Origin of the sequence: Pseudomonas sp. B5(2017) (genome assembly GCF_002112825.1) — a bacterium.
Lineage (GTDB): Bacteria > Pseudomonadota > Gammaproteobacteria > Pseudomonadales > Pseudomonadaceae > Aquipseudomonas > Aquipseudomonas putida_Z.
This window is the reverse complement of sequence record NZ_NEIR01000020.1, coordinates 1-55,397: the sequence shown is the minus strand read 5'-3', so window position 1 is coordinate 55,397 and position 55,397 is coordinate 1. Positions and strand designations below refer to the sequence as shown.

General features: G+C 63.4%; 55 protein-coding genes and 1 pseudogene. 23 read left to right on the top strand and 33 right to left on the bottom strand.

The window, feature by feature from the left end:
• Positions 1-146: 146 nt before the first annotated feature.
• Entirely contained in the window at positions 147-968 is an 822-nt protein-coding gene (locus CAG00_RS25170; RefSeq protein WP_025337232.1) for a BON domain-containing protein, read from the bottom strand.
• Between the two features lie 213 nt (positions 969-1,181).
• On the opposite strand from CAG00_RS25170, the gene algB reads away from it, so the two are divergent.
• Together algB and CAG00_RS25160 are read left to right on the top strand one after the other, a co-directional pair.
• On the top strand, positions 1,182-2,528 hold the full coding sequence (gene algB, locus CAG00_RS25165; RefSeq protein WP_085665605.1) for a sigma-54-dependent response regulator transcription factor AlgB: 1,347 nt from the start codon (positions 1,182-1,184) through the stop codon (positions 2,526-2,528).
• A complete protein-coding gene (locus tag CAG00_RS25160) occupies positions 2,525-4,306 on the top strand; it encodes a KinB sensor domain-containing domain (protein ID WP_075046864.1) in 1,782 nt (593 codons plus the stop codon). Before algB ends, CAG00_RS25160 begins: the two co-directional genes overlap by 4 nt.
• Positions 4,307-4,469: 163 nt before the next feature.
• On the opposite strand, the gene CAG00_RS25150 is transcribed toward CAG00_RS25160, so the two are convergent.
• From CAG00_RS25150 to CAG00_RS25120, 7 genes and pseudogenes are all read right to left on the bottom strand, one after another.
• Positions 4,470-6,074, bottom strand: a complete 1,605-nt coding sequence (locus CAG00_RS25150) for an EAL domain-containing protein (protein ID WP_025337229.1) — start codon at positions 6,072-6,074, stop codon at positions 4,470-4,472.
• 228 nt (positions 6,075-6,302) lie between these two features.
• Positions 6,303-7,091 carry an N-acetylmuramoyl-L-alanine amidase gene (locus CAG00_RS25145; protein WP_025337228.1) on the bottom strand — a complete coding sequence of 263 codons (789 nt, stop codon included), beginning with the start codon at positions 7,089-7,091 and terminating at the stop codon, positions 6,303-6,305.
• A gap of 80 nt (positions 7,092-7,171) precedes the next feature.
• The gene (locus CAG00_RS25140) at positions 7,172-9,115 is read right to left on the bottom strand and encodes a diguanylate cyclase (protein WP_085665603.1); all 1,944 of its coding nucleotides are present in this window, start codon (positions 9,113-9,115) and stop codon (positions 7,172-7,174) included.
• Between the two features lie 27 nt (positions 9,116-9,142).
• Positions 9,143-9,975 (bottom strand): annotated as a pseudogene (locus tag CAG00_RS25135) (endonuclease/exonuclease/phosphatase family protein).
• 34 nt (positions 9,976-10,009) lie between these two features.
• Positions 10,010-10,642, bottom strand: coding sequence for a thiol:disulfide interchange protein DsbA (gene dsbA, locus CAG00_RS25130; protein WP_025337225.1), 633 nt, complete (start codon positions 10,640-10,642; stop codon positions 10,010-10,012).
• A gap of 285 nt (positions 10,643-10,927) precedes the next feature.
• On the bottom strand, positions 10,928-11,545 hold the full coding sequence (locus CAG00_RS25125; protein ID WP_003256951.1) for a cytochrome c: 618 nt from the start codon (positions 11,543-11,545) through the stop codon (positions 10,928-10,930).
• A gap of 31 nt (positions 11,546-11,576) precedes the next feature.
• Complete coding sequence (locus CAG00_RS25120) at positions 11,577-11,879, bottom strand: cytochrome c5 family protein (RefSeq protein WP_015268479.1); 303 nt, start codon at positions 11,877-11,879, stop codon at positions 11,577-11,579.
• A 201-nt stretch (positions 11,880-12,080) separates the two neighbouring features.
• Here CAG00_RS25120 and yihA point away from each other — a divergent pair, with 201 nt between their 5' ends.
• Entirely contained in the window at positions 12,081-12,713 is a 633-nt protein-coding gene (gene yihA / locus CAG00_RS25115) for a ribosome biogenesis GTP-binding protein YihA/YsxC (RefSeq protein ID WP_085665602.1), read from the top strand.
• A 401-nt stretch (positions 12,714-13,114) separates the two neighbouring features.
• On the opposite strand, the gene polA is transcribed toward yihA, so the two are convergent.
• On the bottom strand, positions 13,115-15,862 hold the full coding sequence (gene polA, locus CAG00_RS25110) for a DNA polymerase I (RefSeq protein ID WP_085665601.1): 2,748 nt from the start codon (positions 15,860-15,862) through the stop codon (positions 13,115-13,117).
• Between the two features lie 75 nt (positions 15,863-15,937).
• Here polA and CAG00_RS25105 point away from each other — a divergent pair, with 75 nt between their 5' ends.
• On the top strand, positions 15,938-16,225 hold the full coding sequence (locus tag CAG00_RS25105) for a DUF2782 domain-containing protein (protein WP_013970316.1): 288 nt from the start codon (positions 15,938-15,940) through the stop codon (positions 16,223-16,225).
• 69 nt (positions 16,226-16,294) lie between these two features.
• On the top strand, positions 16,295-17,245 hold the full coding sequence (locus CAG00_RS25100) for a homoserine kinase (protein WP_024087954.1): 951 nt from the start codon (positions 16,295-16,297) through the stop codon (positions 17,243-17,245).
• A 101-nt stretch (positions 17,246-17,346) separates the two neighbouring features.
• On the opposite strand, the gene CAG00_RS25095 is transcribed toward CAG00_RS25100, so the two are convergent.
• Positions 17,347-18,303, bottom strand: a complete 957-nt coding sequence (locus CAG00_RS25095; RefSeq protein WP_085665600.1) for a zinc ABC transporter substrate-binding protein — start codon at positions 18,301-18,303, stop codon at positions 17,347-17,349.
• Positions 18,304-18,321: 18 nt separating this feature from the next.
• On the opposite strand from CAG00_RS25095, the gene zur reads away from it, so the two are divergent.
• From zur to CAG00_RS25075, 4 genes are all read left to right on the top strand, one after another.
• The gene (zur, locus tag CAG00_RS25090; protein ID WP_025337220.1) at positions 18,322-18,807 is read left to right on the top strand and encodes a zinc uptake transcriptional repressor Zur; all 486 of its coding nucleotides are present in this window, start codon (positions 18,322-18,324) and stop codon (positions 18,805-18,807) included.
• Positions 18,804-19,580, top strand: coding sequence for a zinc ABC transporter ATP-binding protein ZnuC (gene znuC / locus CAG00_RS25085; RefSeq protein WP_085665599.1), 777 nt, complete (start codon positions 18,804-18,806; stop codon positions 19,578-19,580). Before zur ends, znuC begins: the two co-directional genes overlap by 4 nt.
• Positions 19,573-20,355, top strand: coding sequence for a zinc ABC transporter permease subunit ZnuB (gene znuB, locus CAG00_RS25080; RefSeq protein WP_003253007.1), 783 nt, complete (start codon positions 19,573-19,575; stop codon positions 20,353-20,355). Before znuC ends, znuB begins: the two co-directional genes overlap by 8 nt.
• Before the next feature lie 127 nt (positions 20,356-20,482).
• Positions 20,483-21,190, top strand: a complete 708-nt coding sequence (locus CAG00_RS25075; RefSeq protein WP_025337218.1) for a PA5502 family lipoprotein — start codon at positions 20,483-20,485, stop codon at positions 21,188-21,190.
• Between the two features lie 109 nt (positions 21,191-21,299).
• Here CAG00_RS25075 and katE read toward each other — a convergent pair whose 3' ends face one another.
• Entirely contained in the window at positions 21,300-23,435 is a 2,136-nt protein-coding gene (katE, locus tag CAG00_RS25070; protein ID WP_085665598.1) for a catalase HPII, read from the bottom strand.
• Positions 23,436-23,661: 226 nt separating this feature from the next.
• Here katE and CAG00_RS25065 point away from each other — a divergent pair, with 226 nt between their 5' ends.
• The 3 genes from CAG00_RS25065 to CAG00_RS25055 all read left to right on the top strand — a co-directional run bounded on the left by CAG00_RS25065 (position 23,662) and on the right by CAG00_RS25055 (position 26,175).
• The gene (locus tag CAG00_RS25065) at positions 23,662-24,669 is read left to right on the top strand and encodes a methionine ABC transporter ATP-binding protein (protein ID WP_003256960.1); all 1,008 of its coding nucleotides are present in this window, start codon (positions 23,662-23,664) and stop codon (positions 24,667-24,669) included.
• Complete coding sequence (locus CAG00_RS25060) at positions 24,669-25,340, top strand: methionine ABC transporter permease (RefSeq protein ID WP_013970307.1); 672 nt, start codon at positions 24,669-24,671, stop codon at positions 25,338-25,340. Before CAG00_RS25065 ends, CAG00_RS25060 begins: the two co-directional genes overlap by 1 nt.
• A 64-nt stretch (positions 25,341-25,404) precedes the next feature.
• Positions 25,405-26,175 (top strand): MetQ/NlpA family ABC transporter substrate-binding protein, encoded by a 771-nt coding sequence (locus CAG00_RS25055; RefSeq protein WP_025337216.1) that lies wholly within the window; start codon positions 25,405-25,407, stop codon positions 26,173-26,175.
• A 123-nt stretch (positions 26,176-26,298) separates the two neighbouring features.
• Here CAG00_RS25055 and CAG00_RS25050 read toward each other — a convergent pair whose 3' ends face one another.
• The 5 genes from CAG00_RS25050 to CAG00_RS25030 are packed head-to-tail and all read right to left on the bottom strand — an operon-like array spanning position 26,299 to position 30,182.
• The gene (locus CAG00_RS25050; RefSeq protein ID WP_013970305.1) at positions 26,299-26,931 is read right to left on the bottom strand and encodes an SCO family protein; all 633 of its coding nucleotides are present in this window, start codon (positions 26,929-26,931) and stop codon (positions 26,299-26,301) included.
• A complete protein-coding gene (gene cyoE, locus CAG00_RS25045; RefSeq protein ID WP_025337214.1) occupies positions 26,928-27,821 on the bottom strand; it encodes a heme o synthase in 894 nt (297 codons plus the stop codon). The genes CAG00_RS25050 and cyoE overlap by 4 nt, the downstream gene beginning before the upstream one ends.
• Positions 27,806-28,885 (bottom strand): heme A synthase, encoded by a 1,080-nt coding sequence (locus tag CAG00_RS25040; protein WP_015268468.1) that lies wholly within the window; start codon positions 28,883-28,885, stop codon positions 27,806-27,808. The genes cyoE and CAG00_RS25040 overlap by 16 nt, the downstream gene beginning before the upstream one ends.
• A gap of 9 nt (positions 28,886-28,894) precedes the next feature.
• Entirely contained in the window at positions 28,895-29,476 is a 582-nt protein-coding gene (locus CAG00_RS25035; protein WP_085665597.1) for a hypothetical protein, read from the bottom strand.
• Complete coding sequence (locus CAG00_RS25030) at positions 29,445-30,182, bottom strand: SURF1 family protein (protein ID WP_075046854.1); 738 nt, start codon at positions 30,180-30,182, stop codon at positions 29,445-29,447. Before CAG00_RS25030 ends, CAG00_RS25035 begins: the two co-directional genes overlap by 32 nt.
• Before the next feature lie 63 nt (positions 30,183-30,245).
• Here CAG00_RS25030 and CAG00_RS25025 point away from each other — a divergent pair, with 63 nt between their 5' ends.
• Positions 30,246-30,449, top strand: coding sequence for a twin transmembrane helix small protein (locus tag CAG00_RS25025; protein ID WP_003258925.1), 204 nt, complete (start codon positions 30,246-30,248; stop codon positions 30,447-30,449).
• Between the two features lie 173 nt (positions 30,450-30,622).
• Here CAG00_RS25025 and CAG00_RS25020 read toward each other — a convergent pair whose 3' ends face one another.
• Genes CAG00_RS25020 through coxB form a run of 4 tightly spaced genes read right to left on the bottom strand, consistent with a single transcriptional unit; the run spans position 30,623 to position 34,864 of the window.
• Positions 30,623-31,510: a cytochrome c oxidase subunit 3 gene (locus CAG00_RS25020; RefSeq protein ID WP_003258926.1), complete on the bottom strand. Its 888-nt coding sequence runs from the start codon at positions 31,508-31,510 to the stop codon at positions 30,623-30,625.
• Between the two features lie 16 nt (positions 31,511-31,526).
• The gene (locus CAG00_RS25015) at positions 31,527-32,093 is read right to left on the bottom strand and encodes a cytochrome c oxidase assembly protein (protein ID WP_085665596.1); all 567 of its coding nucleotides are present in this window, start codon (positions 32,091-32,093) and stop codon (positions 31,527-31,529) included.
• Between the two features lie 10 nt (positions 32,094-32,103).
• Entirely contained in the window at positions 32,104-33,693 is a 1,590-nt protein-coding gene (gene ctaD / locus CAG00_RS25010; protein ID WP_015268463.1) for a cytochrome c oxidase subunit I, read from the bottom strand.
• Positions 33,694-33,736: 43 nt separating this feature from the next.
• Entirely contained in the window at positions 33,737-34,864 is a 1,128-nt protein-coding gene (gene coxB / locus CAG00_RS25005) for a cytochrome c oxidase subunit II (RefSeq protein WP_015268462.1), read from the bottom strand.
• A 369-nt stretch (positions 34,865-35,233) separates the two neighbouring features.
• Here coxB and CAG00_RS25000 point away from each other — a divergent pair, with 369 nt between their 5' ends.
• Entirely contained in the window at positions 35,234-35,875 is a 642-nt protein-coding gene (locus CAG00_RS25000; RefSeq protein ID WP_039612407.1) for a hypothetical protein, read from the top strand.
• Between the two features lie 141 nt (positions 35,876-36,016).
• Here CAG00_RS25000 and CAG00_RS24990 read toward each other — a convergent pair whose 3' ends face one another.
• From CAG00_RS24990 to prlC, 6 genes are all read right to left on the bottom strand, one after another.
• Positions 36,017-37,549, bottom strand: coding sequence for a SulP family inorganic anion transporter (locus CAG00_RS24990; RefSeq protein WP_085665595.1), 1,533 nt, complete (start codon positions 37,547-37,549; stop codon positions 36,017-36,019).
• 191 nt (positions 37,550-37,740) lie between these two features.
• Positions 37,741-38,460, bottom strand: coding sequence for a carbonic anhydrase (locus tag CAG00_RS24985; protein WP_013970295.1), 720 nt, complete (start codon positions 38,458-38,460; stop codon positions 37,741-37,743).
• 329 nt (positions 38,461-38,789) lie between these two features.
• The gene (locus CAG00_RS24980) at positions 38,790-39,848 is read right to left on the bottom strand and encodes a PA0069 family radical SAM protein (protein WP_075046853.1); all 1,059 of its coding nucleotides are present in this window, start codon (positions 39,846-39,848) and stop codon (positions 38,790-38,792) included.
• A 77-nt stretch (positions 39,849-39,925) separates the two neighbouring features.
• Positions 39,926-41,920: a M3 family metallopeptidase gene (locus CAG00_RS24975; protein ID WP_085665594.1), complete on the bottom strand. Its 1,995-nt coding sequence runs from the start codon at positions 41,918-41,920 to the stop codon at positions 39,926-39,928.
• 124 nt (positions 41,921-42,044) lie between these two features.
• Positions 42,045-42,326 carry a YheV family putative zinc ribbon protein gene (locus CAG00_RS24970; protein ID WP_013970292.1) on the bottom strand — a complete coding sequence of 94 codons (282 nt, stop codon included), beginning with the start codon at positions 42,324-42,326 and terminating at the stop codon, positions 42,045-42,047.
• On the bottom strand, positions 42,323-44,410 hold the full coding sequence (gene prlC / locus CAG00_RS24965) for an oligopeptidase A (protein ID WP_085665593.1): 2,088 nt from the start codon (positions 44,408-44,410) through the stop codon (positions 42,323-42,325). The genes CAG00_RS24970 and prlC overlap by 4 nt, the downstream gene beginning before the upstream one ends.
• A 66-nt stretch (positions 44,411-44,476) precedes the next feature.
• On the opposite strand from prlC, the gene CAG00_RS24960 reads away from it, so the two are divergent.
• A complete protein-coding gene (locus CAG00_RS24960; RefSeq protein ID WP_003261048.1) occupies positions 44,477-45,025 on the top strand; it encodes a gamma carbonic anhydrase family protein in 549 nt (182 codons plus the stop codon).
• Between the two features lie 121 nt (positions 45,026-45,146).
• A complete protein-coding gene (locus CAG00_RS24955; RefSeq protein WP_085665592.1) occupies positions 45,147-45,797 on the top strand; it encodes an HAD family hydrolase in 651 nt (216 codons plus the stop codon).
• Positions 45,798-45,913: 116 nt separating this feature from the next.
• Here the strand turns inward: CAG00_RS24955 and CAG00_RS24950 are convergent, their stop codons facing one another.
• On the bottom strand, positions 45,914-46,987 hold the full coding sequence (locus tag CAG00_RS24950) for an aminopeptidase (protein ID WP_085665591.1): 1,074 nt from the start codon (positions 46,985-46,987) through the stop codon (positions 45,914-45,916).
• 85 nt (positions 46,988-47,072) lie between these two features.
• Here CAG00_RS24950 and CAG00_RS24945 point away from each other — a divergent pair, with 85 nt between their 5' ends.
• Positions 47,073-47,486, top strand: coding sequence for a hypothetical protein (locus tag CAG00_RS24945; RefSeq protein ID WP_085665590.1), 414 nt, complete (start codon positions 47,073-47,075; stop codon positions 47,484-47,486).
• Between the two features lie 55 nt (positions 47,487-47,541).
• Positions 47,542-47,955, top strand: a complete 414-nt coding sequence (locus CAG00_RS24940) for a hypothetical protein (protein WP_013970286.1) — start codon at positions 47,542-47,544, stop codon at positions 47,953-47,955.
• Between the two features lie 96 nt (positions 47,956-48,051).
• On the opposite strand, the gene CAG00_RS24935 is transcribed toward CAG00_RS24940, so the two are convergent.
• Both CAG00_RS24935 and CAG00_RS24930 read right to left on the bottom strand, forming a co-directional pair.
• Positions 48,052-48,285, bottom strand: coding sequence for a DUF1161 domain-containing protein (locus tag CAG00_RS24935; protein WP_003261043.1), 234 nt, complete (start codon positions 48,283-48,285; stop codon positions 48,052-48,054).
• Between the two features lie 73 nt (positions 48,286-48,358).
• Positions 48,359-48,784, bottom strand: a complete 426-nt coding sequence (locus CAG00_RS24930; RefSeq protein ID WP_013970285.1) for an OsmC family protein — start codon at positions 48,782-48,784, stop codon at positions 48,359-48,361.
• 152 nt (positions 48,785-48,936) lie between these two features.
• Between CAG00_RS24930 and CAG00_RS24925 the strand changes: the two genes are divergently transcribed.
• Positions 48,937-49,941: an LLM class flavin-dependent oxidoreductase gene (locus CAG00_RS24925; RefSeq protein ID WP_085588901.1), complete on the top strand. Its 1,005-nt coding sequence runs from the start codon at positions 48,937-48,939 to the stop codon at positions 49,939-49,941.
• 98 nt (positions 49,942-50,039) lie between these two features.
• On the opposite strand, the gene CAG00_RS24920 is transcribed toward CAG00_RS24925, so the two are convergent.
• Together CAG00_RS24920 and CAG00_RS24915 are read right to left on the bottom strand one after the other, a co-directional pair.
• Entirely contained in the window at positions 50,040-50,261 is a 222-nt protein-coding gene (locus CAG00_RS24920; protein WP_003261041.1) for a DUF1161 domain-containing protein, read from the bottom strand.
• Positions 50,262-50,362: 101 nt separating this feature from the next.
• Complete coding sequence (locus tag CAG00_RS24915; protein ID WP_013970282.1) at positions 50,363-50,578, bottom strand: dodecin; 216 nt, start codon at positions 50,576-50,578, stop codon at positions 50,363-50,365.
• A gap of 150 nt (positions 50,579-50,728) precedes the next feature.
• On the opposite strand from CAG00_RS24915, the gene CAG00_RS24910 reads away from it, so the two are divergent.
• A complete protein-coding gene (locus CAG00_RS24910; protein WP_003261039.1) occupies positions 50,729-51,052 on the top strand; it encodes a YqjD family protein in 324 nt (107 codons plus the stop codon).
• Here CAG00_RS24910 and CAG00_RS24905 read toward each other — a convergent pair.
• A complete protein-coding gene (locus tag CAG00_RS24905) occupies positions 51,049-51,945 on the bottom strand; it encodes a LysR family transcriptional regulator (protein WP_085665589.1) in 897 nt (298 codons plus the stop codon). The two genes, CAG00_RS24910 and CAG00_RS24905, sit on opposite strands and share 4 nt — an antisense overlap.
• Positions 51,946-52,055: 110 nt before the next feature.
• On the opposite strand from CAG00_RS24905, the gene trpB reads away from it, so the two are divergent.
• Both trpB and trpA read left to right on the top strand, forming a co-directional pair.
• On the top strand, positions 52,056-53,273 hold the full coding sequence (gene trpB, locus CAG00_RS24900) for a tryptophan synthase subunit beta (protein ID WP_015268451.1): 1,218 nt from the start codon (positions 52,056-52,058) through the stop codon (positions 53,271-53,273).
• Positions 53,270-54,079 (top strand): tryptophan synthase subunit alpha, encoded by an 810-nt coding sequence (gene trpA, locus CAG00_RS24895; RefSeq protein ID WP_015268450.1) that lies wholly within the window; start codon positions 53,270-53,272, stop codon positions 54,077-54,079. Before trpB ends, trpA begins: the two co-directional genes overlap by 4 nt.
• Positions 54,080-54,200: 121 nt before the next feature.
• Here trpA and CAG00_RS24890 read toward each other — a convergent pair whose 3' ends face one another.
• Positions 54,201-54,533 (bottom strand): DOPA 4,5-dioxygenase family protein, encoded by a 333-nt coding sequence (locus CAG00_RS24890; protein ID WP_013970278.1) that lies wholly within the window; start codon positions 54,531-54,533, stop codon positions 54,201-54,203.
• A 52-nt stretch (positions 54,534-54,585) separates the two neighbouring features.
• On the opposite strand from CAG00_RS24890, the gene CAG00_RS24885 reads away from it, so the two are divergent.
• A complete protein-coding gene (locus CAG00_RS24885; protein ID WP_046615298.1) occupies positions 54,586-55,203 on the top strand; it encodes an NAD(P)-dependent oxidoreductase in 618 nt (205 codons plus the stop codon).
• The last annotated feature ends 194 nt before the right edge of the window (positions 55,204-55,397 follow it).

Below are 55,397 nucleotides of genomic sequence, written 5' to 3'. Positions count from 1 at the left end.
CAAACCTGAACAGGTAATTGCAGCCTGCATGCCAGCCTTACGAATCAAATAAACTTCATTTAAATCATATAGTTATGTGAATTCTGCAAAACCGGCAAGGACGTATCCTGCACGATGCCGCCCGGGCCGTCGTGCGAATTGCACGATCAGCCCTCGACCTTGGTCGCCACCTTGAGCAGGTCGGCATCCACCCCGCGCACGCCGATGATCTGCCGGGCGATTTCCACGGCAATGGTTTTCTGCTCGCTGCTGACCACCTCGCCCGAAAGCCGCACCAAACCCTCCTCGCTGGCCACTTTCAGGTTCAGGCCATCGAGGTTACGGCTGAAGCGGTAGCTGTTCTGGATCTTGTCGATGATCCAGCTGTCGCTCGGTTGCGGCCCAGTCGGCGTCCCCACCGGGGTTTCCCGGGCCTTGGCCATGGCGGCGCTATCGAGGCTGACCAGGTTGTTGACCAGGTGCACACCCTCGGTGGTACGCGCCACCACGCCGGCCAGCTCCTTGGCCTCGGCACTGTCGACCTTGCCACGCAGGGTCACCACACCTTCGCTGCTCTGTACATCTATAGGCGCCTTCTCGGTGGTGCGGCTCCATAACAGCCGCGCACGGATCACCGCGGCCAGAGTGGCATCCTCCAGGCGCTGGGCATAGGCACGCAGCGCCAGCGGGCGCTCCACCAGCTGGGCATTGACCCGCAGCTGGTTGTCGACTTGCTCGATGCCACGGGTAGCCAGCGCCACATGCTCGGCCAGCTGGCGTTCGACGTCGTTCTCCACCTCACCGGAAAGCCGCGCCTGCTTGCCGTCCACCTCGACCTGGATACGGAACGGGTCGAGCATGCGGTTCAGCGACAGGGCAGTTTGCAGGGCCCCCTCCAGGCGGGCGTCCTGCACCGGGCCGGCGAATGCCGGGGTGAACATCGGCAGCAGGGTGGTTGCCAACACGGCGGTGCGAATGGAAAAGGACATGGCAGTGCCTCCTTTTGTAGAGCAAAAGCTAAAAATCCTCGCAACCAATGTGCCACCGTGGACCTCTAAGGAAATCATCGGGATATCGCGGCCTTCCAGGCGTTGATTGGCCATTGGCTAGCATGCAAAGGACAGGTTCCTTCACAATGGACCATGCAACTTGCCCGATTTTTCCCACACTAAATGAAGATCTTTCCTAAAGGAGCGCAGCACATGGAGTCAGCCCAGGACAACCAAGGCCGCATTCTGCTGGTGGATGACGAGTCCGCGATCCTGCGCACCTTCCGCTACTGCCTGGAGGACGAGGGCTATAGCGTGGCGACGGCCAACAGCGCTGCTCAGGCCGAAGCCCTGCTGCAGCGCCAGGTATTCGACCTGTGCTTCCTCGATTTGCGCCTGGGCGAGGACAACGGCCTCGATGTGCTGGCGCAGATGCGTATCCAGGCCCCATGGATGCGGGTGGTGATCGTCACCGCACACTCGGCGATCGATACGGCGGTAGACGCGATCCAGGCAGGCGCCGCCGATTACCTGGTCAAACCGTGCAGCCCCGACCAGCTGCGCCTGGCTACCTCCAAGCAGTTGGAAGTGCGCCAGCTTTCCGCGCGCCTGGAGGCCCTGGAAGGTGAAGTACGCAAACCCAAGGACGGCCTCGACTCACACAGCCCGGCCATGATGGCGGTACTGGAAACCGCCCGCCAGGTCGCTACCACCGACGCCAACATCCTCATCCTTGGCGAGTCGGGCACAGGTAAAGGTGAGCTGGCCCGGGCCATCCACAGCTGGAGCAAGCGCGCGCGCAAATCCTGCGTGACCATCAACTGCCCGTCACTGAACGCCGAGCTGATGGAAAGCGAGTTGTTCGGCCACACCCGCGGCGCCTTCACCGGCGCCAGCGAAAGCACCCTGGGGCGAGTCAACCAGGCTGATGGGGGCACGCTGTTCCTCGACGAGATCGGCGATTTCCCACTGACCTTGCAGCCCAAACTGCTGCGCTTCATCCAGGACAAGGAATACGAGCGCGTCGGCGACCCGGTCACCCGTCGCGCCGATGTGCGGATTCTCGCCGCCACCAACCTCAACCTCGAAGAGATGGTGCGTGAAAGCCGCTTCCGCGAAGACCTGCTGTATCGCCTGAACGTCATCACCCTGCACCTGCCGCCCCTGCGCGAGCGCAGTGAAGACATCCTGACCTTGGCCGACCGCTTTCTCGCCCGCTTCGTCAAGGAATACTCCCGGCCTGCCCGCGGCTTCAGTGACGAAGCCCGTACGGCCCTGCTCAACTACCGCTGGCCCGGCAACATTCGCGAATTACGCAACGTGGTGGAGCGGGCCAGCATCATCTGCCCGCAGGAACGCGTGGAAATCAGCCACCTGGGCATGGGTGAGCAGCCCGCAGGCAATGCCCCGCGGGTTGGCGCCGCGCTGAGCCTGGATGAGCTGGAACGCGCCCACATCGGTGCGGTGCTGGCCGCAAGCGACACCCTGGACCAAGCCGCCAAGACCCTGGGGATCGATGCCTCCACCCTGTACCGCAAGCGCAAGCAGTACAACCTATGAGGTGGCCGCCCATGAAGCTGCGCACGCGGCTTTTCCTCAGCATTTCGGCGCTGGTCACCGTGGCCCTGCTCGGGCTGCTGCTGGGCCTGGTCAGCGTGCTGCAGATGGCCACGGTGCAACAGCGACTGGTGCGCGATACCACCCACGCCCTGGAAATCGGGCTGAAGTTGCGCCAGAACCTTGGCGAACAGTTGACCCTGATCCTCGATGACCAGACCGCCCCGGAAAACCTGCGGCTACTGCAGGACAACTTCCAGACCCTGCTCAACCAAGGGCTGGACCAAGGTGGCGAGCGCACCGGCTTCAGCAAGGCCAGCAGCAATTACCAGGCTTTTCTCCAGGCCTACCGCGACAGCCCGGCGCCTTCGCGCAGCATGGGGGTTGAACAACCACTGGGGGCCGCGTTCAACCAGGTCCGCACCGACCTGATCGATTCCCACAAGCAGGCCTTGGAGCACATCACCCGCAGCGAGGAGCACACCCGCGACCACGCCTTGCTGGTCAGCGGCGTACTTGGCCTGATGGGCTTGGTGGTGCTGGTGCTGGGCTTCATCACCGCGCACAACATTGCCCGGCGCTTCGGCCAGCCGATCGAAGCCTTGGCCATAGCGGCCGACCAACTCGGCAAGGGTAATTTCGACGTAACCCTGCCGGTCACCCAGGCCACCGAACTTAACCAGCTGACCCGCCGCTTCGGCCTGATGGCCGATGCCTTGCGCAAGCACCAGGCCACCAACGTCGATGAACTGCTGGCCGGCCAGCAACGCTTGCAGGCGGTACTGGACAGCATTGACGATGGCCTGCTGATCATCGACCGCCAAGGCCGGCTGGAGCACCTCAACCCGGTGGCGCAACGCCAGCTGGGCTGGACCGATAGCCGCGTGGGCAGCAGCCTGGCCGAAGCCCTGCAGCGCCCGGAGCTGGAGCAGCAGCTACGCCAGGTACTGCGCGGCGGCAACCTCGACCGCCAGCCGGACGACCTGAACATGGAGGTCGATGACGAAACGCGCCTGCTCGCCTACAGCCTGACTCCGGTCAGCCACCCGCAAGGGCCGATCCTTGGCGCGGTGATGGTGCTGCACGATGTAACCGAGCAGCGAGCCTTCGAACGCGTGCGCAGCGAATTCGTGCTGCGCGCTTCCCACGAGCTGCGCACCCCGGTGACCGGCATGCACATGGCCTTCGGTCTGTTGCGCGAGCGGCTCAAGTTTCCGCCCGAGGCGCGCGAACATGACCTGCTGGAAACCATCGGCGAGGAAATGCAGCGCCTGACCCAGTTGATCAACGATCTGCTCAACTTCAGCCGCTACCAGAGCGGGATGCAGAAGCTCGAGCTGGCTCCCTGCGCCATCGACGAATTGCTGGAGCGTGCACAACAGCGCTTTGCCGAGCCGGCGGTGAACAAGCAGATCGAGCTGATCACGGAGCTGGAGCCGCCGCTGCCGCGTATCCAGGCCGACGTCTCCCAACTCGACCGGGTGCTGGACAACCTGTTGCACAACGCCATCCGCCATACCGCCAGCGGCGGGCGTATCCGCTTGCATGCACGACGGCATGCGGAGCGGGTGATCATCAGTGTCGAGGACAACGGAGAGGGCATTGCCTATGGGCAACAGGGGCGCATCTTCGAGCCCTTCGTGCAGGTAGGGCGCAAGAAAGGCGGCGCGGGGCTGGGGCTGGCATTGTGCAAAGAAATCGTGCAGTTGCATGGCGGGCGCATGGGCGTGTTTTCCCGACCGGGGCAGGGGACCCAGTTCTACATGGCACTGCCGGTCTGACGGCCTGTGACGCGCCCCCTGTAGGAGCGGCCTTGTGTCGCGATAGGGCCGCAAAGCGGCCCCAGGATTTCAGCACCAGTGCACAAATTGCTGGGGCTGCTCCGCAGCCCTATCGCGACACAAGGCCGCTCCTACAGAGATCTCGCAGTCCAGCAGCAATCACTCAATGCTCAACCCGCCGCGGCAGCCGTCCGCGGGTCACCAGCTCGGCAAACTGCCGGGCATTCAGTGGCCGGGCAAACAGCCAGCCCTGGCCATAATTGACCCCTTCGCTGTTCAGCAGCACCGCCTGGTCTTCACACTCGATGCCTTCGGCAATCACCCGCAGGTGCAGGTCGTGGGCCATCCGGATGATATGCGGGGCAACACCGCTGCTGGCGGCGTCATGCCCAAGGGCATCGATAAAGGCCTTGTCGATCTTCAGGCAGTCCACCGGCAGGGTCTGCAGGTAGGCCAGGCTGCAATAACCCGTGCCAAAATCGTCGATCAGCACCTGATGCCCTACTGCACGTAACGCCTGCAGATTGTCGCGCGCCACTACCACATCGATCAGGCCGCGCTCGGTCACTTCGAAGGCAATCTGGCTGGCCGCCACCCGGTGCATTGCCAGCAAGCGCGCAGCTACCCGGCCAATGCGCGGCACCATCACATCGCAAGCTGCCAGGTTCACCGAAATGTACAAGTTGGGGTGCGAGCGCAGCAGTTGCCCTAACTGTTCCAGCACACGCTGCAGGACAAAGTCGGTGATCTGGCGAATCTGCCCGGTGTTTTCCGCCAGCGGGATGAACAGGTCCGGGCTGGTCAGGGTGCCGTCCGGGCGACGCCAGCGCACCAGGGCCTCGGCTCCGACACAGCGCCGGCTGTCGAGCTCGAAGATCGGCTGGTAGAGCACCTGCAGTTCGCCGCGGCGCAAGGCATTCTGCAATTCCGAGCTCATCGACCGCCGCTGCAGGATGAGTTGCAGCACCAGCCAGCCGATGCAGCAGGCCGCCAGCACACTGCCGGGGAACAGGAGCCAGAGCATGCCATTCATCCTCAACGGCAGGCTCGCCCGCGGGGCAATCAGCACCAGCTGGTAGTCCGGTGACTTGGTCGGCATGCGGTAGATCAGGCGGTCGCTGAGCTCGAGCAGCGACTTGTGGCTGGTCGACCAGGCCGAGGGTGGCGGCCATACCTGTGGTGGGCCCAGCACAGGGATGGCCCGGGTACCGTTGTCCAGCACCACCACAAGGCTGCCGCCAGGGGGCAGGTCGACCACATCGGTCAAGTGGCCACGAGAGGTGGATACCACGAACTTGCCCCGCCCCAGCATCAACGCGGCCAGGTTTTCGTTCGGCTCGGTCGTTGTGTTCAGCCAGTAGCTGTAGGTCGGCCCCTGGATGTCGGGGACCCGCAAGGGTTCGAACGCCCGCTCATCACCGCGGTTCGAACAGGCGATATCCCCATCCACGTATGCCGCTTCATAAATGAAGCGTGAACTCAGGCCTACCTGCTGCAATGCCGTCAGCATCGCCGGGCTGCAGCCGCGCAACGGCTGCGCCTGCAGCAGGTCGACCCCTTCGCGCAACTGGCCGAACACCTGCTCGAGGCGCTCGAGAAAGCGCTCGCCCTGGGCATTCATCTGTGCGCTCTCGCTTTGCTTCATCTGTTGCAGGGCAATGCCGATGCTGGCAGAGAGCAACAGTGCCGCGCTGGCCAGTGCTGCCAATGTGGCCAGCATCCAGGGACGGTAAAAAATTTGGCGCATCAAGGCGATGAAGGCTGACATCGAGGGCATCCAGTTGATAACTAAGGTATAGCAACTGAATCAGGAATCACCTCGCCGTTTGGCGTTTCGCTACAATTGCCGGGGCCTGTTGTAGGAGCGGCCTTGTGTCGCGATAGGGCCGCAAAGCGGCCCCGGCAGTTTGTGCTGGAACCAAGATCCTGGGGCTGCTGTGCAGCCCGTCGCGACACAAGGCCGCTCCTACACAAGAGCCCGTCCCACCTTGGCAGCTCAACGCATCCGGTTGAGCACCTGCAGCATCGCCGCCGTCTGCGCATCCGGCATGCCATCGAAGCGCTGCGGGCGGAAACGCATCTGGAACGCGGCGATCACATGGCGGGTGGCAACATCCAGTACCCCGGTCTGCTCGATCGCATAGCCAAACCGCGCCAGCTCCTGCTGATACCAGCCAACGCTCGGCGGGTTGACGCTGAAATAGGCTTGCTGCCGTGCCACGGCATTTGCATCCGGCCAGACACCCAATCCGGCGTCGGCCAGGCGCTTCCACGGGAACAGCGGCCCCGGGTCAAGCTTGCGCAGCGGCGCGATATCGCTGTGGCCAATGATGTGCCGTGGCTCGATGTTGTTGCGTTTGACGATGTCCTTGAGCAGCGCGATCAGCGACTGGACCTGCGCTTCGCTGTAAGGGTGCCAGACCCGGCCATTCGGCGTATCGGTGAAGCCCGGGTTGACGATTTCGATACCGATGGACGAGGAGTTCAGCCAGGTCCGACCCTGCCACTGGCTATCACCGGCATGCCAGGCGCGGCGGTTTTCATCCACCAGCTGATACACCGTCGCCGGGCCGTCGCCAATCAGGTAGTGGCTGCTGACTTCGCCATGGGTCAGCAACGCCAGGGAACGCTCCAGCGAAGCATTGGTGTAATGCAAGACCACGAACTGGATGCGGTTGTCCTGGTTGACCGAAGGGTGGCTACGGTCGATGCGCAGGCCTGTCGAGCAACCGGCGACAGACAACAGCAGGAAGGAAATCAGGGTTTTTTTAAGCGTGGAAAGCACGTCAGTAGCCTCAGCGTATGAGCGCTACAGTATAACGTGCTCCCCAAGGGCCGTGCTTGCCGCGAGTCAGCGGCTGCCGGCTACGCCTGCTCGACGCGGTTGCGCCCCGACTCCTTGGCCCGGTACAGCGCCGCATCGGCGCGCTTGAGTACCTGGTCGCCGCGCTCGCCGGAACGGAATGCACCCAGGCCGATGGATGTGGTGATCACCACCCGTTCGCCCTTGAAGTGGAACGGGCACGCCTCGACCGTGGCCCGTAGCACCTCGGCTATCTGGGCAGCGGCGGCCGGCGAGGTCTGCGGCAGCAACAGGACAAACTCCTCGCCGCCGAAGCGGGCGATGAAGTCACCGCTGCGCAGGCGCTTGCGCAACTGGTCGGCGACGATCTTCAGTACCTTGTCCCCGGCCAGGTGCCCATAGCTGTCGTTGATACGCTTGAAATGGTCCAGGTCGAGGATCGCCATCGCCAGATGGCCGCCATGTGCCTGCCATTCGAGCATTTCGCGCTCGACCCGCTCGCTCCAGGCCGCACGGTTGGGCAAACCGGTGAGGGGGTCGAGCAAGGCCTTCTGGCGCTGCTCTTCAAGGTGCTCGCGGTAGCCGAGCGCCTCCTGCTCCATGTTCGCCACCCGCTCCGACAGCCCTTGCAGGCGCCCAGCCAGCTCCTGCTCGCGGCGATCACGCTCATGCTTGTGCTCGTCCATGGTCACCAACAGGCCTTCCAGGCGGTTTTCCAGGATGTGCTTGAGGCTGTCGACGTCGGCGGCACCTTGCACACTGCTCTGCAGCCCGTCGACGTGCTCACGCAGCTGGGTATCCAGCTCGCGGGCGGCCGAGCTGTTGTCGGCGTGACCGGCGCTGGCCTCGTGCAGGTGGCTCTGGAAACCTTCCAGGCGTTCGTTGAGCTGCTGCAGGTAGGTTTCGAATTCGTGCTGGCCGCTGTCGGTGATCGCCAGCATGAGCACAGCCAGGTCATCCAGCACCGGGATCAGCTCATACCAATTCAAGCCGCGGGCGACCCGTTCACGCATCTCGAGCGCCTGGGCCTTGTGTCGCTCCGGCAGGCTGAGGTCATCGAGCAGGCCGATCAGGGTGTGCTCGATGTGCTCGGCAACCTGGCTGTAGGGCGGCTCCACCGCGTAGGGCAGGGCATAGGGGCCGTCTTCGCCGAAGGTTTCTTCGAGTGTTTGCGCCGGTCCTGCTTCAGCCGGAGGCTCGCTGGCGACAGCTTCCGGTGCCGGCACATCGTCCGGTAGCGGCTGCGGCAGCGGGGCTGGTGACAGTTCGGCCGTTTCGATCAGCGCCGGGCCAGGTGTCTCCAGCGCGGGCTCTGGCACTACGGGCGCCTCGACAACAGATGCTGATGAGGCTGGCAGCGGCTGCAGCGCGTCCACATCGTCGGGCTGCGGAGCACCGACGTTGGCCGGTGCTGCCAAGGGCTGCGCCTCGGCAACCGGCAGCGTCAGCGGCACAAGCGCTGGCTCGCCTTGCGCGTCATCCTCGCGGCTGCCGAACAAGCGCTGCAAGAAGCCGGGTCGGGCGTCCTCCCCCGACCTGCCCAGGGCTGACAGCGCGCGGCCCTGCAAGCCGCTCAACTCGCCCAGCAACGGTGGCAGGTCGCGTGACTGGGCCACGCCACCGTCGAGCTTCTTCGCCAGCTTTTTCAACGGCCGCGACACATCGTTCGGCAATGGCAGGCCTTGCAGTTGGTCGACCAGCGCGGTCAGCGCATCGCTGACCTGATTCATGCGAGCTTCCCGGCGCTGTTCGGAGTCCAGCACCGCCTTCTCAAGACGCGGAATCAGCCCGGCAAGGCCAGCGTCCATGTTGTCGCTGCGGATAACCTCGCGCATTTCCTTCATGCACTGGTCCACCACCTTGTCACTGCCTTCGGCAGCCAGGGTGCTGCGTACCAGGCCGCGACGCAGCAGGTCGAGACGGGCGTCCCAACGGCGCTCGAGCTTTTCCTGCTGCTCGATGCTTTTCAGGTATTTTTCTTTCCAGCGCTCAGCGTCTTCAGTCATGCCCGGGTCCGCAAACGGTGATGGCAATTAGCTCAGGACCGGCAGCGTATCCACAGTCAATGCATCAGGCAATCGAATCTCGACAGCAACGGGAAGGTGGTCGGAAATTGGCTGCGCCAGCACCTCGACACGCTCCAGCGTGAGGCTTGGGCTGAGCAGGATGTGGTCCAGGCAACGCTGTGGACGCCAGCTGGGGAAGGTGGCCTCGACTTGTGGGGCAATCAGGCCCAGGTCGCGCAACGGCGAGTGCTCCAGCAGGTCGGTGGCATGGGTATTCATGTCGCCCATCAGCACCTGGTGGCGGTAACCGCCAATCAGCTCGCGGATGTAACCCAGTTGCAGGGCGCGGGTCTTGGCGCCGAGGGCCAGGTGCATCATCACCACGATCAGCGCATCTTCGCCCTCGCCAAAGCGCACCAGAATCGCACCACGCCCAGCCGGGCCGGGCAATGGGTGATCCTCGAGCAGTTGTGGCTTCAGGCGGCTGAGCACGCCATTGCTGTGCTGGGCAAAACGCCCAAGGTTGCGGTTGAGTTGCTGGTACCAGTAGGGGAAGGCACCCAGGTGGGCAAGGTGCTCGACCTGGTTGACATAGCCCGAGCGCAGGCTGCCGCCATCGGCCTCCTGCAAGGCCACCAGGTCGAAGTCGCCCAGCAGTTGGCCAATCTTCTGCAGGTTGCCTGCACGCCCGTTGTGCGGCAGCAGGTGCTGCCAGCTGCGGGTCACGTAATGCCGGTAGCGCTCGGTGCTGATGCCCACCTGGATGTTGAAACTGAGCAGCCGCAGACGACCATCCTCGGGCAGGCCAGGGGCGTGCAGGTGATGCTCGTTGACCTGCGGCTGGTGCAGGCCAATGCCACGCGCGGTTCTGAAGCGGCGCATGGGTTACGCCGCTTACTTAGCGGCGCGCTCCTTGGCGATCAGCTGGTCGGCAACGTTCAGTACGCCTTCCGGCCCGCCGGCGGTACCCAGGTCGAAGCGGTACTTGCCGTTGACCACCATGCTCGGTACGCCGGTGATCTCGTACTTTTTCGCCAGTTCCTTGGCCTGGTTGACCTGGCCCTTGATGGCGAACGAATTGAAGGTGGCGAGGAACTTGTCCTTGTCCACGCCCTGAGTGGCGAGGAAGTCGGCCATGTCCTGCGGGTCGGTCAGGCGCTTTTTCTGGTTCTGGATGGCATCGAACACCGCGGCGTGTACCTTCTGCTCGACGCCCATGGCTTCGAGGGTTAGGAACATCTGGCCGTGGGCGTCCCATGGGCCACCGAACATGGCTGGTACGCGCTTGAAGTTGACGTCCTTGGGCAGTTTTTCGACCCACGGGTTGATGGTCGGCTCGAAGTGGTAGCAGTGTGGGCAGCCGTACCAGAACAGCTCGACCACTTCGATCTTGCCAGGCACGGAAACCGGAACAGGGTTGCTCAGCTCGAGGTATTCCTTGCCGGCGACAGGCTCGGCGGCCTGGACGGCAGTCATACCGAATACGCTGGCAGCGACCAGCGCGGCGCTGAGAATCAGTTTACGCATGCTTTACTCCTGGGCAGTCATTGGTCGCCACGACGCGACCTGCACTGAGACAGGCCGGGAAGGGGCCGAGTTCTGTAGTGTAACGGCTGCGGACGGAAAAAAGGGCGGTCCGGCCGCCCTTTCATCATTGGCCTACAACATTAACTGAAGGTTAATGCACCGCCTGTGATGGCCCTATCGCCGGCAAGCCGGCTCCCACCTCGAGCGCATCGACCTCAAGCCATATGCAGCATCTATGGGAGCTGGCTTGCCGGCGATAGGGCCATCACAGGCGGCCGAAGGGCCTCAGTGCAGGCCCTGGATGTAGCTGGCCAGCGCCTCGATGTCGTGGTTGCTCAGCTTGCCGGCGATGGTGCGCATGGTCATGGCATCGCCATCGTTGGTGCGGTTGCCTTCGCGGAAGTCGGTGAGCTGCTTGGTCACGTACTGTGCATGCTGCCCGCCCAGGTGCGGGAAGCCGGCCAGGGCGATACCCGCGCCGTTCGGCGAGTGACAGCCGGTGCAGGCAGGCATGCCCTTTTCCAGGTCGCCGCCGTTGAACAGCGCCCGGCCACGTTCGACCAGCTTGGGATCGGCCGCGCCCACGCTGCCTTTCTGGCTGGAGAAGTAGGCGGCGATATCGGCCAGGTCCTGGTCGCTGAATGCGGCCAGCATGCCGGTCATCTCCAGTACGGTACGCTTGCCCGACTTGATATCGTGCAATTGTTTTTCGAGATAGCGCTGGCCTTGGCCGGCCAGTTTCGGGAAGTTCGGTGCCAGGCTGTTGCCGTCGGGGTTGTGGCAGGCGCCACAGACGGCCGTCTTGGCCTGGCCGGCGGCGGCATCGCCTTTGACGGGTTGCGCAGCAGTGGCCGCACCTGCGACACCCAAGGTCAACAGCAGACTCACGACTAGTTTGTTCATCAGCTAATCCAACACGGCTAAGGGTGAAATGTTATGTATCGGGACTGCCACTCATCCAAAGGATGACCAAACGGTAGTCCTCGGCACTGCAGTCCATGCACAATCCACGCGGCGGCATAGCCTTGAAACCCTGGGTCACGTGCTTCACCAGTACATCCATGCCTTGCGCCAGCCTTGGCTCCCATGCTGCCCGGTCACCCTGCCTGGGTGCCTGTGGCAACTGCCCGGTGTGACAGGCCGCACACGTGCGGTTGTACAACACCTCGGGATCCTGTGTAGCCTGTGCGCTGAAAAACGGCAGGAACATACCGACAGCAAGCAGCCATTTCGCCATGCGGAACGACCTTCAGGGTTGGGGGCCGCGCTGCGTTCTGTTGCGCGAGCTATTGTTCGACACCCCATGCCCGTTCTCCTTCGCCGGGAGAATGAGCACACAAAAACTGGGGCATTATATACTTCCGCCATCCAAACGGAAACGACACCGCTTGCCAGGCTCGGGCCTATAGAGTCAGGCAACACCCACATCGGATATCCCATGCAAGTCAAGAACCCCATCCTCGGCCTCTGCCAGAAAGCCAAATTCGCCCTCAGCGCTGCCAAGGTCGAACAATGCCCGGACGACCAGGGTTACGAGGTGGCTTTCGCCGGCCGCTCCAACGCCGGCAAATCCAGCGCCCTCAACACCCTGACTCATGCCAGCCTGGCGCGCACCTCGAAAACCCCCGGGCGCACCCAGCTGTTGAATTTCTTCAGTCTGGACGATGAACGGCGTTTGGTCGACCTGCCAGGCTACGGTTATGCAAAAGTCCCGATTCCGCTCAAGCAGCACTGGCAGAAACACTTGGAAGCCTACCTGGGCAGCCGGGAGTGCCTGCGTGGCGTGATCCTGATGATGGACGTGCGCCACCCGATGACCGACTTCGACAAGATGATGCTCGACTGGGCCAAGGCCAGCAGCATGCCGATGCACATCCTGCTGACCAAGGCCGACAAGCTGACCCACGGCGCGGGCAAGAACACTCTGCTCAAGGTGCAGTCGGAAATCCGCAAGGGTTGGGGCGACGGCGTGACCATCCAGCTGTTCTCGGCGCCCAAGCGCCTGGGCGTGGAAGAGGCCTACCGAGTGCTGGCGGACTGGATGGAGCTGGAAGACAAGCCAGTCATTTGAAGGTTTGCTCGTAACCTGTGGGAGCGGGTTTACCCGCGAATGCGGCGGTGCATCCGACATCGCATTCGCGGGTAAACCCGCTCCCACAGGGCTCTCTATTAGCCATAAGTCAAATTCCGGGCAAAAAAAACCCCGGACTTCGTATGGGGAGGGGGAAGTTCGGGGTCCAAGTCCGGACCGCTAGGGCGGGGTCCAGATATCTGCCAACACTTAACACAACATAGGAGCATCGAAAGGCTTCACCAGCCATTCAGTTACTCTGAGTTCCGCTTCACCGGTTTAGTTCCAAAGCCCTGAAAACTATTTGCGATAGTTTCATGAAACCTCAGCACCACTGGCACTGAGCAGTGCCAGGATCCGCATCCCTACATCACGGATCCTACACAGCTTTCCCCGCCCGATCAGTGAGCTTCGTCCCAATTCGCACCAATTCCTGCCTCGACCAGCAGCGGTACATCCAGCTGCGCGGCCTTGCTCATGTGCTGGCGAATTTCATCTTTCACCTGCTCCACCAGGTCCTCGCGCACTTCCAGCACCAGTTCGTCGTGTACCTGCAGGATCACCCGGGCGTCCAGCCCGCTCGCGCTCAGCCAGTTATCCACATTGACCATGGCCCGCTTGATGATATCGGCCGCAGTGCCCTGCATCGGGGCGTTGATCGCCGTGCGCTCGGCGCCTTTGCGCAGGGCCGGGTTCTTGGCATTGATATCCGGCAGGTACAGGCGGCGACCGAACAGGGTTTCGACAAAGCCTTGCTCCGCCGCCTGGGCGCGGGTGCGCTCCATGTAGGCCAGCACGCCCGGGTAGCGGGCGAAGTAGCGGTCGATGTAATCCTGCGACTGCTTGCGGTCGACGCCGATCTGCTTGGCCAGGCCAAAGGCGCTCATGCCGTAGATCAGGCCGAAGTTGATGGCCTTGGCACTGCGGCGCTGGTCGGTGGTGACGTCTTCCAGGGCTACGCCGAATACTTCCGCCGCCGTGGCGCGGTGCACGTCCAGGTCGTTGCGGAAGGCATGCAGCAAGCCTTCGTCCTTGGCCAGGTGGGCCATGATGCGCAACTCGATCTGCGAGTAGTCCGCCGCCAGCAGCTTGTAGCCCGGGCTGGCGACGAAGGCCTGACGGATGCGCCGGCCTTCGGCAGTGCGGATCGGGATGTTCTGCAGGTTCGGGTCGCTGGACGACAGCCGGCCGGTGGCCGCTACCGCCTGCTGGTAGGAGGTGTGGATACGCCCGGTGCGCGGGTTGATCTGCCCCGGCAGCTTGTCGGTGTAGGTGCTCTTGAGCTTGCTCAGGCTGCGGTACTGCATCAGTACCTCCGGCAGCGGGTAGCCTTGCTCGGCCAGTTCGTCGAGCACCGCTTCTGCCGTGGATGGCTGGCCCTTGGTGGTCTTGCTCAGCACCGGCATGCCCAGCTTGTCGTAGAGGATCGCGCCCAGCTGCTTGGGCGAGCCGAGGTTGAACTCCTCACCGGCCAGCTCATAGGCGCGCTGCTCCAGCTCGGCCATCTTCACCCCCAGCTCACCGCTCTGCACCTGCAGCAGCGCGGCATCGACCAGCGCCCCCTGGCGCTCGATCTTGGCCAGCACCGGCACCAGCGGCATCTCGATGTCCATCAGCACCGGCTGCACGCTCGGCGTCTGCGCCAGGCGCGCCTGCAGCGCTTGGTGCAGGCGCAGGGTGATGTCGGCGTCTTCGGCAGCGTAGGGGCCGGCCTTGTCCAGGTGGATCTGGTTGAAGGTCAGCTGCTTGGCGCCCTTGCCGGCGATGTCCTCGAAGGCGATGGTGGTGTGGTCGAGGTACTTCAGTGCCAGGCTGTCCATGTCGTGACGGGTGGCGGTGGAGTTCAGCACGTACGACTCGAGCATGGTGTCGTAGGCAACGCCGCGCATTTCGATGGCGGGCGAGCCATTGGCGAGGATGTTGATGTCGTACTTGGCGTTCTGCCCGACCTTGGCCTTGGCCGGGTCTTCCAGCAGCGGCTTCAGCGCCAGCAGCACGGCGGCGCGGTCCAGCTGGACCGGCGCGCCTTCATAGTCGTGGGCCAGCGGCACATAGGCCGCTTCATGCGGCTCGACGGCGAACGACAGGCCGACAAGCTGCGCCTGCTGTGCGTCCAGGCCAGTGGTCTCGGTGTCGAAGGCAAACAGTGGCGCCTGACGCAGCTTCTCCAGCCAGAAGTCGAAACGTTGCTGGTCGAGAATGGTTTCGTACCTGGGCTCGGTCTTGGCCACCGGCTCCGCGATCGGCGCGATGTCGTCACCGGCCTTGGCAGCGTCACGCTGCACCTCGGCGACCCAGCTCTTGAATTCCATCTCGGTGTACAGCGCCAGCAACGCGTCGCGATCAGGTTCGCCGCACACCAGGGCATCTACTTCGATATCCAGGGGCACGTCGACCTTGATGGTAGCCAGCTCATAAGACAGGAACGCCGCGTCGCGGTGCTCTTCCAGCTTGGCCGGCAGGGTCTTGGCGCCGCGAATGGCCAGCGTCGGGACCTTGTCCAGGTTGGCGTACAGGTCGCTGAGGCCGCCGCCGATACCGGTCAGCAGGCCCACCGCGGTTTTTTCGCCCACGCCCGGCACACCGGGGATGTTGTCGACCTTGTCGCCCATCAGCGCCAGGAAGTCGATGATATGTTCCGGCCCGACGCCAAATTTCTCGTGCACGCCAGCCACGTCCAGCACGCTTCCGGTCATGGTGTTGACCAAGGTAATGTGCCCGTCCACCAGCTGCGCCATGTCCTTGTCACCGGTCGAGATGATCACCGGGCGGCCCAGCGCGGCGCTGCTGCGCGCCAGGGTGCCGATCACGTCGTCGGCCTCGACCCCCTCGACGCACAGCAGCGGGTAGCCCAGCGCCTTGACGCTGGCGTGCAGCGGCTCGATCTGCACCCGCAGGTCGTCCGGCATGCTTGGGCGGTTGGCCTTGTATTCGGCGAACATGGCATCGCGGAAGGTGCCACCCTTGGCGTCGAACACCACCGCGAACAGGCTGTCGGGGTATTGCTTGCGCAGGCTCTTGAGCATGTTCAGCACCCCCTTCACCGCGCCGGTCGGCATGCCCTTGGAGGTAGTCAACGGCGGCAGCGCGTGGAAGGCGCGGTACAGGTACGAGGAACCGTCCACCAGGACGAGGGGCGCTTGGCTCATGAGCAGAATCAACCTTTTCGACGGGTCCGGCGCTAGAATAGCCAGAATCATTGACGACAAAGGGACAAGGTTATCATGCGTACACTCAATCGCCTGTTACTGCTCGGTCTGTTGGCCACCATGCCTGTCGTCACCCTGGCGGCGGACGACGCCCCCTCGGCCGATCCCGAGGTGACCATTCGCACGGAAGGCGACAAAACCATCCAGGAGTACCGGCAGAACGGGTTCCTGTATGCGATCAAGATCACGCCGAAAAACGGCAAGCCTTATTTCCTGGTACGCGCCGATGGCTCTGATGGCAATTTCATTCGATCCGACCAGCCGGACATGCTGATTCCCTCCTGGAAGATCTTCGAGTGGTAATCTGACGCGCACCGTTCACATCAACCCGGCACTTCCCGGCGGAAGTGCCCGTATGGGCAATTTTTCATCATGTCAGTCTTCACCCCCGTGACCCGGCCTGAGCTGGAAACCTTTCTGGCGCCGTACGCGCTGGGTCGTCTGCTCGACTTCCAGGGCATCGCCGCCGGCACAGAGAACAGCAATTTCTTCGTCAGCCTCGAACAGGGGGAGTTCGTCCTGACGCTGATCGAGCGCGGGCCCAGCGAGGACATGCCGTTCTTCATCGAGCTGCTGGACACTTTGCACGCAGCCGACATGCCGGTGCCCTATGCCATACGCGACCGCGACGGCAATGGCCTGCGCGAGCTGTGCGGCAAGCCGGCGCTGCTGCAGCCACGGCTGTCGGGCAAGCACATCAAGGCACCGAACGCCCAGCACTGCGCCCAGGTCGGCGAGCTGCTGGCGCACATTCACCTGGCTACCCGCGAGCACATCATCGAGCGCCGCACCGACCGCGGCCTGGACTGGATGCTGGCCTCGGGTGCCGAGCTGCTGCCGCGCCTTACCGCCGAGCAAGCCGCGCTGCTGCAGCCGGCGCTGGATGAAATCAGCGCGCACAAGGCACAGATCCTGGCCCTGCCACGGGCCAACCTGCACGCCGACCTGTTCCGCGACAACGTGATGTTCGAAGGCACCCACCTGACCGGTGTGATCGACTTCTACAACGCCTGTTCCGGGCCGATGCTGTATGACATCGCCATCACCGTGAACGACTGGTGCCTGGATGAACACGGCGCGATCGATGTGCCACGCGCCCAGGCATTGCTGGCGGCCTATGCGGCGCTGCGGCCGTTCACCGCGGCCGAAGCCGAGCTGTGGCCGGAGATGTTGCGGGTAGGCTGCGTGCGCTTCTGGCTGTCGCGCCTGATTGCAGCGGAATCGTTTGCCGGGATGGATGTGATGATCCACGACCCGAGCGAGTTCGAAGTGCGTTTGGCGCAGCGTCAGCAGGTGGCTTTGCACCTGCCGTTCGCCCTCTAGAGCGTGTCTGCTTCTTCGCGGGTAAACCCGCTCCCACACAGGCGTGAGGCTGGCGCTATCCCTGTGGGAGCGGGTTTACCCGCGAAGAGGCCGGTCCAGGCTTACAACTGCTCCAGGCACCCAACCAGGTCGCCACCCAGCTTCTCCAGCAAGCGCTCATAGCCCTTGCCATCCACCGGGTCGGTACCGCCCAGGGCATCCAGCTCGGCCAGGCGCACCGGCAGCCCGGCGGTCAAGGTCTCGGCCAGCCGCGGCCGCAGCGGCGGTTCGCTGAACACACAGGTCTTGCCCACTTCCTGCAGGCGCTTGCGCATGGCTGCCACGTGCTGCGCACCCGGCTGCACCTCGGACGCCACGCTGAACACTCCGGTGTGCTTCAGGCCATACTCGGCCTCGAAGTAGTCGAACGCTTCGTGGAACACGAAGTAAGGCTTGCCGGCAATCCCGGCCACCCGCGCCTTGATCCGTCCATCCAGTGCGTCCAGGCGTTCGTCGAAGGTCTTGAGGTTGCTCTGGTAGCGCGCCGCATTGGCCGGATCGATCTGCGCCAGGTCAGCCGCCATTTTCGCTGCAATCACCCGCGCGTTGACCGACGATAGCCACAAGTGCGCGTCCAGGCTGCCCGGGCGGTGGTCATGATCATGGTCGTCGTGGTCTTCTTCCTCGTGGGAATGGCTGTCCTCGCCAAAATGCCGCAGCTTCATGCCCGGTAGCGCCTGCACGGCCACCGTGGCCTTGCTGCGATTGCCCAGTACCCGCGGCAGGAAGCCCTCCATGTCCGGGCCGATCCAGTACAGCAGGTCGGCATCGCCCACCCGCCGTACGTCGGACGGGCGCAACGCGTAGTGGTGCGGCGACGCACCCGGCGGCAGCAATACCTCGGGGTTGCCAACACCATCCTGCACGGCGGCGGCAATCTGCTGCAGCGGTTTGATACTGGTCAGCACGCGCACGTCGGCCTGGGCGGAAAATGCGATGAAAGCGACAAAAAGGACTAGGAATCGGGACACGGTGAATACTCGAGTCGTCAGAAACAGGTAACATAATAACGTCTCCATCCAGAACCGTCGCTGCCCATGTCCATCACGCCGCTGGCCAACCGTCCTCACGATCATTCCCATTGCGTACACAGCGCACTGGCTGAAGCCGACGCCTTGTGCACCCGCCAGGGCCTGCGCCTGACCGCGCTGCGCCGTCGAGTGCTGGAACTGGTGTGGCAAAGCCACAAGCCGCTGGGCGCCTACGATATCCTCGCCGTGCTCAGTGAGCAGGACGGCCGCCGCGCCGCGCCCCCCACGGTGTACCGTGCGCTGGACTTCCTGCTGGAAAACGGCCTGGTGCACCGCATCGCCTCGCTCAACGCCTTCATCGGCTGCAGCCACCCGGAACACCTGCACCAGGGGCAGTTCCTGATCTGCCGGGCCTGCCATGTGGCCATCGAACTGGAACAGGACAGTATCAGCGACGCCATCATCAGCAGCGCCAAGGGCGTGGGCTTCACGGTCGAGACCCAGACGGTGGAAGTGGTCGGTCTGTGCAGCAATTGCCGGAGCGCGGCATGAGCGATGCACTGATCCGCCTGGAGCAGGTCGGTGTCACCTTCGGTGGCGAGGCGGTGCTCGACAGCATCGACCTGTCGGTCGCACCTGGCCAGATCGTCACCCTGATCGGCCCGAACGGCGCGGGCAAGACCACCCTGGTGCGCGCCGTGCTCGGCCTGCTCAAGCCGCACCGCGGCAAGGTATGGCGCAAGCCGAAACTGCGCATTGGCTACATGCCGCAAAAGATCCAGGTCGATGCCACGCTGCCGCTGTCGGTGTTGCGCTTCCTGCGCCTGGTGCCCGGTGTAGACCGCGCGGCAGCCTTGTCGGCGTTGCAGGAAGTGGGTGCCGAGCCGGTCATCGACAGCCCGATCCAGACCATTTCCGGCGGCGAGATGCAGCGCGTGCTGCTGGCCCGTGCCCTGCTGCGCGAACCCCAGCTACTGGTGCTCGACGAGCCGGTGCAGGGCGTAGACGTGGTCGGCCAGACCGAGCTGTACAACCTCATTACCCGCCTGCGTGACCGCCACGGCTGCGGCGTGCTGATGGTTTCCCACGACTTGCACCTGGTGATGAGCGCCACCGACCAGGTGGTGTGCCTGAACCGCCACGTGTGCTGCTCGGGCCACCCCGAGCAGGTCAGCGGCGACCCGGCGTTCGTCGAGCTGTTCGGCCAGACCGCCGCACCCAGCCTGGCCATCTACCACCACCATCACGACCACAGCCACGACCTGCACGGCTCGGTGGTCGCCCCTGGCACCCATGTTCACGGAGCGCACTGCAAGCATGGCTGATTTTCTTCTCTACGCCCTGCTTGCCGGTTTGTCCCTGGCGCTGGTGGCCGGCCCACTGGGATCCTTCGTGGTGTGGCGGCGCATGGCCTATTTTGGCGACACCCTGTCCCACGCCGCCCTGCTCGGCGTGGCCCTGGGCTTTGCCCTGGACGTCAGCCCGGCGCTGGCGGTAACCGTGGGCTGCCTGTTGCTGGCGATCTTGCTGGTGACCTTGCAGCAACGGCAACCGCTGGCCTCCGATACCCTGCTCGGCATACTCGCCCCCAGCACATTGTCGCTGGGCCTGGTGGTGCTGAGCTTCATGCATGATGTACGCATCGACCTGATGGCCTACCTGTTCGGCGACCTGCTGGCCATCAGCACCACCGACCTGGCCTGGATCCTCGGCGGCAGCGCGCTGGTGTTGCTGCTGCTCGCTGCGCTGTGGCGGCCGTTGCTGGCAGTCACCGTGCACGAAGAGCTGGCCATGGTCGAAGGCCTGCCGGTGGCCGGGCTGCGCATGGCGCTGATGCTGCTGATCGCGGTGGTGATTGCCGTGGCCATGAAGATCGTCGGCGTGCTGCTGATCACCTCGCTGCTGATCATTCCTGCCGCTGCGGCGCAACGTCACGCCCGCTCTCCCGAGCAGATGGCCCTGGGCGCCAGCCTGCTCGGCGTGACCGCGGTATGCGGTGGCCTGGCCATGTCCTGGTTCAAGGACACCCCCGCCGGCCCGTCGATCGTGGTCTGCGCGGCGGTGCTATTCTTGCTGAGCCTGGCCCTGCCAAAACGCTGAAAAACAGGGCGCATGAAGGCGCGCCCTGCAACCTTTTCGCACGTAAAGGGTCTGTAAGACTTGTTTTCGAGCGTGCGCACCTGGGTGTAGACTTGCTCGCTTTTTGCGCAAATAGAGAGTCGCAGGAATGAAGCCGTTCGCCTCCCGTTATCTGCTTGTTGCCGCGTTTTCCCTGTTCCTGGCTGCGTGTTCCAGCGCGCCGGTCGAACAGGCCACCGCACCTGCCCAAGCCGATGCCTGGCAGCAGTTGCAACAGAACATCGCCAGCAACGAGCTGGCCACCGCCGAAGACCAGCTGGCAGCCCTGCAGGCCCAGGCGCCGGACGACGCGCGCCTGGAGCAATACCAGCGCCAGCTTGCCGAAGCCTACCTGCAACGCAGCCAGATCTTCCTGCAGAAGGGTGATGTGAACGCTGCCGCCACCGCCTTGGCCCGTGCCCGCGCGCTGATGCCGCAGGCCCCGGCAGTGACTGGTGGCGATACCGTGACCCAGGCGCGCAAAGCCGAGCTGGAGAAGGCTGAAGCGGCGTTGAAAGCGGCCGAGGCCAAGCCCAAGGCGCGCATCATCGACCCGGCTGCACCGAGCACCGTCGTGGCCTTGAAGACTACCGACAGCCGCGCCATGCGTCGCCAGCTGGATGACATTGCCGCCGATGTGGTGAGCTACCAGTGCGACGTGGTGTTCCAGGTGCCGCGCACCGAGGATGCGCCTTGGCTGAAGACCTTGCTGGAGAAGCGCGTGCGCAAGATCGACAGCGGGTTCGAGCTGAAGCAGAAGCACGAGATTCAGCGGTCGCTGCCGGCGCAGGTGGTCCTGGTTCCGCATCAGCGTTAAGAATCTGGGGGCGCTGCGCGCCCCTTTCGCGACACAAGGCCGCTCCTACAAGGGAATGCGATCTCCTGTAGGAGCGGCCTTGTGTCGCGATGGGCTGCAAAGCAGCCCCTTAGGCAGGCACAGCCTCCGCAGCCGCCTCCCGCTCCCACACCCGATGCCCTTCTACCGCTTTGACGAAGGCATCCACGGTCTTCTGCTCATCCCCCAGCAGCAACCCCTTGTCTTCTTTCAGCCCCAAGCTGCCCAAAAGCTCTTTGGTCAACACCATCGCCTTCAGGTGCTTGTAGCCCTCCAGCAGGAAATGCTTCGCCAACCCGCTGGCCGCCAGCGCATCGTTCGAAGCCTTGCCCCCAGGCACGACAATCCCATCGAACATGATCGATGGCATCCCCTCCATGGAAGCATCCACCGGCAGTTGCTTGCCGTCCGCAGCCTTCACCGGTGCTGAGGTCGGCCCCAGGAGCAATGGCCGGGCGCTGTGCGCTTCCAGGGCCTTGACCAACTTGTCCACGCTGGCAGCGTCTACGCCATCTGCTACCAGCACGGCAATCTTGCGCCCCTTGATGCCAACCGAACCCGGGTGGTTCATCTGGCTCAGGGCAGGCGACTGCGCAAGCTGGCTTCCCTTCACTTGAACAGTGCCCGCGCTCGGAGCAGGCAAACCGAGGTTGGCAGCAACCGCAGCCGCCAGCTTCAGGTCGATGTTGGCGAGAATCTCATTCACTTCCCGAGCACGGATCGTCTCCCGCTCCACCTTGCCCAGTTCAAAGCTGTAAGCCTTGATGATGTGCTGCTGCTCGGTCGGGCTCATGCTCTGGAAGAACAACCGCGCCTGCGAAAAATGGTCGCCGAACGAATCGCTGCGTTGGCGGATCTTGTGTGCATCGATACGCTCCTGGTAGGTCTCGAAGCCGCCATCCTGCGCGGCTGGTGGCGTTTCCTTCGGCCAGCCACCGTCGATGGAATTGGGCTCGTAGGATGCGCGACCTTTGTGAACCACATGCTGATGCAAGGCGTCACGCTGGTTGTTGTGGTTAGGAGCGACGGGGCGGTTGACGGGGATCTGGTGGAAGTTGGGCCCGCCCAGGCGGCTAAGCTGCGTGTCGGTGTAGGAGAACAGCCGCCCTTGCAGCAAGGGGTCGTTGGTAAAGTCGATACCAGGCACGATATGACCCGGGCAGAACGCCACCTGTTCCACTTCAGCAAAGAAGTTGTCCGGGTTGCGATTCAGGATCATCTTGCCCAAAGGTGTGACCGGCACCAGTTCTTCCGGGATTATCTTGGTCGGGTCCAGCAGGTCGAAATCAAATTTGTGCTCGTCGGCTTCCGGCACAATCTGCACACCCAATTCCCATTCAGGGTAATCGCCCGTCTCGATAGCTTCCCACAAGTCGCGACGCTGGAAATCAGCGTCCTTGCCTGCCAGCTTCTGCGCTTCGTCCCATAGCAAGGAGTGCACACCCTGGCGCGGCTTCCAGTGGAATTTGACGAAACTGGCTACGCCCTGGGCGTTGATCAGGCGGAAGGTATGCACCCCGAAACCTTCCATCATCCGCAAGCTGCGCGGGATAGCACGGTCCGACATCGCCCACATGACCATATGGGCCGACTCCGGTACCAGCGAGACGAAATCCCAAAAGGTGTCATGGGCCGAAGCGCCGGTCGGGATCTCGTTGTGCGGCTCTGGCTTTACTGCGTGGACGAAATCCGGGAATTTGATCGCATCCTGGATGAAAAACACCGGCATGTTGTTGCCCACCAGGTCGAAGTTGCCTTCATCGGTGTAGAACTTGACCGCAAAGCCCCTCACGTCACGCACGGTGTCGGCTGAGCCACGCGGGCCCTGTACCGTGGAAAATCGCACGAACACGGGCGTGATTTTCTCCGGGTCCTGCAGGAAGCCCGCCTTGGTCAGTTCGGCGTGGTTGCCATAGCTCTGGAAATAGCCATGCGCCCCCGTCCCTCGCGCATGCACGATGCGCTCAGGGATGCGTTCGTGGTCAAAGTGCGTGATCTTCTCGCGCATGATGAAATCTTCGAGAAGCGAGGGGCCTCGATCTCCGGCCTTCAGCGTGTTCTGGTTGTCGGCGATGCGCACCCCCTGGTTGGTGCGCAGCGCATGACCCGTGGCATCGCTACGGTCAGCCTCCAGGCTCTGTAACTTGGCGTTGGTGTTGGCCCGGTCCGGGGTCTGGGTGCCAGCGGCTTCGCTGTGCTTCGGCGCGTCCGTGTTCTTGCTGGGCATGGTCGGCTCTCCTCGTCAGTCTTCAGGCGTACCCGTTTCGGGCTTGTGCAAGTAGTGACCGGGAGGCTTTGCCGAGCGTTCAATCAGGATTACCGGTTGTCGCGATATGCCCGAAGGATTGGTGCATTACGAAATAAATGCTAAGAACAGCTATGGGAAAAGGCTAAAATGCGCGACCCCAGCCAACCGCTGACCCAAATTCCATGCGCCCCACAAGGTTCGCTACGTGATCGAGTTCCAACAGGTACACAAGACCTACCGCGTCGCCGGTAGGGAAATCCCCGCACTGAATCCGACCAGCCTGACCATCGAAGATGGCCAGGTGTTCGGCCTGATCGGCCATTCCGGCGCCGGCAAGAGCACCATGCTGCGCCTGATCAACCGCCTGGAAGAGCCTTCCGGTGGCAAGATCATCGTCGACGGCGAAGACGTTACCGCGTTCAACGCCAGCCAGCTGCGCGGTTTCCGCCAGCAGGTCGGGATGATTTTCCAGCACTTCAACCTGCTGGCCTCCAAGACCGTCGCCGACAACGTCGCCCTGCCACTGACCCTGGCCGGCGAGCTGTCGCGCAGCGAAATCGACAAGCGCGTGACCGAGCTGCTGGCCCGCGTCGGCCTTTCCGACCACGCCAGAAAGTACCCGGCGCAGCTGTCCGGTGGCCAGAAGCAGCGCGTCGGCATCGCCCGCGCCCTGTCCACCAACCCGAAGATCCTGCTGTGCGACGAGGCCACCAGCGCCCTCGACCCGCAAACCACCGCCTCGGTCCTGCAATTGCTGGCCGAAATCAACCGTGAGCTGAAGCTGACCATCGTGCTGATCACTCACGAAATGGACGTGATCCGCCGGGTCTGCGACCGCGTGGCAGTGATGGACGCCGGCCAGATCGTCGAGCAGGGCTCGGTGGCCGAGGTGTTCCTGCACCCGCAGCACCCCACCACCAAGCGCTTCGTCCAGGAAGACGAGCAGGTCGACGAAGGCGAGCAGCGGGACGACTTCGCCCATGTGCCGGGCCGTATCGTGCGCCTGACCTTCCAGGGCGATGCCACCTACGCGCCGCTGCTGGGCACCGTGGCCCGCGAAACCGGCGTGGACTACAGCATCCTCGCCGGGCGTATCGACCGCATCAAGGATGTCCCCTATGGCCAGCTCACCCTCGCCCTGATCGGCGGTGACATGGAAGCGGCGTTCGCCCGCTTCAAGGCAGCTGACGTACATATGGAGGTACTGCGTTGATGGACGCCCTGAATTTCTTTGCCAACGTCGACTGGGCCGAAATCTGGCTGGCCAGCGTCGACACCATGATCATGCTGTTCGGCTCGCTGTTCTTCACCGTGCTGCTCGGCCTGCCGCTGGGCGTGCTGCTGTTCCTGTGCGGGCCGAAACAGATGTTCGAGCAGAAGGGTGTGTATGCGCTGCTGTCGCTGATCGTCAATATCCTGCGCTCGCTGCCGTTCATCATCCTGCTGATCGTGATGATCCCGATCACCGTGCTGATCACCGGCACTTCGCTGGGCGTCGCCGGCGCCATTCCGCCGCTGGTGGTAGGTGCCACGCCGTTCTTCGCCCGCCTGGTGGAAACCGCCCTGCGTGAAGTGGACCGCGGCATCATCGAAGCCACCCAGTCGATGGGCGCCACCACCCGCCAGATCATCACCAGCGCACTGCTGCCGGAGGCCCGCCCGGGCATCTTCGCCGCCATTACCGTGACCGCCATCACCCTGGTGTCGTACACCGCCATGGCCGGTGTGGTCGGTGCCGGCGGCCTGGGCGACCTGGCCATCCGCTTCGGCTACCAGCGTTTCCAGACCGACGTGATGGTCGTCACCGTGGTGCTGTTGCTGGTACTGGTTCAAGTCCTGCAGAGCGTGGGCGACAAACTGGTCGTGCATTTTTCCCGTAAGTAACCCCAATGGGGTCGGCCCGGCCGACCCGTTCGGGGGCCGTCGCGGCCCTCACAAGGAGTGATCAATGAAGAAGCTGCTTGCTGTTGTCGCCGCTGTCGCGGCCTTCTCGGCCCACGCCGAGTCCCTGACCGTTGCTGCTACCCCAGTACCGCACGCCGAGATCCTCAACTTCGTCAAACCTGCACTGGCGAAAGAGGGCGTGGAGCTGAAGGTCAAGGAATTCACCGACTACATCCAGCCGAACGTGCAGGTGGCCGAAAAGCGCCTGGACGCCAACTTCTTCCAGCACCAGCCGTATCTGGATGAGTTCAACAAGGCCAAGGGCACCAACCTGGTGAGCGTTGCCGGCGTGCACATCGAGCCGCTGGGCGTGTACTCGACCAAGATCAAGAAGCTGGACGAGCTGTCCTCCGGCGCCACCGTGGTCATCCCCAACGACGCCACCAACGGCGGCCGCGCGCTGCTGCTGCTGGACAAGGCCGGTGTGATCAAGCTGAAGGACAACAAGAACATCCTGTCCACCGTGAAGGATGTTGCCGAGAACCCGAAAAGCCTGAAGTTCCGTGAGCTGGAAGCAGCCACCATCCCGCGCGTGCTGACCCAGGTCGATGCTGCCCTGATCAACACCAACTACGCGCTGGAAGCCAAGCTGAACCCGGAGAAAGACGCTCTGGTCATCGAAGGCAGCGACTCGCCTTACGTGAACATCCTGGTTGCCCGCCCGGACAACAAGGACTCGGACGCCATGAAAAAGCTGGCTGCTGCGCTGCACTCGCCTGAGGTGAAGCAGTTCATCAACGAGAAGTACAAAGGCGCTGTGGTTCCGGCGTTCTGATCCGAAACCCCCGGGGCCGCTTTGCGGCCCATTCGCGACGCAAGGCCGCTCCTACATGGGATCGCATTCCCCTGTAGGAGCGGCCTTGTGTCGCGATAGGCCTGCGCAGCAGGCCCAAAAATCTCAATCCCGCTTCACAAGCCCGGGCAACTGCGCCACCAGCTTCTGGTTGTTGAACGGCGCCCGAATGAACCCGCGCTGACGCCCATCCGGCCCCACAACCGCCAGGTTGCCGCTGTGATCCACGGTATACCCCGGCTTGCTGGTATCGGCCGGAATGAACGGAATGCTCAAGGCATTGGCCAGCTTCTGGGTATCCTCGATCGACCCTGCCACCCCGACGAAATCCTTGTCGAAATAACCCAGGTACTGCTTCAGCTGGTTCGGCGTGTCGCGGTTCGGGTCAACGCTCACCAGCACCACCTGCAGCCGGTCGACGGCCTCCTTGGGCAGCTCGCTCTTCACCTGGCGCAGCTGGGCCAGGGTGGTCGGGCAGATGTCCGGGCAGTAGGTGTAGCCGAAGAACAGCAGCGACCATTTGCCCTTCAGGTCATCCAGTTGCACCGGCTGGCCGTCCTGGTTGGTCATGGTCACGTCGGCCACGGTACGGCTCTGCGGCAGCAGGATGATGCCGGCATCGATCAGCTCGGTGGGGTTGGGCTGGTCGCGGCCATTGAGCACCTTGTTGACGGTCAGGCCCAGGATCAACGCGACCAGGGCAACGAGGATGAAGACGGTTTTCTGGGTTCGGGTCATAGGTTCAGCAACAGATAGTGGTCGAGGAGCAACGCGATGAACAGCGCGAACAGGTAGCCGATAGAGTACTTGAAGGTGCCGATCGCTGCGTGCGGCCGGCTGCCACGGTACAACACCCAGGCCCATTGCAGGAAGCGCAGGCCCAGCACCAGGGCGCAGGCCAGGTACAGCGGGCCGCTCATGTGGATGGCGTACGGCAGCAGGCTTACCGCCAGCAATACCAGGGTGTACAGCAGGATATGCAGCTTGGTGTAGCGCTCGCCGTGGGTCACCGGCAGCATCGGGATATCGGCCTTGGCGTATTCCTCCTTGCGGTGGATGGCCAAGGCCCAGAAATGTGGTGGGGTCCAGGCGAAGATGATCAGCACCAGCAACAGGGGCTCGGCGCTGACATGGCCGCTGACCGCCACCCAGCCCAGCAACGGCGGGGCGGCGCCAGCCAAGCCGCCGATGACAATGTTCTGCGGCGTGGCGCGCTTGAGAAAACCGGTGTAGAGCACCGCATAGCCGAGCAGGGAAGCCAGTGTCAGCCAGGCAGTGAGGGCGTTGGTGAACACCAGCAGCAGGGCCATGCCCAGTAGCGCCAGCGCCAGGGCGAACAGCAGCGCCGGCAGCGGCTCGACCCGGCCCTGGGCCAGCGGCCGCTTGTGGGTACGCGCCATCAGCGCGTCGATGCGCCGGTCCACCACATGGTTGACCACCGCCGCGCCGCCTGCACAAAAGCCAATGCCCAGGTTGCCGAACAGCAGCACGCTCCAGCTGACACCCGCACGGGTGGCAAGGAACATGCCCGCCAGCGAGGTGATCAGCATCAGCACCACCACCTTGGGCTTGGTCAGCTCCAGGTAATCACGCCAACTGGCCCTCTGTGTGCTCAGAAGCGTCGCCACGAATCATTCCTCATGTGGTGTGAGATGCCCACGCCAGCCACTGGCCGCAGGCGCCAGCCATGGCCGACACCCACGCGAACCTTGTCGACCACGCGGATGCGGTAGTTCACCAGCACCATGCTCAGCAGCAACAGTGCCCCACCAGCGTTGTGCGCCACGGCCACGGCCAGCGGCAGGTGCAGCAGCACATTGCTGATGCCCAGGCCGACTTGCACCACCAGCGCCAGCAGCACCAGCCGCGCCAGGCCAGGGAGGCCGCAGCGGTGCAGCTTCCAGCTGAGCATCAGCAGCACGCAGGTCACCAGCAATGCGCCCAGGCGGTGGCTGATGTGGATGGCCGTGCGCGCATCACTGTCCAGTTGCCCGCCCAGGTAATTGGGCCCGACGTGCTGGGTCAGGTGGAACCCGTTGCTGAAGTCCGCGGCCGGCCACCACTGGCCGTGGCAGGTGGGCAGGTCGATGCAGGCGACGGCCGCGTAGTTGGCACTGACCCAGCCGCCCAGGGCGATCTGGCCGATCACCACCAGCAAGGCCAGCGCAGCGATCCGGCGCAGGCTCAATGGCAGTTTTGGCAAGGGCGCAAAGGCCCGGGACAGACGCAGGGACAACAGGAACAACAAACTCAGGGTAGTGAAGCCGCCGAGTAGATGCGCGGTGACCACCTGCGGCCACAACTTGAGGGTAACCGTCCACATGCCGAAGGCTGCCTGGGCCAGCACCACGCCCAGCAGCAGCAAGGGCAGGCGGTAAGGCTGGCCATCGCGGGCATGCCGGCGCAGCGCCTGCAAGGCGAGCAGGGCGATCACCATCGCCAGGGTGCCGGCGAAATAGCGGTGGACCATCTCGGCCCAGCCCTTGGCGGCTTCCACCGGGTGTTCGGGGAAATGCAGCTCGGCATGAGCCAGCTGCGCTTCGCTCTTGGGCACGCTGATGAAGCCGTAGCAACCCGGCCAGTCCGGGCAGCCGAGGCCGGCGTGGGTCAGGCGGGTATAGGCACCGAGCAGGACGACCAGCAGTGCCAGCAAGGTGGCGAACACAGCAAGGCGGAATCCGGGTCTGGCCATGGCAGGCTCCTAGCCGATGTTGGACAGCTTGAGCAGGTGGCGCAGGTCGTCCAGCACATGCTTGCCGTTGACCTTGGCGTCGTAGCGCAGCACCAGGTTGCCGTGTGGGTCGACGATCCACAGCTGCGGGCCGGCCTCGCCGACCTTTTGCAGGTAGCGTTGCGCATCCAGCGGGTAACGCTGCAACTGTGGGTATTCGCGGCCGAGCAACGCCTGGAAGTCGGCACTTGCCGGCTGGGCGGCCGCCAGGGCATGGCTGGCACGGCTGGCATCACGGCCCAGGCCGACCTGGATCTGCCGGGCCAGGTACACCAGCCGCTGGCAATCCTCGGCACAGGCTGTGGGTGCGCTCACCAGCAGCTGCCAGCGCTCGTCCTGGCCCGCCACGCCGAGATCGGAAAGGCTCTCACCGTTGCCGATCATCACGCCGTGGTAGCTGCGGCCGTCCGGCACCCAGAACTTGAGCTTGTACATGCTGGTGGCCAGAACCATCGGCCCGAGCACCACCAGCAGAATCAGCAGCAGCTGCAAACGCCCGCGGGCTCTGGGTTTGCTACGTTCAGGCACTTCCAGTGGAGTGGCGGTGGCCATGGCGTTTCTCCTTGTTGTGGTGCCAGCCGAAGTAGAGGTAGAGCAGTACCAAAGTGGTTGCCAGGGCAAACCATTGCACGGCGTAACCCAGGTGTTTTTCCGGGCCCATGGCAACGACCGGCCAGTCCAGGCGATAGGTCGCCGGGCCGGGTTCCAGGCGCAGCTCATGGGCGAAGCCTTCGCGATCGAGCTGTTGCCATAGCTGCGCGGCATCCACGGCAGTCAGCAGGTGCGGCCATTGGCCGCCTGCAGGGTCGGGGTGCAGCTGGAACGTGCTGCCAGGCGCGACATACACCGAAGCGTCCAGCGCCAACGCCTGGGCAGGGGTATCGAAATGCACCGGCACGCGGCGGTCCGGCCAGGGCAGCCAGCCGCGGTTGACCAGCAGCCACACGCCGCTGGCCTGATCATGGAAGGGTTGCAGCAGCTCGACACCGGCCTGGCCATCACGCATGCGGTTGTCCAGCAGCAGGCTGTGCTCGGCGTCGAAGCGGCCATAGAGATGCACGCGGCGGAAGGCATTGTCCTGGTTCGCTGTCAGCTGGGCCGTGGCCACGGGCGCTTCGACCCGCCGCTCGGCATAGGCGGCCAGCAGCACGCGCTTTTCCTCGGCACGGCCGAGTTGCCAGCAGCCAAGCGCGATCAGCCCCGGCAGCAGCGCAAGCACCACCAGGGTTGGTACCCAGCCCGGACGAAACGGCCTCATCGGAGCCTCGTCGGGCCGATCGCTATACTTATCCACATCACCGCATCCCCCCGGAGTATCGCCATGCTCAAGGCCGCGATTGTCCTGATGCTGTTGGCCACGATTGCCAGCCTGTTCAGCGGCCTGGTGTTTCTGGTCAAGGACGATGAAAACTCGACCCGTTTACTGAAAGCGCTGACCGTGCGAGTGACCCTGGCGGCCCTCACCATCGGCCTGGTGGCCTGGGGCTTCATCAGCGGTCAGCTGGTCTCGCACGCCCCCTTCTGATACCTGAACCTTGCGCGTTTCCTTGTAGGAGCGGCCTTGCGTCGCGATGGGCCGCAAAGCGGCCCCAAAACCTGCAACCCTGATTCACCTGGCAGAGCGCCTTGGCTGCTTTGGGGCCGCTACGCGCCCCATCGCGACACAAGGCCGCTCCTACAAGGGTTCGCAGTCGGCTGTCAGAGTACGTACACAAAGATGAACAACCCCACCCACACCACATCGACGAAGTGCCAGTACCAACTGGCCGCCTCGAAACCAAAGTGTTTCTCCGGGTTGAAATGCCCGCGCAAGATGCGCACGAACATCACGATCAGGATGATCGTGCCCAAGGTCACGTGCGCGCCGTGGAAGCCGGTGAGCATGAAGAACGTCGCGCCGTAGATACCCGACCCCAGCGTCAGCCCCAGCTTGGTATAGGCCTCGTGGTACTCGTAGGCCTGCAACGCGATGAAGCTGGCGCCCAGGACGATGGTCAGCGCCATCCAGAATTTCAGCGGGCCACGGTGGCCGCGACGCAGGGCATGGTGGGCGATGGTGATGGTCACGCTGGAGCTGACCAGCAAGATGGTGTTGATCAGCGGCAGGTGCCACGGGTCGATCACTTCCTTGGGCGGCGGGAACAGTTTCGGGTCGGGCGTGTGCAGCAGCGGCCAGGTGAATTCGAAGGTCGGCCACAACATGTGCGCAACACCCTTGGCCCCTTCACCGCCCAGCCACGGCCCGGCCAGCACGCGCACGTAGAACAGCGCACCGAAGAAGGCCAGGAAAAACATCACCTCGGAGAAAATGAACCAGCTCATGCCCCAGCGGAACGAGCGGTCCAGTTGCGGGCTGTACAGCCCCGCGCGGCTCTCCCGCACCACCGAACCGAACCAGCCGAACAGCATGTAGGCCAGGAACAACGCGCCGATGAAGAAGATCAGCGGCCCGTGCGACTCGGGGTGGCCGGCCTTCATGTCGTTGAACCAGGTACCCAGGCCGAACACCGTGATGAACATGCCGATGGTGGCGATGATCGGCCACTTGCTCTGCGCCGGAACGTAGTAGTGCTCATGACTTGCCATTGCTGTTCTCCTTCCCTTAACGGGCGCCCTGGACGTCCTGGGACGCGACATGCGCGACCGGCGGGTGGCGAGCGGTGATGTCGAACAAGGTGTAGGCCAGTGTCAGGTGCTTCACGCTGGCCGGCAGGTCGCGGTCGACGATGAAGCGCACCGGCATCTCGATGCGTTCGCCGGGCTGCAGCACCTGCTGGGTGAAGCAGAAGCACTCGGTCTTGTGGAAGTACGCCGCAGCCTCGGCGGGGGTGATGCTGGGGATGGCTTGCGCACTCATCGGCCGATCGGTCGGGTTGTGGGCGATGAAGATCATCTGGTTCACCGCACCCGGGTTGACCTCCAACTGGTCGGCGGTGGAATAGAAGTCCCAGACCATGTCGCTGGCATTGGTCGACATGAACTGCACCCGCACCGAACGCGTCGGGTCGCTGACCTGGCTGCCTTCGTACTGCCCTCCGGTCTTGCCGTTGATGCCGAAGGCCTTGCACATCACGTCATAGATAGGCACCAGGGCGAAGCCGAAGGCGAACATCACCACCGTCAGCATCAACAGGCGCAATACCAGGCGTTTCAGCGAAAGGCCGTTCATGGCACGGTTCCTATTTCACTTCCGGTGGCGTCTGGAAGGTGTGGTAGGGCGCAGGCGAAGGGATCGACCACTCCAGGCCCTCGGCGCCATCCCATGGCTTGGCCGGTGCCGGCGCGCCGCCGCGGATGCACTTGATGACGATGAACAGGAAGAAGATCTGCGTGGCGCCGAACATGAACGCGCCGATCGACGACACCATGTTGAAGTCGGCGAACTGCAGGTTGTAGTCGGGGATCCGCCGTGGCATGCCGGCCAGCCCCACGAAGTGCATGGGAAAGAAGGCCATGTTCATGCCGACGAACGATAGCCAGAAGTGCAGCTTGCCAAGGGTTTCGTCGTACATGTGGCCGGTCCATTTCGGCAGCCAGTAGTAGGCCGAGGCGAAGATGCCGAAGATCGCCCCAGGCACCAGCACATAGTGGAAGTGCGCCACCACGAAGTAGGTGTCGTGGTACTGGAAGTCCGCCGGGGCGATGGCAAGCATCAGCCCGCTGAAACCGCCGATGGTGAACAGGATGACAAAGGCGATGGCGAACAGCATCGGCGTTTCGAAGGTCAGCGAGCCTTCCCACATGGTGCTGACCCAGTTGAACACCTTCACCCCGGTAGGCACGGCGATCAGCATGGTGGCGTACATGAAGAACAGCTCGCCGACCACGGGGATACCGACCACGAACATGTGGTGGGCCCAGACGATGAACGACAGGAAGGCGATGGCGCCGGTGGCGTACACCATCGAGGTATAGCCGAACAGCGGCTTGCGCGAGAACGCCGGGATGATCGAGCTGACCGCGCCGAAGGCCGGCAGGATCATGATGTACACCTCGGGGTGGCCGAAGAACCAGAACACGTGCTGGAACAGCACCGGGTCACCACCGCCGGCGGCACTGAAGAAGCTGGTACCGAAGTGGATGTCCATCAGCATCATGGTCACGACGCCGGCCAGCACCGGCATCACCGCAATCAGCAGGAATGCGGTAATCAGCCAGGTCCAGACGAACAGTGGCATCTTCATCAGGGTCATGCCCGGGGCGCGCAGGTTGAGGATGGTGGCGATCACGTTGATCGCGCCCATGATCGAGCTGATGCCCATCAGGTGGATGGCAAAGATGAAGAAGGTGACGCTGGCCGGCGCGTAGGTGGTGGACAGCGGGGCATAGAAGGTCCAGCCGAAGTTGGGCCCGCCGCCGGGGCTGAACAGGGTCGAGACCAGCAGCAGGAAAGCCGCCGGCAGCAGCCAGAAGCTGAAGTTGTTCATCCGCGGCAGGGCCATGTCGGGCGCGCCGATCATCAGCGGGATCATCCAGTTGGCCAGGCCGACGAAGGCCGGCATCACCGCACCGAACACCATGATCAGGCCATGCATGGTGGTCATCTGGTTGAAGAACTCCGGCTGGACGATCTGCAGGCCGGGCTGGAACAGCTCGGCGCGGATCACCATGGCGAACGAGCCGCCGAGCAGGAACATGATGAAGCTGAACCACAGGTACATCGTGCCGATGTCCTTGTGGTTGGTGGTCAGCACCCAGCGCATCAGGCCCTTGGCCGGGCCGTGCGCATGGTCATGGCCGTGGGCGTGGTCGTCGATCACTGCACTCATGTCCTGTCTCCTGCAATCCATTGATTGCCGCGAGTAACCCGGTTCATTGCGCTTCTGCCTGCTTCAGCGCCAGCACGTCCTTCGGCGTGACCATGTCACCCTTGTTGTTGCCCCAGGCGTTGCGCTCGTAGGTGACCACGGCGGCGATGTCGACTTCCGAGAGCTGCTTGCCGAACGCGGCCATGGCAGTGCCGGGCTTGCCGTGGAAGACGATGCCCAAGTGGGCTTCCTTCGGCCCGGTGGCGATCTTCGAGCCCTTGAGCGCAGGGAACATCGGCGGCAGGCCCTGGCCTTCGGCCTGGTGACAGGCCACGCAGGTGGTGTGGTAGACCTTGTCACCACGTTCCACCAGCTCCTCCAGGGTCCATTCCTTGCTGGTCAGCTCCTTGAGCTTGGCAGCTTCGGCCTTGCGCTCGCCCAGCCAGGTGTCGTAGTCGGCCTTGGACTTGACCTCGACCACCACCGGCATGAAGCCGTGGTCCTTGCCGCACAGCTCGGTGCACTGGCCGCGGTAGATGCCGGGCTTCTCGATACGGGTCCAGGCTTCGTTGACGAAGCCGGGGATGGCATCACGCTTGACCGCGAAAGCCGGCACCCACCAGGAGTGGATGACGTCGGCAGCAGTCACCAGGAAACGCACCTTGGCGCCCACCGGCAGCACCAGCGGCTGGTCGACTTCGAGCAGGTAGTGCTCGTCCTTGGGTGCCTTGTTGTGGATCTGCTCGGTGGGGGTGGCCAGGTTGCTGAAGAACTCCACGTCCTGGCCCAGGTATTTGTAGTGCCACTTCCATTGGTAGCCGGTAACCTGGATATCGATGTCCGACTCGCTGGCATCGTAGATGTCGATCAGGGTCTTGGTGGCCGGGATGGCCATGGCCACCAGGATCAGGAAGGGGACCACGGTCCAGAGGATTTCCACCCAGGTGTGCTCGTGGAAATGCGCAGCCTGCTGGCCGGTGGAACGGCGGTGGATGACCATGGACCAGAACATCGCGCCAAAGACAACGATGCCGATGATCACGCAGATCCAGAAGATGGTCATGTGCAGGTCGAAGACGGCGTTGGAGACTTCCGTCGCCCCTGGGTGCATGTTCACGGTCCAGGCGGCGTTCGCCTGACCAAAAACCGACCACAACAGGAGGCCCATCCAGACATGTGGATGTCGCATCATTGCGGGTTCCCCTTCTCGTTCTTGTAGTCCCGGAGGCGTGGCCTGCGGCAAGAGGGAACGGTGGTCAAGACTGCCTGGCTTCGACGACCGAGCCCCTGCTAAAAGCAGTTGGGCCTCATCAACGAATCACGTTCACCGGGAGTATAGACAGCGACCAACGGCACGCAACGAAGGCCGTGAAATGAACTTCATGAAAGGGCCGAACGCCCCGAAAACCGCGCGCTTGATAGGGTATGGCGCAATAATGGCATTTCGATATGCCTGAGCATGCACACGTTTGTGCGACTTATAACAAATACGTCTTAGGTATTCTGTATACCGAGCTAATTTAGTGTCTTCCGTTTGAAACGTAATGTCCCTGGAGTTGTCATGAACATCGCTGCTGTACGCGAGCAGGTAAGCCAAGCCCATCAACACGAAGGCCAGACCGGCCAACTGAAAAAGCGTCTCGAGCTGCAACTGCCCCACCTGCACCCCTCGATTCAACTGCCTGAGCAGGACGCCCAGGGTACTTTGGCGCGCTTCGTCAGCGCCTACATCGAACAGGTTCCGGAACTGCTGGAGGCCGCCCATGAGGTCGCCCGCGAGGCCGGGATCGAATCGCAGATCAAACCTGTACTGAAAATCGCCGAAGCCTACTTCCTGCAGCCGCCCAGCGTGATGCAAGGGCATGTGGGCCTGGACTGCCTGCTGGATGAGGCCTACCTGGCGCACCGCCTGGTGGAAGAGGTGAACGACCTGTACATCCGTCACTTCCAGCAACCGTTGATCCCGGTCGACACCACCGTCGCCAACCTGATTGCCCACCAGTTGATTGGCGAGACGTTTGCCAACCAGCTGGATGAAGTGGTGCACCACTCGGTGGATGAAATGTTGAATGATGAAAGCTTCGCGGTGGAATCGGTGGAGGCCTACCGCGAGAAATTGAGCAGCCCGGAAACAGGCGCGGCGTGGAAGCGCTGGCCGTGCCTGTCGCGGCAGCTGGGGGTGGAGCTGGGCCAGCCGGCCTGATCCATTGGTATAAGCTGTTCCGGCCTCTTCGCGGGTAAACCCGCTCCCACAGGTACTGCACAGGCTATGAACCCTGTGCAGTACCTGTGGGAGCGGGTTTACCCGCGAAGAGGCCAGTTCAGGCGATACAGACTTTCAGCTTCAGGCCCCAACCCCCGCCGTAGTCCGCATCCGCCCCTCGATCCGCCGCTTCAAGCGCCGCTGCTCGATCAGCAACCGCGACCCATTGGCCGAATTACTGCGGCCCCAATCTTCAAGCAGCTCAAGGCACGAGTGGTCGATATAGCTGAGGTTACCCAGCGGCACATGCAGCGTGGTCCCCGCCGGCACGCTATCCAGCACCTGGGTCAGCGCCGGCACCTTGAGGAAGGTGGCCGCGCCACTAAGCCGCAATTCCATGTGCCCAGCCTTCTCCAGGCTGACCAGGTTGATCTTCAACCGCGCCGCCTTCAGTGCCAGCTTCAGCAAGGTCAGGGCAAAGCCCAGCAATACGCCAGTCAGCAGATCGGTAAAGATGATCGCCAGCGCCGTCGCCGCGTAGGTGAACATCGGCATGCGGCCATAGCGGCCCAACCCACGAAACGCCTTGAAATCCACCAGTTTGACCCCGGTAAACACCAGCACACCCGCCAGGCTCGCCACCGGGATCTGCTGCAGCACACTGCTCAGCGCCACCACGAACGCCAGCAGCCACAGGCCATGGAAGATCGCCGAAGCCCGGGTCTGCGCACCCGCCTGCACATTGGCCGAGCTACGCACGATCACCCCGGTCATCGGCAACGCGCCGAGCACCCCGCACAGCATGTTGCCGATGCCCTGGGCCGACAGCTCACGGTCGAAGTCCGAACGCTGGCCGCTGTGCATGCGGTCAACCGCAGCAGCCGACAACAAGGTTTCGGCACTGGCGATGAAGGCCAGGGCAAAAGCGGCGACCAACAGGGTCGGGTCGGCCAGTTGCATCAGGTCACCAGGGCGGATCCAGTCGATGGCTTCGGACAGGTCGGCCGGCACCTGTACGCGGTTCACCGGCAAGGCCAGCCACATGCTGATGGCCGTCATGGCCGACACGCCCAGCAGGGCACCCGGGACGAAGCGCAGCCGCTGCGGCCGCAGGCGCTCCCAGCCCCACATGATGGCGATGGTGCCCAGGCCCAGCGCACCGGCCATCCAACCGGAGCCGGCGCTTTCCTGTGGCAGGGCCGCGGCCAAGGTCGCCGGGAACTCCAGCAGGTTCTGCATGCCAGATGGTTGCGGCGCGGTATCGAACATCACATGCACCTGCGACAGCACGATCAGCACGCCAATCCCTGCCAGCATGCCGTACACCACCGCCGGCGCGGTAACCCGGAACCAGCAGCCCAGGCGCAGGCGCCCGGCCAGCAACTGCAGCAAGCCGGCCAGCAGCAGGATCGGCCCGAGCATGGCCATGCCATGCTGGCGTACCAGCTCGAACACCAATACCGCCAGGCCGGCGGCCGGGCCACTGACCTGCAGCGGCGAACCGGCAAGGAAACCTACTACAATGCCGCCGATAATGCCGGTAATCAGGCCTTTGGCCGGCGGCATGCCCGAAGCGATCGCAATGCCCATGCACAACGGCAAGGCCACCAGGAAGACCACCACCGACGCCAGCAACTCACGCGGCAGGGCCGCTTTCAACTGTGTAATGTTCACCGTGTTTCTCCTTTCTCTGTCACACAGCCATTCCGCTGGCCGTGGGCACGTTTGCCCCTGACGAGCGCGCAGGCGCGGGCCGCCAGCGGGCGTGCCGGCAGGCAGTCAGGGAATTCAAGGCAGCCGAAGGCCGCGCCACACCCCTGCAGGGTGCAGCCGGCTATCAAGGTTCAAGCGGGTGGATGGGTCGCTTAGTAGCGGCCTCTCGGAGTAGCGCAGGGGACCGGCTCGCCAGCAGCCAGGGGCAGGAAGGTGTCGCTGGCGGCGTCGTAGGCTTCGATCTTGCTGGTCTCGATGTCGTAGACCCAGCCATGGATGTACAGCTCACCGGCTGCCAGGCGCGAAGCCACCGAAGGGTGGGTGCGCAGGTGATGCAGCTGGGCGATGACGTTTTCCTTGGTCAGCACTTGCATGGTTTCGTGTTCGCTGCCGCACGAGCAGTTGTTCTCGACCACGGTGCGGGCCACTTCGGCGTGGCGCAACCAGGCGGACACGGTCGGCATCTTGGTCAGCGATTGCGGGTTGAGTACCGCACGCATGGCGCCACAGTCGGAGTGGCCGCAGACGATGATGTGATGCACTTTCAACGCCAGCACGGCGTACTCGATGGCGCTGGAAACGCCGCCGTTCATCTGGCCATAAGGCGGTACCACGTTACCGACGTTACGGGTCACGAACAGGTCGCCAGGCGAACTCTGGGTGATCAGCTCGGGAACGATGCGCGAGTCGGCGCAGGTGATGAACATGGCACGCGGGGTTTGCGCGGTGGCGAGCTTCTTGAACAGCTCTTGCTGCTCGGGGAAAACGTCATGGTGAAAACGCAGGAAGCCGTCGACGATGTGCTTCAGGGCGGCATCGGCGCTCTCCGCGGGGACCTGCGGTACGACCTTGGATGGGTCCTTGACGGGCATGATTCATCCTCTTGACGGTGTGTAGGTAAATCCATTTTACCGGTGAAAGATTCTGGCTATGCAGGGATTTAGATGACACGCACGGGCCATAGATCACAGTCGGTGAAGACTGATTTCCTACGCTAGCGGGGAAAACTTAACTGAAACTTAATTCGAAGGCTCTAGAACGGGTGTTCCAGATAGGAAAGGCGGGTATTGGATAATAGCAAAAAAACATCAACTGCCAAGAGCCATTACTGGAATTATCAACTTGGATTAGTTGCATTGAGGGCTGGCAATGCGCCCCATGCGGGAACCCGCTCCCACAAAGGCCGTGCTCTGCTCAAGCATCAGAACAGTGCCATCTGCCCCCCCGGCGGGCAAAACGCCGAACAATCCAGCGCCTGCGCTTCTCGCCCTTCGAACTCCAGCCGCTTCATGGCCTTGGCAAAGCGCTGCGCCAGCAACTCGGCAAACACGCCTTCACCGCGCATGCGTGCACCAAACCGGCTGTCATACAGTTCGCCGCCGCGGCTCTGGCGGATCAGGCTCAATACATGCGCCGCCCGCTGCGGGTAATGGTCCTGCAGCCATTGTTCGAACAACGGTGCCACTTCCAGCGGCAGGCGCAACATCATGTAGGCTGCGCTCTGTGCACCTGCCTCCCTCGCCGCCTCCAGCAGCCGCTCCAGTTCGCTGTCGTTGATCATCGGAATCATCGGCGAACACAACACGCCCACCGGCACTCCCGCCTCGCGCAACACGCGGATCGCCCGCAAGCGCGCCTTGGGTGACGCCGCGCGCGGTTCCAGCACCCGTTTCAGGTCATCGTCCAGCGTGGTCAGGCTGATCATTACCCGTACCAGGCGCTGGCGAGCCATCTCGGCCAGCAGGTCAAGGTCGCGCAATACCAGCGCCCCCTTGGTGACGATGGTCACCGGGTGGCGAAAACGCAGCAGCACTTCGAGCAGGCGTCGGGTCAGCAGTTGTTCACGTTCGATCGGCTGGTACGGGTCGGTATTGGAACCCAGGTTGATCGGCGCGCACACGTAACCCGGTTTGCTCAGTTGTTGCGCGAGCACCTCGGCGGCGTTGGTCTTGGCAATCAGCTTGGTCTCGAAATCCAGGCCGGGGGAAAGGTCCCAGTAGGCGTGGGAAGGGCGGGCATAGCAGTAGATGCAACCGTGCTCGCAGCCACGGTAAGGGTTGATGGAGCGGTCGAAGGGCAGGTCGGGCGAGGTGTTGCGGCTGATCACCGACTTGGCCGTCTCTACCCGCACCTCGGTGCCCTGGGTTTGCGGCACCTCCTGGTACCAGCCATCATCCTCCGCCACCGAATGGCTGGGGGCAAAGCGGTTGTGCGGATTGTGCGCCGTGCCACGGCCCTTTTGCGGTGCTGGAGGAATCATGGCCTACCCCGAATACTGTATTCATATACAGTATATTGCCTACCTGATTCTTTCCAGCACCTCCGGTCAGCGCACTTTCACTTCAGGCCATGCCAACGCAGAAAGGGCAGCTGGCTCGACTGCCGGCCGAGGAACACCTCGATACCTTCACGCAACGGTCGCGATGCCCCTGGGGCAAGCAATGCCTCCTGCAGCGCCTGGCCTGTGGCCCGGTCCAGCAGGCCTTGGGCCTCGAAGCGGGTGAACAGGTCGAAGGCGTGCACGTCCGACCACAGATAGGCGTAGTAACCGGCATCGTAGCCGTTTACCAGATGGTCGAAGGCATGCGCCGGGTGCTCGAAATCGGCCAGGGGCCAGTAGCCACAATGCTCACGGGCATCGCCCAGGCGCTGCTCGAGGGACCGGCCATCGTTCGGCATGCCATGCAGGTCCAGGTCGAACAGCGCCATGCTCAGGTCGCGCGCGGTTTCTTCCACACCTTGCTGCCGCAAGCGGCGCAGGCACTCATCGACCCGGGGCCGGGAAAGCTTGCTGCCATCCTGGAGCGGCGAAGAGATCTCCACCAGGTAATCCGCGTCCCAGACCCAACGTTCGAACAGCTTGCCGAACAGCTCCACGCCATCGGTACCGAGCTCGGTGACGTTGGACATCACGTGGTTGGTCGTGCGCACCAGCAAATGGTGCAAGGCATGGCCAAACTCATGGAACAGCTTGCGCAGTGACAGATGGTCCAGCAACGGCTGGCTACCCGGCAGCGCTGCAGGCACGTCGCTGTAGACCACCACCGAGGCCGCCTGGAAGATGCCCTCGGCATCGACCCGGCGGTTGCGAATGTAGGTGGTGAATACCGAGTCAGGTTGCTTGCCGGCATGCTGTACGGCGTCGAGGTACAGGAAACCGATCAAGGCGTTGTCCTGCCACACCTCGAACGGTTGCACGCTGTCATCCCAGGTTGCCAGCGGCTTGGCCAGCAGCGTTACACCAAACAGTTTTTCCACCAACTGCTGCAATGCGCTGACCACGGCATTCAGCGGGAAGTATTCGCGCAAGGCTTCGGTAGAAAGCACCTCGCGCGACGAGGCCTGCAGGTAGGCAATGTCCCAGGGTTGGACATTCCCCAAACCTTTGGCTGCGGCCTGATGCTGCATATCTGCACGCCACTGCAGCACGGCCGGCCGCACATGGTCGGCCAGGTCATGAAGAAAGCCGCGCACCTGGGCAACCGAACCTGCGCTCTTCATCTGCAGGCTCTGCTCCAGATGGCTGGCAAAGCCGAGCAGGTGGGCCTTTTCTTCCAGCAGCCTCGCCAATTGCTCCAGGTGCGAGCGATTATCCTGCTGTTGGTCAAGGCCGACGCCTCGAGTGTTATAAGCCCGGTACACGCGCTCGCGCAGTTGCCTGTTGTCAGCATGTTTGAGCACGGCGTCGGTGGTCACGCTTTCACACGCAATCAACCAACCCGGCTCACCCGCCTCCTGTGCCCTTGTAGCCAGCTCGTCACGGATGCGTTGAGGTACACCGCTCAGTTCGGATTCATCCGTGATGCTCAGCCCTGGTCGGTTGATGTTGCTGCGAAAAGCCTCGCGCGCAATGCCGATCTGTTTCAGCAGTTCGGCCAGGCGAACCTTGCCTGCGGGGTCGAGCGATGCGCCACTGGAGGCGAACTTGTGCAGATGCCAGCGCAACGTGGCGCGTTTCTGGGCATCCAGCTGCTTGCCGATGTCGCTGTTGGCCAAGCGCTCATACAGGGCCTGCAGTGCGGAGTCGGTGAACTTCTGTTCGAACCGCTCCGTGGCCTTGGCGAAGAAGTCGAAAATGGCACCGGCCCAGGCTTCGTCCCGACCAACCAATGGCGAGGCTGCATACAACACCGTCAGAAGCTGACTATCCAGCCCGTCCACCGCCAGCACCATGTCATCCCAGGTGGGCAGTGCCTGCTGGTCGCGGATGATGCGTTCGATGCCTTGCTCGTGCGCCAACAGCACGTGGTCGAAGGCAACTTGCATGTTTTGAAGCGTGATCGACGGATAATCGACGGGGATATGGCTATTTTGCAGAAGGGGGTTGTCCATGGTGCAACACCTTGCTCGGAGAGAAGAGCAGGCGAGCTTGCATGGCCAGCGTGCAGCAGGTGGCCTGACTATCTACCACCCGGGCATGCCGGCCCGGGCACGACGCCCGGGCGGCACGACGGCTTTATTCAGCCGGTTTCTTCAGCTTCGGGTTGGGGAAGAACTGCACCGTCTGTACCTTGGCCGGCGCGGCTTTCGGCTCCAGATGGTTGACCCGAGTGCCGAGTTCCTTCGGCACCGACAAGCCCTGCTCGTTGAGGGTGTCGGTAAAGCCGCAGGCCACGCACTCGCGGTGCGGTACGCCGTCTTCGTTCCACATCATCAGCTTGTCGGTCTCGCTGCACGCCGGGCATACCGCCCCGGCAATGAAGCGTTTCTTGGTCTTGTTCACGGCTACCTCGCTCATGCTGCAGCGTCCTCGCTCAGGCCACTATGGCGCAGCAAGGCATCGATGGAAGGCTCACGGCCACGGAAGTCGACGAACAGCTCCATCGGCTCGCGCGAACCACCGCGTGCCAGGATAGCCTCACGGAAGGCACGGCCGGTTTCGGCATTCAGCACGCCTTCTTCCTCGAAGCGCGAGAAGGCGTCGGCCGACAGCACTTCGGCCCACTTGTAGCTGTAGTAGCCCGCGGCATAACCACCAGCGAAGATGTGCGCAAAGCTGTTGGGGAAGCGGTTGTACGCCGGTGGGCGCATGACCGACACCTCGTCGCGTACGCCTTCGAGCACCTGCAGCACGCTGCGGCCGTCGCCATGGGTGGCATGCAGTTCAAAGTCGAACAGCGAGAACTCCAGCTGGCGCACCATCATCATGCCCGACTGGAAGTTTTTCGCCGCCAGCATCTTGTCCAGCAGGTCCTGGGGCAGTGGGGCACCGGTTTCGTAGTGGGCGGAGATCAGTGCCAGGCCTTCCGGCTCCCAGCACCAGTTTTCCATGAACTGGCTCGGCAGTTCGACCGCGTCCCAGGCCACGCCGTTGATGCCGGATACACCGGCATGCTCGATGCGGGTCAGCATGTGGTGCAGGCCGTGGCCGAACTCGTGGAACAAGGTGGTGACTTCATCGTGGGTCAACAGCGCCGGCTTGCCGGGCGCGGCCGGGGTGAAGTTGCACACCAGGTTGGCCACCGGGCTCTGCAACTGGCCAGCGGCTGTGCGGCGACGGTCACGCGCGCCATCCATCCAGGCGCCGCCACGCTTGTTGGCGCGGGCGTAGAGGTCGAAGAAGAAGCGGCCGACGTGCTGGCCGTTTTCCTTGATCTCGAACAGGCGCACATCCGGGTGCCAGCTGTCGAAGCCCTTGAGTTCGGCGATCTCGATGCCGTACAGGCGCTGCACGATGCTGAACAGGCCACCCAGCACCTTGTCGATCGGGAAGTAGGCGCGCAGGGCCTCCTGCGACACGCTGTAACGCTGCTCGCGCAGCTTCTCGCCGAAGTAGCCGGCGTCCCAGCTGGCCAGCTCAGGGCAGCCCTGCTCGGCGGCGTAGGCCTTGAGCTGCTCCAGGTCCTGGGCGGCGAACGGCTTGGAACGCTTGGCCAGGTCACGCAGGAAGCTCAGCACCTGGTCGCTGGACTCGGCCATCTTGGTGGCCAGGCTCAGCTCGGCGTAGTTCTTGTAGCCCAGCAGTTCGGCCAGTTCCTGGCGCAGGCCGAGGATTTCCTGCATCACCGGGCCGTTGTCGAACTGGCCGGCATTCGGGCCCTGGTCCGAGGCGCGGGTGCAGTAGGCGGCGTACAGCTCTTCGCGCAGGGCGCGGTCGCTGGCGTAGGTCATCACCGCGTAGTAGCTGGGGAATTCCAGGGTGATCAGCCAGCCGTCGAGGCCCTTGGCCTGGGCGGCGGCGGCCATCTGCGCCTTGGCCGAGTCGGTCAGGCCGGCCAGCGCGGCTTCGTCGGTAACGTGCTTGGTCCAGGCCTGGGTAGCGTCGAGCAGCTGGTTGGAGAAACGGCTGCCCAGCTCGCTGAGCTTGCTCTGCACTTCGGCGTAGCGTTGCTGTTTATCCGCCGGCAGGTCGATACCCGACAGGCGGAAGTCACGCAGGGCATGCTCGAGGATAGTCTTTTGCGCCACGTCGAAACCGGCGGCCTCGGGGCTGTCGATCAGCGCCTGGTAGGCTTCGAACAGCGCACGGTTCTGGCCCAGTTCGGTAGAGTAGGCGCTCAGCGCTGGCAGGCACGACTCGTAGGCTTCGCGCAGCTGCGCGCTGTTGCACACCGCATTGAGGTGGCTGACCGGGCTCCAGGCGGCGCCCAAGCGGTCGTTCAGTTCGTCCATGGCCAGCACCAGGCCAGCCCAGGTAGGGTTCTTGCCCTGCTTTTCGAGGATCTCGGCAATGGCTTTACGGTTGTCGGCCAGGATCGCTTCGATTGCCGGCAATACGTGTTCGGCACGGATTTGCGAGAAGGGCGGCAGATCGTAGGACTGCAGAAGCGGGTTGTTCGCACTCACGGTTTGGATACCTTGGCAGAAGAAACACTGCCCCATCTTAATTACAATCGACGCCGACCGCAGCAAGCAGCCTGCCTATCGGCACAGATGAGAGACGCTATCATGGCCATCCGAAGCTTCCAGCAACACACTCCGAAAGTTGGGCCCAGGGCCTTCGTCGACCGATCGGCGGTAGTGCTGGGGGACGTGGAAATCGGTGAAGACAGCTCCGTCTGGCCGTTGACCGTGATACGCGGCGACATGCACCGCATCCGCATTGGCGCGCGTACCAGCGTGCAGGACGGCAGCGTGCTGCACATCACCCATGCCGGCCCGTTCAACCCGGACGGCTTCCCGCTGATCATCGGTGACGAAGTGACCATCGGCCACAAGGTCATGCTGCATGGCTGCACCTTGGGCAACCGCATCCTGGTCGGCATGGGCAGCACCATCATGGACGGCGCCATCGTCGAGGACGAAGTGATCATCGGCGCCGGCAGCCTGGTGCCGCCGGGCAAGCGCCTGGTCAGTGGCTACCTGTACATGGGCAGCCCGGTGAAACAGGCCCGGCTGCTGAACGACCAGGAACACGCATTTTTTGCCTACAGCGCCAGTAACTATGTGAAGCTCAAGGACCAGCACCTGGCCGAAGGCTACGATCAACCTGAATGACCGCATTCGCGGGTAAACCCGCTCCCACAGTTACGGCGCCGGCCTCAGGCCCTGTGATATCCCTGTGGGAGCGGGTTTACCCGCGAAGAAGACCACGCAGCATTCAAAGTGGAACCCGCAAATGCACCAGCAAAACATCCTCTTCGACCTCGACGGCACCCTGACCGACCCGCGCCAGGGCATCACCCGCTCGATCCAGTATGCCCTGGCCAAACTGGGCATCGACGAGCCGGACCTCACCCGCCTCGAGCACTTCATCGGCCCCCCCCTGCTGCAGGCCTTCATGCAGTTCTACAGCTTCGACGAAGCCAAGGCCTGGGATGCGGTGAACTTCTATCGGGAACGCTTCAGGGTCACCGGCCTGTACGAAAACCTGGTGTTCGAAGGTGTGCCGGAGCTGCTCGATGCCCTGAAAGGCCAGGGTCGCACGCTGTACATCGCCACCTCCAAGCCGTGGGAGTTCGCCCGTGAAATCGCCCGGCACTTCGCCTTCGACCACCACTTCAAGGTGATCTACGGCAGTGAACTGGATGGCACGCGCACCAACAAGGTCGAGCTGATTCGCCACCTGCTTGATGAAGAAGGGCTGGACCCGGCGCAGACGCTGATGATCGGCGACCGCAAGCATGACCTGATCGGTGCGCGCAGCAATGGCTTGCAGGCGGTGGCGGTGGGGTACGGGTTTGGTAGCCAGGAAGAGTTGATGGCCGAAGAGCCGGCCTACCACTTTGCTACCTTGGCCGAGATGCATCAGGCGTTCCTCAAGGCTTGATGGCCCTGGGGGCTGCTTTGCAGCCCATCGCGACACAAGGCCGCTCCTACAGGCGATCGCGTACCTTCTGTAGGAGCGGCCTTGCGTCGCGATGGGCCGCAAGGCGGCCCAAAATCTCAGCGGCTAACCATCAACCGCCGTAAGGCTGCCTTCCTCTCATCGATCGGCAACCGCCCCAATTGCTCGACCCGGTGATAAAAACGCTGCCAATCCCCATCAACCTCACGGAACACCGCCGCAAACGCCGGTACCCACTGGTCATACAGCCCGAACGGCAGCAACTTGGCATTGCTCATCGGCCCATACATCCAGGCGTCATAGCGCTTGTCACCACCCCACTGGGCATCACGCACTTGCCGGTATTCCCGCCTAAGCCGCTCGAACTCCGCCTGCTTGGCCGTCCGCTTCTGCGCATCATCCAGAGGCCCGGCATAAATCGCCTGCAACCGCTCGCGGCTGGCCAGCACCAACCGGATGAACTGCTCACGCTGCTGCCCCTGCTCCCCGCCAGAGGCAGCAAGGCCCCGCGCCACGCGCCATTGCCGCGTGCCTTCCTGCTCGACGAATGAGGCAAACGACTCGTTGAACTCGGTGTCGTCCTGCACATAGAAGCGCTGGTGGGCCAGCTCATGGAAGATCAGCGTGGCCAGGCGCTCGTCGCTCCAACCCACCATCGACGACAGGATCGGGTCGTCGAACCAGCCCAGGGTCGAATAAGCCTCCACGCCGCCCACGTATACATCCATGCCGTCCTGGCGCATCAACGCCGCCGCCCCTCGCGCCGCGCCTTGCTGGTAATAGCCGCGATAGGCCACACACCCTGCGATCGGGAAGCAGTGCGTCACTGGCTGCAACGACAGCTCGGGGGTGGCGAACACATTCCATACCACGTAGGGCCGGCCAAGGTCGGCGTACACCCGGTAGCTGCGGTTGTCCGGCAGCTTCAGCTGCTGGCTGGCAAATGCCCGCGCCTGCTTGGCGTGCTGCAGGCGCGCGCGCAATTGCGCTGAAGTGGCCGGGTTGGCCACTACCTGATCCACCGGCTGCCGTGCGCGTAGCAGCTGCCACTGGCCCTCGGCCAACTGCCCATAGTAGGCGGCGCTGCTGCAACCGTTCAGCAGGAGCACCGCCAGCAGGGGAACCAAACGGGTAAAAACAAGGTCGAGTGGCCCAGGGCCTGAGCGCTGCATAAGAATAAGTCGAAGCATCCGGGACTGTCTGACTCGCTCAAGGTCGATTCACTCCAAGACTATCTCGCCAAGGGGGAGTTTCGCCATGCGTGCACTGTTGGTCACCGGCTCACTGTTGCTGATATCCGCCTGTTCGACCTTGCCAGACCCGGACCCGAACCAGGCCTGGATCGACCTCACGCCCTACGACAACACCTCGCTGCACGCCGTGCAGGTAGATGAACGCGACTGGGCCGACAGCCGTTACTTCGAAGTACAGCCCGGCAGCCACGAGCTGACCGTGCGCTACCAGTTTCCGGTTACCCCCAGCAATATCGGCCCGGTCAAGGAGCCTTTGTGGCGAGATTGCCAGGTCAAGCTGACCTTCAAGGATTTCAGTGCCGGCCAGCGCTACCAGCTGCAGGCTGGCAGCATCGGTTTCCGCCCTTGGATCAAACTCTACGACCATCAGCAAAAACTGGTTGGCCAGGGCTTGCCTGCAGGTTGCCAGCGCACCTGAAACGCACAAACGGCGCTATGCTTGTAGCCTATAAATCGCAAGTGGGAGTCTTGCCATGCGCCAGCCCATGATGCTGATCGCCCTCAGTGCACTGGGGGCTTGCGCCAGCCCCTTGCCGCCCGTCGACCCCAAGCAGGCCTGGGTCGACCTGTACACCATGACTCCCGGCAGGGTGATCATGGCCGACCGCCTCGACGGCAAGCGCCTGGAAGATGGCCGTTACTTCCAGGTGACGCCAGGCAAGCACGAACTGGTAGTGCGCTTCGATTACGAGATATATGGGGGCGGCCTCATGACCCAGCCCAGGGACCGTACCTGCTACCTGACCGTGCGCTTTGACAACTTCAAGGCCGGTGAACGCTATCGCCTGGAGGCACGGGCGCCGGTGATGGAACCGCAGGTGCTGCTGTATGACGGCAGCCGCAAGGTGGTGGTGAACGAGCCTAGCGAGGTGTTCTGCATTCCTTGACCTAGGGCTGCATTGCTCCTACAGGAGATACGCGATCCCTGTAGAAGCGGCCTTGTGTCGCGATAGGGCCGCAAAGCGGCCCCCAAAATCCTGAACCTACCGATCATTCTTCTGATAAATGATCTTCTTGGTCCCACCATCGCAGGTCCCGACGACCATGTTCTGGTCCTTGACCTCGCTGTTGGGCACGATCTCCAGGGTATAGGACGAAACACCCTGGGCCTGGATCTTGGCCTCGATCTCGGCTTTGAGCTCCTCGCACGGCTTGACCGCCGCCAACGCAGATGTGGCGACCAGGGAAGCCAACACGGTGATTGCTACGCGAATCATGAAACGGCTCCTGAAAGGGCAGCGTGCTGCCGACGCTGTTTAGACTACAACAAACCGCCCTCATTGCACTGCTTCAACCCACCAGCGCCGCATCCAGGCTGATCTTCGCGTTCAGCACCTTGGACACCGGGCACCCGGCCTTGGCCTTGTCGGCGATCTGCAAGAACTGCGCTTCACTCGCCCCAGGCACCTTGGCCCTGAGCACCAGATGCACCGCCGTAATGGCAAAGCCATCAGCTTGCTTGTCGAGTGTCACTTCGGCAGCGGTGTCGATCCTGTCCGGGGTGAACCCCGCTTCGCCCAGCATCATCGACAGTGCCATCGAGAAGCAGCCGGCGTGCGCCGCGCCGATCAGCTCCTCCGGGTTGGTCCCGGGCGAGCCCTCGAAACGGGTATTGAAGCCGTAGGGGTTCTGCTTTAGCGCGCCGCTTTCGGTAGAAAGCAGGCCTTTGCCGTCCTTCAGGCCACCTTGCCAGATTGCCGATGCTGTCTTTTTCATGATGCCTCCTGATCTCGGGTTACATGCTTATGGCTTCAGAGGTCAGCCGCCTACGGCAAGTTCAGAGCAATCGCACGGCAAGCATTGAATCCGTCGAATGTGCCCATACAGAGTTGAAAAGGCCTGTGGCCAAAAACCTTTGCGGAGGCTCCATGACGCAGCTGCGTGACCTGAAGATTTCCACCCTCGACCTGGTGCCGGTACGCGCCGACGCTGGCCCGGCGCAGTCGCTGCGCAACTCGCTGGACCTGGCGCAGCACGTCGAGCGTTTTGGCTACAACCGCTTCTGGGTGGCCGAGCACCACAACATGGACGGCATCGCCAGTTCGGCGACTTCGGTGCTGATCGGCTACCTGGCCGGGGGCACCTCGAGCATTCGCGTGGGCTCTGGCGGGGTCATGCTGCCCAACCATGCGCCGCTGGTGATCGCCGAGCAGTTCGGCACCCTGGCCAGCCTGTACCCGGGGCGCATCGACCTGGGGTTGGGCCGCGCGCCAGGTTCCGACCAGATGACCGCCTACGCCCTGCGCCGCGACCGCGCCGGCGGCCCGGATGACTTCCCGGACGATGTCGAGGAACTGTCACGCTACCTTGGCCCGCGTACCGATGATCAAAAAGTGATCGCCGTGCCAGGGCACGACACCGACGTACCGATGTGGCTGCTCGGCTCCAGCCTGTTCAGCGCTCAACTGGCCGGCATGCGCGGCATGCCCTACGCCTTCGCCTCGCACTTTGCGCCGCGCTACATGCACGAGGCGATCCGCGTGTACCGCAACCACTTCAAGCCCTCGACCACATTGGACAAGCCGTATGTGATGCTGGGCATCCCCATGGTGGTGGCGGAAACCGACGAAAAGGCCGAGTACCTGGCCACGTCGGTGTACCAGCGCATCCTCGCGCTGATTCGCGGGCAGAGCCTGATGCAGAAGCCGCCGGTGGAAAGCATGGACGGGCTGTGGCTACCCCATGAGCGGGATGCGGTGGGCAGCTTCCTCGGCCTGGCGATGATTGGCAGCCCGCAGAAGGTGCGGGCCAAGGTGGAAGTGCTGCTGGAGCAGACCGGGGCAGATGAGCTGATCTTTACCTGTGATTTGTATGAGCATGCGGACCGGATTCGGTCCTATGAACTGATGGCGCAGGCTCTCAAGACCGCGTGATCTTCTTCGCGGGTAAACCCGCTCCCACAGGTACAGCGTCGCTCTCAGGCCTGTGATATCCCTGTGGGAGCGGGCGAGCCCGCGAAGAAGCCAGCACATTAGCCGCGCCGGTACACAATCTCCTTGGTACCAGCCTCGCAGCTGCCAATCACCTTGCCGGCCGGGTCGCCCTTGTCGACGATCTCCAGCTTGTAGCCGGTAACACCCTTGGCATCCAGCTTGGCCGCAATCTCTGCCTTGAGCTCCTCGCACGGCTTGCCCGCCGCCAGCGCACCACCGGCCAGGGTCATCAGGCCCAGCGCCAGAATCAGTTTGTTCATCACTCGCTTTCCTTGTGCAGATGAAATCAGAAAGGGCGCCCGCCAAGGCGCCCCCTCCCTAAATACCCCATCATGCCGGGCTCATCCAGCCCGGCAGTGTTTCAGCTATTGGCGATACGGAAGCCGACCTTCAGCGTGACCTGAAAGTGCGCCGCCTTGTTGTCACGGATATGGCCACGGGTATCTATCACTTCGAACCACTCCAGGTGCTTGATGCTCTTGCCGGCTTCGGCCAGGGCATTGTTGATCGCCTCTTCGATGCTGGTGGTCGAAGACCCCACCAGTTCGATCTTCTTGTAGGTGTGATGATCGGTCATGAGCGCTCTCCTCGGATGATGGTGAGATTGAGCCTAGCAGCGCAGGCCTGGTTTACCTGCGAGCGGTCACCATTGGCGAAAGTTCGATCGCACTTTCCCGCGGGCCCAAGGTCGCAATCCTTACAGTCCATACTGCAAAGGAGAGTCAACATGCACCGCAATTCGCTGCGTAGAACGTCCCTGGAAAGCATGGAAGCGGAGATCGAGAGCCTTCTGAAAAGCCTGGAAAACCTCAAGCATGATGCATCGGAGGAGTCCCAGAAATCGGTGAAGGCAATCCGCAGCAACGCCGAGAGTGCTCTGCGTCATTCGCGCCACCTGTTGAGCGATGCCTACGAGGAAGTGAAGCACCGCACCCGCCAGACCGGCATCGCCACCCGCGACTATGCCCAGGAGCACCCGTACACCACCGCCGGCGTCGCCATTGGCGCGCTAGGCCTGCTGGCGGCGTACCTGATGTGCAAACGCAACTAAGCGCCCTGTCGCGCCAGTTCTGCCCTTAGCCACTGCGCCAACTGCTCGGCGCGCCCGTCCGCGGCGCGCCTGGGCACCCACAGCGCCAATGCCGCAGGGGTAGGTGAAAAGCCCCACGGCGCATTCAAACGGCCCGCCCGCAGGTCATCAGCGACCAGCGGCTGCGGCGCAATCGCCACACCCAACCCGGCCACCGCAGCTTCCAGCAGGTAATACAGGTGCTCGAAAGCCTGGCCATAGTGCAGGGTCGCCGGCTCCAGCCCCTGTTCCAGCGCCCAGGTCGGCCAAGCCTGCGGGCGCGAGGTGGTGTGCAGCAAGGCTTCGCCCAGCAAGGCCTTGGCCGGCGCACCCTGCAAGCGCTCGAAACCGGCGAAATGCGGGCTGAGCACCGGCCCGATGCGCTCCTCGGCCAGCACATGCACCTGCATGTCCGCCGGCCATGGCGGCTCGGCATACACCAGCAGCGCATCCAGCCCTGGCCGCCGCGGGTCCAGGTCGCCTTCACCGGCCGACAGGTGCAGGCGCAGCTCTGGCAAATCCGCCTGCAGCCGGCCCAACCGCGGGATGAACCAGCGCGCCAGCAGGCTGCCCGAGCAGCCCAGCACGAACGGCGCCTCGCTGACATCGTGGCTGAGCTCGGCGCACACGCTGCGCAGGCGGTCGAAGGCTTCGCTACTGGCATCGCGCAGGCGTACGCCGGCATCTGTGAGTTTGATGCCACGCCCGTCCTTCACGAACAGCGCGACGCCCAGGTGCTCTTCAAGTACCTTGATCTGCCGGCTGACGGCGCCATGGGTGACGTGCAGCGCTTCGGCCGCCTGGCTGACGCTGTTGAGCCGTGCGGTAGCCTCGAAGGCCCGCAGGGCATTGAGGGGAGGGAGGTCGTGGGCCATTTTACCTGTGAGTTTTTCTGACAAGTTTGCGCAATCTTATCGGTTTTCAGCCGGGCTTGCCGTGGTTAGAGTAAAGCCCATCACTCATTCATTACGCCCTGGAGCGCCCCATGACCCAGTCCCAATACCGCCCCGGCCCCGACGCCAACGGCCTGTTCGGCTCGTTCGGCGGCCGCTACGTGGCCGAAACCCTGATGCCACTGGTGCTGGACCTGGCCCGCGAATACGAAGCGGCCAAGGCAGACCCCAAGTTCCTCGAAGAGCTGGCCTACTTCCAGCGCGACTACATCGGCCGCCCCAACCCGCTGTACTTCGCCGAGCGCCTGACCGAGCACTGCGGTGGCGCGAAGATTTTCTTCAAGCGTGAAGAACTCAACCACACCGGCGCGCACAAGGTGAACAACTGCATTGGCCAGGTGCTGCTGGCCAAGCGCATGGGCAAGAAGCGCCTGATCGCCGAAACCGGCGCCGGCATGCACGGCGTGGCCACCGCCACCGTCGCTGCCCGCTTCGGCCTGCCTTGCGTGATCTACATGGGCGCCACCGACATCGAGCGCCAGCAGGCCAACGTGTTCCGCATGAAGCTGCTGGGCGCCGAGATCGTCCCGGTCACCGCCGGCACCGGCACCCTGAAGGACGCCATGAACGAGGCCCTGCGCGACTGGGTCACCAACGTCGAAGACACCTTCTACCTGATCGGCACCGTGGCCGGCCCGCACCCGTACCCGGCCATGGTCCGCGACTTCCAGTCGATCATCGGCAAGGAAACCCGCGCCCAGCTGCAAGAGAAGGAAGGCCGCCTGCCAGACAGTCTGGTTGCCTGCGTCGGTGGCGGCTCCAACGCCATGGGCCTGTTCCATGAGTTCCTCGAAGAGCCAAGCGTGCAGATCATCGGCGTCGAAGCCGGTGGCCATGGCGTGCACACCGACAAGCACGCCGCCAGCCTGAACGGCGGGGTACCGGGCGTGCTGCACGGCAACCGCACCTACCTGCTGCAGGACGAAGACGGCCAGATCACCGACGCCCACTCGATTTCCGCCGGCCTGGACTACCCGGGCATCGGCCCGGAGCACGCCTACCTTCACGAAGTGAAGCGTGTCGAGTACGTCAGCATCACCGACGACGAAGCGCTGGATGCGTTCCACGCCACCTGCCGCCTGGAAGGCATCATCCCGGCCCTGGAAAGCTCCCACGCCCTGGCCGAGGCGATCAAGCGCGCACCGAAGCTGCCCAAGGACCACCTGATGGTCGTGTGCCTGTCGGGCCGCGGCGACAAAGACATGCAAACCGTCATGAACCACATGGCCGCCCAGGAGAAACAGGCATGAGCCGTCTTGAACAACGCTTCGCCGAGCTGAAGGCCGAAGGCCGCTCGGCACTGGTCACCTTCGTCACCGCGGGCGACCCGGGCTATGACGCCTCGCTGCAGATCCTCAAAGGCCTGCCGGCAGCCGGTGCCGACGTGATCGAACTGGGCATGCCGTTCACCGACCCGATGGCCGACGGCGTGGCCATCCAGCTGGCCACCCTGCGTGCCCTGGAAGCCGGCCAGACCCTGGCCAAGACCCTGCAGATGGTTCGCGAATTCCGTGTGGATAACCAGGCCACACCGATCGTACTGATGGGTTACTACAACCCGATCCACCGCTTTGGCGTGGAAAAGTTCGTGGCCGAAGCCAAGCAAGCGGGTGTCGATGGCCTGATCATCGTCGACCTGCCGCCAGAGCACGACGCCGAACTGGCGACCCCGGCCCAGGCAGCGGGTATCGACTTCATCCGCCTGACCACCCCGACCACAGACGACGCGCGCCTGCCGCGCGTGCTGGAGCGCAGCTCCGGGTTCGTCTACTACGTGTCGGTGGCTGGTGTGACCGGCGCCGGCTCGGCGACCACCGAGCACGTGACCGAAGCCATTGCCCGCCTGCGTCGGCATACCGATCTGCCGATCAGCGTTGGTTTCGGTATTCGTACGCCGGAGCAGGCTGCGGCCATTGCCCGCCTGTCGGACGGCGTGGTGGTGGGCTCGGCACTGGTCGACAAGATTGCCCAGGCCAAGAGTGCCGAGCAGGCAGTCAACGATGTATTGAGCCTGTGCTCGGCACTGGCTGAAGGGGTGCGCGGCGCCCGCCGTTGAACCGCGTCGCCTGCTTCGCGGGCACGCCCGCTCCCACAGGGACAACACAGATGCTGAAAGCTGTGGAGGACCTGTGGGAGCGGGCTTGCCCGCGAAGAGGCCAGCACAGGCTTATAGAGGCCTATCCCCCGAAAATCGACAGATCCAGCGGCCGCACCGCCCCCATCCAGATCGCATGGTCACGGTGGTCCGCCAGCTCATCCCCGGTCAGCGGGTGCATGAACACCACCAACCCCTTCCGATACAGCGCCAACCACGGCAGCACCACCCCCACAAACTCCGGCTCGAAGGCCAGCTGGCAGCTCCAGTCCGGGTGCGGCCCCACCGGTTTCTGGTGCATGCGCCCCATGGTCACGGGAAACAGCCGCGCCGCCTCCTCGCACAGTTCACGGGCCTGGTCCATGGTCGCTGCGTCGTAGTAAACGTGGGCGTGGTAACCCTTGATCCTCTGCACGATAACTCCTGATTGCGGTCCAAACATCACCACCTGCAAAGGGAGTGATGCAGTGAAAAACGCCGAAACCCCAGTGTTCAAACTGGTCCTGTTCGGGCCTGAAAGCAGCCTGGGCAACGCCCTGATGGTAGAGCTGCTGTCGCGCCAGCACGAAGTCACCGCCGTGGTCGACGACCTCAACCGCCACGCGCCGCGCCCCGGCCTGCATTTCAAGATAGGCGGGCTTGGCGATGCCGACCAGGCGGAGCAGGGCGCGGCAGGCGGGTCGGCAGTAATTGCCCTGTTGTCGACGCTGGCGCCGGGTGATCTGCCCGGGCAAGCCCGCATGAGCGAGGCGCTGGTGGCGGGGCTGAAGCGTACGACTATACGCCGGCTGTTGCTGGTGGGCGATTTCGATGTGCTGGATGAGCCGGGCAAGTACAGCGAGACAGAGCGGGAGTGTGTGGACCAGGTGGTGGACGGGTTACAGCGCAGTGCGTTGCACTGGACGCTGATCAATGCCCCGCAGGAACTGGCCGGGTTGGGGATGGAGCATTTTCGCAGCACCGAAGGTACGCTGGAGCCGGGGTTGGCCGAGCCGTTGCGGCACCTGGCCAGGGTCGCGGCAGGGATGGTGGATATGCTGGAGCTGGATTTGCACCGGGGCGAGCATCTGAACTTCGTGGTCTAGATTGCCGGGGCTGCTGTACAGCCCATCGCCGGCAAGCCAGCTCCCACAGGGACGGCGCCATTCTCCAGGCTTGTACAGCACCTGTGGGAGCTGGCTTGCCGGCGATGGGCCGCAAAGCGGCCCCGGGGATGTCACAGGCTGCGCTCGCGCTCCAGCCAATCCACGAACCGCTCGATCAACGCCCCACGCCGCTT

Coding starts and splice junctions, on each gene's coding strand:
- CAG00_RS25170 (WP_025337232.1), bottom strand. CDS start 968: ATGTCCTTTTCCATTCGCACCGCCGTGTTGGCAACCACCCTGCTGCCG.
- algB (WP_085665605.1), top strand. CDS start 1,182: ATGGAGTCAGCCCAGGACAACCAAGGCCGCATTCTGCTGGTGGATGAC.
- CAG00_RS25160 (WP_075046864.1), top strand. CDS start 2,525: ATGAGGTGGCCGCCCATGAAGCTGCGCACGCGGCTTTTCCTCAGCATT.
- CAG00_RS25150 (WP_025337229.1), bottom strand. CDS start 6,074: ATGTCAGCCTTCATCGCCTTGATGCGCCAAATTTTTTACCGTCCCTGG.
- CAG00_RS25140 (WP_085665603.1), bottom strand. CDS start 9,115: ATGACTGAAGACGCTGAGCGCTGGAAAGAAAAATACCTGAAAAGCATC.
- dsbA (WP_025337225.1), bottom strand. CDS start 10,642: ATGCGTAAACTGATTCTCAGCGCCGCGCTGGTCGCTGCCAGCGTATTC.
- CAG00_RS25125 (WP_003256951.1), bottom strand. CDS start 11,545: ATGAACAAACTAGTCGTGAGTCTGCTGTTGACCTTGGGTGTCGCAGGT.
- CAG00_RS25120 (WP_015268479.1), bottom strand. CDS start 11,879: ATGGCGAAATGGCTGCTTGCTGTCGGTATGTTCCTGCCGTTTTTCAGC.
- yihA (WP_085665602.1), top strand. CDS start 12,081: ATGCAAGTCAAGAACCCCATCCTCGGCCTCTGCCAGAAAGCCAAATTC.
- polA (WP_085665601.1), bottom strand. CDS start 15,862: ATGAGCCAAGCGCCCCTCGTCCTGGTGGACGGTTCCTCGTACCTGTAC.
- CAG00_RS25105 (WP_013970316.1), top strand. CDS start 15,938: ATGCGTACACTCAATCGCCTGTTACTGCTCGGTCTGTTGGCCACCATG.
- CAG00_RS25100 (WP_024087954.1), top strand. CDS start 16,295: ATGTCAGTCTTCACCCCCGTGACCCGGCCTGAGCTGGAAACCTTTCTG.
- CAG00_RS25095 (WP_085665600.1), bottom strand. CDS start 18,303: ATGGAGACGTTATTATGTTACCTGTTTCTGACGACTCGAGTATTCACC.
- zur (WP_025337220.1), top strand. CDS start 18,322: ATGTCCATCACGCCGCTGGCCAACCGTCCTCACGATCATTCCCATTGC.
- znuC (WP_085665599.1), top strand. CDS start 18,804: ATGAGCGATGCACTGATCCGCCTGGAGCAGGTCGGTGTCACCTTCGGT.
- znuB (WP_003253007.1), top strand. CDS start 19,573: ATGGCTGATTTTCTTCTCTACGCCCTGCTTGCCGGTTTGTCCCTGGCG.
- CAG00_RS25075 (WP_025337218.1), top strand. CDS start 20,483: ATGAAGCCGTTCGCCTCCCGTTATCTGCTTGTTGCCGCGTTTTCCCTG.
- katE (WP_085665598.1), bottom strand. CDS start 23,435: ATGCCCAGCAAGAACACGGACGCGCCGAAGCACAGCGAAGCCGCTGGC.
- CAG00_RS25060 (WP_013970307.1), top strand. CDS start 24,669: ATGGACGCCCTGAATTTCTTTGCCAACGTCGACTGGGCCGAAATCTGG.
- CAG00_RS25055 (WP_025337216.1), top strand. CDS start 25,405: ATGAAGAAGCTGCTTGCTGTTGTCGCCGCTGTCGCGGCCTTCTCGGCC.
- CAG00_RS25050 (WP_013970305.1), bottom strand. CDS start 26,931: ATGACCCGAACCCAGAAAACCGTCTTCATCCTCGTTGCCCTGGTCGCG.
- CAG00_RS25040 (WP_015268468.1), bottom strand. CDS start 28,885: ATGGCCAGACCCGGATTCCGCCTTGCTGTGTTCGCCACCTTGCTGGCA.
- CAG00_RS25035 (WP_085665597.1), bottom strand. CDS start 29,476: ATGGCCACCGCCACTCCACTGGAAGTGCCTGAACGTAGCAAACCCAGA.
- CAG00_RS25030 (WP_075046854.1), bottom strand. CDS start 30,182: ATGAGGCCGTTTCGTCCGGGCTGGGTACCAACCCTGGTGGTGCTTGCG.
- CAG00_RS25025 (WP_003258925.1), top strand. CDS start 30,246: ATGCTCAAGGCCGCGATTGTCCTGATGCTGTTGGCCACGATTGCCAGC.
- CAG00_RS25020 (WP_003258926.1), bottom strand. CDS start 31,510: ATGGCAAGTCATGAGCACTACTACGTTCCGGCGCAGAGCAAGTGGCCG.
- CAG00_RS25015 (WP_085665596.1), bottom strand. CDS start 32,093: ATGAACGGCCTTTCGCTGAAACGCCTGGTATTGCGCCTGTTGATGCTG.
- ctaD (WP_015268463.1), bottom strand. CDS start 33,693: ATGAGTGCAGTGATCGACGACCACGCCCACGGCCATGACCATGCGCAC.
- coxB (WP_015268462.1), bottom strand. CDS start 34,864: ATGATGCGACATCCACATGTCTGGATGGGCCTCCTGTTGTGGTCGGTT.
- CAG00_RS25000 (WP_039612407.1), top strand. CDS start 35,234: ATGAACATCGCTGCTGTACGCGAGCAGGTAAGCCAAGCCCATCAACAC.
- CAG00_RS24985 (WP_013970295.1), bottom strand. CDS start 38,460: ATGCCCGTCAAGGACCCATCCAAGGTCGTACCGCAGGTCCCCGCGGAG.
- CAG00_RS24980 (WP_075046853.1), bottom strand. CDS start 39,848: ATGATTCCTCCAGCACCGCAAAAGGGCCGTGGCACGGCGCACAATCCG.
- CAG00_RS24975 (WP_085665594.1), bottom strand. CDS start 41,920: ATGGACAACCCCCTTCTGCAAAATAGCCATATCCCCGTCGATTATCCG.
- CAG00_RS24970 (WP_013970292.1), bottom strand. CDS start 42,326: ATGAGCGAGGTAGCCGTGAACAAGACCAAGAAACGCTTCATTGCCGGG.
- prlC (WP_085665593.1), bottom strand. CDS start 44,410: ATGGGGCAGTGTTTCTTCTGCCAAGGTATCCAAACCGTGAGTGCGAAC.
- CAG00_RS24960 (WP_003261048.1), top strand. CDS start 44,477: ATGGCCATCCGAAGCTTCCAGCAACACACTCCGAAAGTTGGGCCCAGG.
- CAG00_RS24955 (WP_085665592.1), top strand. CDS start 45,147: ATGCACCAGCAAAACATCCTCTTCGACCTCGACGGCACCCTGACCGAC.
- CAG00_RS24950 (WP_085665591.1), bottom strand. CDS start 46,987: ATGCAGCGCTCAGGCCCTGGGCCACTCGACCTTGTTTTTACCCGTTTG.
- CAG00_RS24945 (WP_085665590.1), top strand. CDS start 47,073: ATGCGTGCACTGTTGGTCACCGGCTCACTGTTGCTGATATCCGCCTGT.
- CAG00_RS24940 (WP_013970286.1), top strand. CDS start 47,542: ATGCGCCAGCCCATGATGCTGATCGCCCTCAGTGCACTGGGGGCTTGC.
- CAG00_RS24935 (WP_003261043.1), bottom strand. CDS start 48,285: ATGATTCGCGTAGCAATCACCGTGTTGGCTTCCCTGGTCGCCACATCT.
- CAG00_RS24930 (WP_013970285.1), bottom strand. CDS start 48,784: ATGAAAAAGACAGCATCGGCAATCTGGCAAGGTGGCCTGAAGGACGGC.
- CAG00_RS24925 (WP_085588901.1), top strand. CDS start 48,937: ATGACGCAGCTGCGTGACCTGAAGATTTCCACCCTCGACCTGGTGCCG.
- CAG00_RS24920 (WP_003261041.1), bottom strand. CDS start 50,261: ATGAACAAACTGATTCTGGCGCTGGGCCTGATGACCCTGGCCGGTGGT.
- CAG00_RS24915 (WP_013970282.1), bottom strand. CDS start 50,578: ATGACCGATCATCACACCTACAAGAAGATCGAACTGGTGGGGTCTTCG.
- CAG00_RS24910 (WP_003261039.1), top strand. CDS start 50,729: ATGCACCGCAATTCGCTGCGTAGAACGTCCCTGGAAAGCATGGAAGCG.
- CAG00_RS24905 (WP_085665589.1), bottom strand. CDS start 51,945: ATGGCCCACGACCTCCCTCCCCTCAATGCCCTGCGGGCCTTCGAGGCT.
- trpB (WP_015268451.1), top strand. CDS start 52,056: ATGACCCAGTCCCAATACCGCCCCGGCCCCGACGCCAACGGCCTGTTC.
- trpA (WP_015268450.1), top strand. CDS start 53,270: ATGAGCCGTCTTGAACAACGCTTCGCCGAGCTGAAGGCCGAAGGCCGC.